Origin of the sequence: Streptomyces sp. NPDC058457 (assembly GCF_042720695.1) — a bacterium.
Classification (GTDB): Bacteria; Actinomycetota; Actinomycetes; order Streptomycetales; family Streptomycetaceae; genus Streptomyces.
In genome coordinates, this window is record NZ_JBHXLU010000003.1 from 218,413 (window position 1) to 274,866 (window position 56,454).

The window sequence follows — 56,454 nt, forward strand, 5'->3', positions numbered from 1 at the left end:
CGACGCACGCGACCCCCTCCTTCCCGGACGTCTCCTCACCGTCGAGCGCGACGCGCTGATCCCGCTTCTGCGTTCCCGGCCGGACGCGGACTTCGCGCTGCCGACCGCCGCCTGTCCGGGGTGGACGGTGCGGGACGTGCTCGCACACTGTTCGTCCGCGCTGATCCGGGTGGTGGAGAGCCGCTTCGAGAAGGGCGTGTTCTCGCCCGAGTCGAACGACCGGGACATCGCCGAGCGCGCCGACTGGACGAACGCCCGGGTCCTCGACGAGCTGGAGCGTGGCATGACCGAGGCCGGGGACGTGATCGCGGGGCGGGCGGACGGGGCGCTGGACCCGGTCGCCCTGGGCGAGTGGGTGCACGCCGGTGACGTCCGCGACACCCTCGGGGAGCCCGGCGCCTACACGGGCGCGGGCCTGCCCCACGCGCTCTCCCTGCTGGCCCGGGTGACCCGGAAGCGGGGGCATCTGCGGCTCCAGGCCGACCTGGACGACGTGGACGAGCCGCTGCACCTGGGCGGGACGAGCGGGACCCGGACCCCGGCCCGCTTCATGGGCGACGCGGCGACGCTGGTACGGCTGTACACCGGGCGGTCGCCGAACGGGGCGTCGTACGAGCTGATGGGGGCGGACGCGGCGGAGCTGAACCTCTACGGCTGAATCCGGACGGTGTGTGACCGGGGCGGTCTCGCGGCCGTCGGTGTTCCCCGCGTACCCTGGATTGGACTAGACCTCCGGACTAGACCTCTTGCGAGGAGTGCGCGGGGTACACGGGGAACACCACGGAAGGGGCCCTATGAGCACGCGGGCAGTCCTGGAGGTGATCGCCCTCGACGCCGAGGACGCGGTCGCCGCCCAGGCCGGAGGCGCGGACCGCCTTGAACTGGTCACCGACATGGCGGCCGACGGGCTGACCCCGCCGCCTCGGACCTTCACCGCGATCCGGGCCGCCGTCGACATCGACCTGCGTGTGATGCTGCGGCTGGCGGACGGGTTCGCGGCGGGCGACACCGGCCGCCTGGTGGGGGTGGCCGGGGAGCTGCGGGCGGCCGGGGCCGACCAGTTCGTGCTCGGGTTCCTGGCCGCGGACGGCGGGGTGGACCTGGACGCGGTGGAGCGGGTCGTGGCCGCGCTGGACGGCTGCCGCTGGACCTTCCACCGGGCCATCGACCGGGCCGCGGACCGGGACGCCCTGCGCAAGCAGCTCGCCGACCTGCCGGGCCTCGACGCCTACCTCACGGCGGGAGCCGCGGAGGGCGTGGACGAAGGGCTGCCCAGACTGCTGGCCGAGGCACGGCGGCGCGGCGAGCCGGGGTACGAGCAGACGCTCCTGGTGGGGGGCGGCCTGCGGCTCGATCACGTGCCCGAGCTGCGTACGGCGGGCATCGACGCCTTCCACATCGGCGGGGCGGCGCGGCCGACGGGCTGGGACGGGGCGGTGTCGGAGGAGGCGGTGCGGTCCTGGCGCCGGGCGCTGGACGGGGCGACGGCCGCGGTACCGCGTTGACCGGCGCAGGAGGACCCCGGCCCTGTTCATGGGCCGGGGTCCCACCGGTGGCGGCGGCCGGGTCAGTCGGCGGCGAGCAGGTGGGCGGGGGCGATCCGGGACAGCCCCCGGATCGGCACCGTCAGCGCCGCCACCACCAGGGCGGTCGCGGCGAGCGTGGCCAGCAGCGCGGCGCCGGCGACCGTGAACAGGTGTCCGTGCAGCACGCCCCGGCCCAGTGACAGCACCCCGGCCAGACCGGCCACCGCGCCGGACAGGCCGCCCAGCAGAGCCAGTCCGATCCCCTCGTAGAGGGTCAGCTTCGCCAGTTCGCGGTTGGTCCAGCCGGTCGCCCGCAGCACCGCGAGATCGGCGGCGCGCTCGCGCTGCGAGATGACCAGGACGTCGATGGCGCCGGCGGCGCCCAGCAGCAGGGACAGGGCGACGCTGAGGTAGTCGGCCTCGCGCGCCTGCGCCACCACGGCGTTGCCGAGCAGCGATCCGGCCACTTCGCCCCGGAAGGCCAGCGTCAGGGCGAGCAGCACCGTGAAGGCGGCCACTCCCAGCGCCAGCCCTGCCGCACCCAGCAGCGTGCGGCCCCGCACCCGCAGCAGATTGAGCACGGCGAGTCCGGCCACCGAACGCACCGGGCGTGCGCGGCGGGCCGCCGTCACCGGGGGCCGGACGGCTTCCATCGGTCCCAGCCGGGTGGCGAGCCAGGCGGGGATCAGGCCCGCCACCGTGGCCAGCAGGAGCGCCACCGGGAGTACGAGGAGTGACTTGGCGCCCGCTTCCGGCTGTCCCAGCACCCGGCCCAGCACGTACGCGAGCACCGTGCCCGCCGCTCCGGCGGCGAGTCCGATCACCGCGAGTTCGCCGAGGACCAGGCGGAGTACTTCGCCGCCGCTCCAGCCCAGGCAGCGCAGCGTGCCGATCTCGGTGCGGCGTGAGCGCACCGAGGCCAGCGCCGCCTGGCCGAGGAAGAGCGCGCACACCACGAGGACCAGCACGAAGAGCACCGCGCTCTTGGTGTCCACGGCCCTGAGGATGCGCAGGGCCACGCCCTTGGCGACCCAACGCTCCGTCACCTGCGCCGAGGCGCTCAGCGCCACCGTCTGCGGGGCGGGCGAGCTGCCGACGGTGACGTCGACCTGGAGCCGGGGGTAGGCGGCCCGGATCGCCCCGGCCACGGCGTTCACCCGCGCCCGGGAGGCGGTGTCGACGCCGGTCACTCCGGCCACCCGGATCCTGATCGCGCTGACCGGCGCCTTGTCCTGGAGGCTCGGGACCCGGCGGCTCTTGGTGAGCGCGGTGATGGAGTCCATCGTCGTCAGCATGGTGGGCGGCGGGCTGACGTAGCCGCCCAGGTTGCGGTCGGGCTGCAGCGGCTTGCCGTGGAGCTTCGCCCGGGTCGCGCTGTCCGCGCCGGTGACCTGCGGCGTCTGGTAGGTCTCAAGCGGGGTGTCGGACAGTGCCGAGAAGCCGTGCAGTCGGCCGGTGTCGTAGCGGCCGACCAGGTGGACGAAGGGATTGGGCAGGCGCCCGGAGTCGACGCCGTCGCAGGTACCCAGCCCGATGCAGTCCGTGGCGGCGTGGCTGGTCACCTTCCGGTACTGGGTGCCCTGGTGGTTCTCCTCGGGGACGCCGGCGAACGGCTGCTGGTTCGAGTTGGTGACCCACAGGCTGCGCTTCTGCGGCGGCTTCGTCTGCGCGGCGAGGTCGCCGTCGGAGGTCCGGCGGTAGGTGACCGGGCCGACCGTCCAGTAGTCCCCGGTGTCGAACGAGTCCTCGGTCAGTGCCTTCCGGTAGCCCTTGCTCAGGTCGACCCGGGTCCTGCCCACCGTGGTGCCGTGCAGGCCGCGGACGAAGCTGTCGGCTGTCGGGTTGCCCAGTTTCGAGGGCAGCTCGGCCGGGTCGCCGACGTCGAGCCGCTGGACGGCGGCGTCGAGCGTTCCGGAGGTCAGCGGGTCGTTGCTGAGCAGCGCCGGGATGTAGGAGTCGTGCTGTCCGTGGACGCTCTTGGCGGACGACACCGTCCACGGCTTGTCCTGCTCGGTGAGCATCCGGCCCGAGGTGACGGTGGAGCCGAGGCCCACCAGCTTGTCCTCGGCCGCCGGGTCGATGGCGGACAGCAGCACGGGGTAGCTGACCGGAACGTCGATGGTGGCCTTGTCCCGGCCGGACTGGCAGTTCATCCGTGAGCTCAGGTCCGGGTCGAACGGCGACTTGTCCCTGAGGTCCTCGGCGATGATGTTCGGCTTCAACGGCAGTTGCAGGTTGAACTCGGTCTGCTCGGTCTTGTCCCGGTTGAAGTAGAAGCAGACGTCGTACTTCCCCTTGATCCGGTATCGCTGGGTGCTCTTGTCGACCGTGCCCGCTTCCAGGGTGTCGGACTCGAAGAGGTGGTCCGACTCCGACGCCGTCGTCAGGGGGGAGCGGGTGAGGTAGACGTACTCGTCGGAGGTGCGGTAGCTGCCAAGACCGGAGGTGAGCGTCGGGCTGATGCGCAGGATCTGCCGGGTCGCCTTGCTGTCCAGGAAGCGGGACACGTCCACGGTGACGGTGCTCGACACCATGAGGTAGCCGATGTTGGCGACCGGCGCGGCCACGTCGACCCCGGCCATACGGCCGATGCGCCGGTACTGGTCCATGGTGATGCCGCCGAACGTGCCGGACAGGAAGTTCGGCGCGACCAGTCCGCTCTGCCGCTCCACGTCCGTCTGCGAGTCGGGCGGGCGTACCAGGACGTCGTACGCGGACCGTGCGTTCTTCCGTACCGTGCCCACGGTGGTCGCCTGGCTCGTGCTCACCGTCGCGGTCAGCAGGGTGAAGCTGGTCGCCGCCACCAGGATCCCGGCGGCCAGGGCCAGCGCGCGCCCGCGCCGGCGCCGTAACTGATCGAGGATCATCGCTATCACGGGCGCAGGCCCCCCAGCCGGTGCAGCACGTCGCCGGACGGTGTGACCCGCTGGTCCGAGGTGATCCTGCCGTCCGTCAGACGCACCACCCGGTCGCCGTTGGCGGCGACCTCCGCGTCATGGGTGGCGATCAGCATCGTCATCCCGTACCGCTCGCGCAGCGACATCAGCAGGTCGATGATCTCCCGCCCGATCACGCTGTCCAGGTTGCCGGTGGGCTCGTCGGCCAGCAGCAGTCCCGGCCGGTTGACCAACGCGCGGGCGACGGCGACACGTTGCTGCTGGCCGCCCGACAACTGCGAGGGCAGGGCGTCGGCCCGGTGGTCCAGGCCGACCGCTTCGAGCAGTTCCATGCCGCGCGCACGCCGGTCGAAGTCCACTCTGCGCGGCAGGACGGGGGCGAGCACGTTGTCCAGGACGGTCAGCGCGGGCAGCAGGTGGAAGCGCTGGAAGACGAAGCCGATACGCCGCCGGTGGCGGTCCAGGTCCCGGGACACCAGCTCCGTGCCGTCGATCTCGACGTGCCCCTCGTCGGGCTGGTCCATGCCGCCCGTCACATGCAGCACGGTGGACTTGCCGGCGCCGGAGGGCCCGGTCAGCATCACCACCTCGCCGGCCGCGACCTCCAGGTCGACCCCGTCCAGAGCGGTCAGCCCGGGATACCGGCGGCTCACCCCGCGCAACGCCACGCTCACAGCCATAGATGAAGCCTCGCCCTCGTACATCGCGGCACCTGCATCGCCGCACATACATTGCGGCAATTCAGGGGTATGTTGTCACAATGTAGAAGGGACGTATATGCCGCTCCAACACGCCGTGCTCGCGCTGCTGACCCGGCGACCGAATCACGGATACGAACTCAAGGCCCGGTTCGAGGAGGCCATCGGCCCGCAGTGGGGCGGCCTGAACATCGGTCACCTCTACCAGATCCTCGAACGGCTGGTCCGTGACGGCTATGTCTCACGCTCTCAGGTCACGCAGACCGACCGGCCCGACAAGAACCTCTACACGCTCACCGAGGCCGGCGAGGCCGAGTTGCGCTCGTGGGCGACCACTGCCTGGGTGCGCGTCGGCGGCTTCCGCGACGAGCTGTTCCTGAAGCTCCTCGGGGCCTCCGCCCTGGGCCCGCAGGCCCTGACCGCGCTGATCGAGGCGCAGCGGCAGACGTACCTGTCCGAGCTCGCGGGCCTGGCACGGCAGCGCCGGGCCCACGCCGGCGAACCGCTGGTCGCCGTCCTGATCGACGCCGCCATCGCCCACACCAAGGCCGACCTCGGACTGCTGGACAGCGCCGCGCAGCATCTGGGCCCGCTCGCCGCTGCACACGGCGCCGCCGCGCAGGGCGATACCGACGAGGCCGGCGGTCACGGCGGGACGAGCGGGTCCCGCACGGAGTCCGCCTAGCTTGACGTCTGTCGTCAACGCCGGGGTCCGCCGAGTGGCCGCGCCGAGTCCTCACGCACCCGCACCGGGCGAGGGCCCCCAAGAGGCACCCTTTTGGCCGTGGTCACCCCCGCCACCCCCAGCGCCAGCACCGCGATCCCCGCCCCCACCAGCAAGAACCACCGATCACCGAACAAGGACAGCGCGAGACTCCCCGTACCTCCCGCCGCCGCCATCCCCAAATACGTCGCGCTGCTGCTCAGCGACACCAGCACCGGCGCGTCGGCGGGGGCGATGGAGGTGATCCGGGTGATCTGGGCGACCGCCAGCGCCCACCCGATCACCGGCGTGACCACCGACGCGGCGAGCGCCGTCGGCATCGTGCGCAGCGTCCAGGGTGCGGCCGCCGCCACCGCGACGTAGGCGGTGAGGGCCGACAGCACCACCACGCGCGGTCCCCACGCGTCCACCAGCCGCCCGCCCAGCTGTGAGCCGGCCACCGCAGCGATGCCGCTGACCAGGAGCAGCAGAGTCAGCCTGTCCTGGGAGCCGCCGGTCGCGGGGCGGGTGGCCACCGTGTAGTAGATGTAGGTCGTCTGGAAGGCCACGAAGATCAGGAACGTGGTGGCCGCCGCACCCACGACCCGCCGGTCGGCGAGCGGCGCCAGCCGCTCCCGGAGAGTCAACGCCGCGGCCGGCTGCGGGAGTTCCCGCAGGAGGAGGGCGAGTCCGGCGAAGGCGGCCGCGCCCAGTCCCGTCACCAGCCACATCGTCAGCCGCCAGTCCGTACGGCCGATCCAGGTGCCCAGCGGCACCCCGAGCGCCGTCGCGACCGTCAGCCCGCCCATCACCGTCGCGATGGCCCGCCCGCGCCGCTCCGGCGGTACCAGCGAGGTCGCGACCGCGCTCGCGGTGGGGGTGTAGAGGGCGGCCCCCACGGCGGCCAGCACGCGCGTGCCGAGCAGGGCGCCGTACGACGGGGCCAGCGCCGTGAGCGCGTTGGCGGCCGTGAAGACGGCCAGTGCGGTGAGCAGGGCGTGGCGGCGGGGCCAGCGGGCGGTCACCGTGGCCAGGACGGGGGCGAGGATGCCGTAGGCGAGGGCGAAGACGGTCACCATCTGTCCGGCGACCGAGATCGACACGTTCAGATCGCGGGCGACGAGCGGCAGGATGCCGGCCGTCACCATGCCGTCGGTGCCGACGGCGAAGGTGCCGAGAGCGAGCAGGAGCAGGCGTAGGCGCACGAGTCCCCCAGGTGCGTCGATACGAGAGCGCGCATGACGGTTTGACGTTGGTCAAACAATAGGGACTGTTGGATGATTGTCAAACGATGTGGAGGAGGGTGTGCCTGTGGGCGAGGAGGACGGCGAGTGGCTGCCGCAGCCGGATGCCGCGGAGATCGAACTGGTCAGGGTGCTGCACGCGTTCGGCGACCCGGTGCGGCTGATGCTGCTGAAGAAGTACGCGGGCGGTGAGCAGTTCAGCTGTGCGCCCGACGCGCTCGGCGTCGGCCATCTGCACAAGTCGACCGTCTCGCACCACATGAAGATCATGCGCGAGGCCGGGATCACCTCGACCCGCGCGGTCGGCCGCAACCGGTACGTCCGGCTGCGCCGAGCCGACCTGGACGCCCGCTTCCCCGGGCTGCTGGACGCTGTGCTGAAGGCGGTGCCGGAGGCGTTCTAGCCGCGGCGGAAGCGGGGGTGGGCGCCCGGCCGGGGGTGGGCGCCCGGCCGGTTCAGGTCAGCTGCGGCGGCAGCGGGGCCGCGTGGGTCACGATCAGGCCGGACACGGCCCGGGTGAGGGCCACGTACAGGCGGCGCAGGCCGGTGCGTTCGTCCGGTTCGCCGTCGACCACGGCCCCCGGCTCGTCGAGGACCACGTAGTCGTACTCCAGGCCCTTGGCCAGGGACGCCGGGACCAGGGTGAGGCGGGTCTCGGCCGTGGTCTCCTCGCCGGGGGCCAGGTAGCCGATGCCCGCCACCGTCAGCGCCTCCGCGAGCGCGGGCACGCGCGCGTCCGCCGCGATCAGGCCCGTCGAGCCCTCGTTGCGGAGCAACTCCTCGCACGCGGCGACCACTTCGGTGGTGTCCGCGATGGCGCGGAGGGCGAAGAAACCCGGGTTCTCACGGACCGAGGCGACCGGCGCGAGGCCGGGGGCGATGTGCGGGAGGAGCCGCGAGGCGTAGGTGATGACGTCCGTGGGGACGCGGAAACCCGCCGTCAGTTCCTCGATGACGCCGTCCGACTTGCCGAGGTGGGCCAGTGCCTCGGCCCAACTCCGCGTCGCCCAGGGCGTGGTGCCCTGTGCCAGGTCGCCGAGGACGGTCGCCGACCCGGTGGTGCAGCGGCGGCCGACCGCGCGGTACTGCATGGGGGACAGGTCCTGCGCCTCGTCCAGGACGACATGGCCGAGCGAGTGCGTGCGCTGGACGAGGTCCGTCGCCTCGTCGATCAGCACCGCGTCCGCGGCCGACCACCTGGCCGACTTGACGCTGCGCACCGGCTTCGCCCAGACGATCGTCTTCTGCTCGTCCTCGTCGAGGATCCCGGCGGCGTGCTCCGCGAGGAAGTCCGCGTCCGTGAGCAGGCGCAGGACGAGTTTCGCCGGGTCGACCGGCGGCCAGAGCTGCTTGACGGCCGCCTTCACCGCCGCGTTGCGGGCCACCGAGTCCTGCACGCGGTCGTCGGGCGCCTCTCCCGAGCGCTCCATCTGGACCAGCACGGCGTGCGCGATGCGCTGCGGCAGGGCTTCGCGCGCCGCGCCGTACCGGATGCCCCGGTCCAGCAACTCCCGGACGATGTCCTCCAGTTCGTACGCCGGGACCCGCCAGCGACGGGAGCCGCGCACTACCACGACCGGTTCGGTGGGCAGGGTGACGTGCGCCTGGACGGCCCTGCGCAGGACCTCCGCCATCCGGGCGTCGCCCTTGATGATCGCGGCGGGGGCGTCGTCGGTGCCGCGTACCTCGACGTCCTTCGCCACCAGGTCGTCCACCGTCGCCTGCTGCACGGTCAGCTCGCCCAGCGCGGGCAGCACCTGCTCGATGTAGTGCAGGAAGGAGCGGTTCGGCCCGATGACCAGGGTGCCGGTGCGGGCGAGCCGCTCCCGGTGCGCGTAGAGGAGGTACGCGACCCGGTGCAGGCCGACGGCCGTCTTCCCGGTCCCGGGGCCGCCCTGCACGCACACCGTTCCGCCGAGCCCGCTGCGCACGATCTCGTCCTGCTCGGGCTGGATGGTCGCCACGATGTCGCGCATCGGACCGACACGCGGGCGCTCGATCTCCTGCTGGAGCAGCTTGCTGGTACGGGCCGCCTCGGCGGGGTCGGAGAGGTGCTCGTCCTCGTAGGCGGTGATGTCGCCTCGGGTGTACCCGAAGCGGCGGCGCAGCGCGATGTCCATCGGGTCCTTCTTGGACGCCCGGTAGAACGGCTGCGAGACCGGCGCCCGCCAGTCGATGACCATCGGGTCGCCGTCGTGGTCGTGCACGTGCCGGCGGCCGATGTAGAAGCGTTCGCCGTCCGCGCCCTCGGCCTGGTCGGCGCCGGGGGCGTGCAGGTAGTCGAGGCGGCCGAAGAAGAGCGGCGTGTCGCTGAGGTCGGCCAGCGCCTTGATGCGCTCGTCGATCTGGCGGGCCAGGACCTCGGCGTTGACCCAGTTCGCGGTGACGTTGCTGATGTCCAGTGACTCGACGTCCTCACGCATGGCGCGGAGGGCGGAGCGGGACTCGGCGAGGTGGGAGCGTTCGCGGGAGAGGGGGTCGGAGAGGGAATCGGGGTGCGGGTCCGCTAGCGGGTCGTGGGCGGGCGTGGACAAGGGGGTGCCTCCGAAGGCCTGCGGGTCGATGGCGCTCAGGTGTGGATGGCGCACTGGTGGCGATCAGCCGACCGGTTTCCGTCCGGGCGGCGGCACTCCGGGGGTGGAGGCGGGCAAGAGCGGAGATTGTAGTGAGGTGAGGGCGGGGGAGGCCAATGGATTTCCTGGGGGCAGGGGGCAGGAGGCCCGGGCGAAGGGCGAGGGGCGAGGGGGCGGGGGTGGCCCGTGGGGCGGCGGTGTGTTCTGGGGTGGTGGCCGGTTGAGGGGCGGTGGCCGGTTGAGAGGCGGTGGCCGGTTGAGAAGGCGGGTGCGGGCCGGTGGGGGCTTGTCGCGCAGTTCCCCGCGCCCCTTGGGCCGGCTGCCCGGCCCGGCAACGAACCGTCGCCCCTTCTGCGCCGGCCGATCGTCACCTGCGGGCGGTCGTGCTCTGTACTGCCGTCCCCTAGGGGAAGCGTCACCCGTCGGCTGGGGACGGGGTAGGGGACGGGGTCCATCGGGGGGTGGACGGGGGGATGCCGGAAATTGGACCCGTGGACCGATGCCGTACCTATGCCCGAAGTTCCACCATTGAGGCATGAGCGCAGCAACCATCCACCCAGCCCCCAGCGGCCCCCCGGGCGCCACGGCCCTCGACGGAGTCCCCCACACCCACCACCGCCTGGGCGACGCCCTGCGCGCCGTCAAGGTCTTCGTCGGCGCGGCGTTCAGCGTCGCGATACTCGGCGAGTACGGCGAGGAGACAGGCATACACCGCAAGTGACGGCATAGGGTCACCACCGTGCCGAACCGGACGGTGACGTCACCCCCTGCCGCCCCTGCCGCCCCACCCCTCCTTCTCTCCCTCCCCCTGTCCCTCTCCTTACTGACGGTCTCCCTCTGCTCCTTCGCCGCCCTCTGCGTCCTGCTCCACGCCCCGATGGCCGATCTGCTGGTCTACCGGGCCGAGGGCGAAGCCGTGGTCCACGGCGGTGATCTGTACGGCTTCACGGTCACCGAATGGCGGCTGCCGGCGACGTATCCGCCCTTCGCGGCGGTCCTGTTCGTTCCGACGACCTGGATCCCCGTCCCGGCCCTGAAGGTGGCGTTCCTCGCGGGCAACGCGCTCCTGCTCGCCTGGCTCGTCGCCCTCTCCGCCCGCCTGGCCGGCCGCACGGCACCCCTCCCGCTGCTGTGCGCGGCCACGGGGCTCGCTCTCTGGCTGGAGCCGGTCTTCCAGACGCTGCTCTTCGGCCAGGTCAACCTGGCGATCACCTGCCTGGTCCTGTGGGACCTGACCCGCCCGCCCGGTGCCCGTGCCAAGGGCCTGGCCCTCGGCATCGCTGCGGGCGTCAAACTCACCCCGGCGATCTACATCGCCTACCTGTTCCTCACCGCACGCAGAAAGGAGGCGGCCACCGCGACGGCGTCCTTCGCCGGCACGGCCCTGTTCGGCGCCCTTCTCCTGCCCTCGGCCAGCGTGGACTTCTGGACGCGGAGGGTGTTCGAGACCGGCCGGGTCGGCAAGGCCTGGATCGTCGACAACCAGTCGCTCCAGGGCCTGATCGCCAGGGTGGCGGGCGCGGAGACACCAGGCCTGGCCTGGGCCCTCCCGGCGACCGCACTCGCGGCGACGGGCCTGTGGCTGGCGACCCGCGCCCGCGCTCACCGCACCCCCCGCTACGACCGCCGGGGCATCCTGCTCACCGCGTTCACGGCCCTGCTGGTCTGCCCCGTCAGCTGGTCCCACCACTGGGTGTGGTGCGTGCCGCTGCTGGCGGTCCTGCTGGCCGAGGGCCGGATGTTCCTCGCGGCCACGACGGCACTCGTGTTCACGGCACGCACGATGTGGCTGGTGCCCCACGAGGGCGACCGCGACCTGCACCTGCCGTGGTGGCAGCAGCCGCTCGCGTCGCCTTACCCGCTGCTGGGGCTGGCGCTGCTGGCGGGTGCCGCGGTCGTCCTGCGAAGGCGCGGTGCCGCCCTGCCGGCCCGGCCCGGCAACCCCCTGCCGAGCGCTCGTCAGCCCTCCGCGAGGAGCTCGTCGGCGTCCATGATGCGGTAGGCGTACCCCTGCTCCGCCAGGAACCGCTGCCGGTGGGCGGCGAAGTCCTGGTCGATCGTGTCGCGGGCGACGACGGAGTAGAAGTGGGCCTGGTGGCCGTCGGCCTTGGGGCGCAGCACGCGTCCCAGCCGCTGAGCCTCCTCCTGCCTCGACCCGAACGTCCCCGACACCTGGACGGCGACCGTCGCCTCCGGCAGGTCGATGGAGAAGTTGGCGACCTTCGAGACGACCAGCACGCTGATCTCGCCCTCGCGGAAGGCGTCGAAGAGCTTCTCGCGCTGGGCGTTGGAGGTCTCGCCCTTGATGACCGGGGCGTTCAGGTGCTCGCCCAGCTCGTCGAGCTGGTCGATGTACTGGCCGATCACGAGGATCTGCTGCCCCGCGAAGCGCTTCACGATGGCCTCCGTGACCTTCCGCTTGGTCGCGGTGGTCGCACAGAAGCGGTACTTCTCCTCGGTCTCGGCGGTGGCGTACGCCAGCCGCTCCGACTCCGTCAGGTTCACCCGCACCTCCACGCAGTCGGCGGGTGCGATGTAGCCCTGCGCCTCGATCTCCTTCCACGGAGCGTCGAACCGCTTGGGCCCGATGAGGGAGAACACGTCCGATTCTCGGCCGTCCTCGCGCACGAGGGTGGCCGTCAGCCCCAGCCGCCGGCGCGCCTGCAGATCGGCGGTGAACTTGAAGACAGGAGCCGGCAGCAGATGGACCTCGTCGTAGACGATCAGCCCCCAGTCGCGGGAGTCGAAGAGTTCGAGGTGCGGGTAGACGCCCTTCCGCCTGGTCGTGAGCACCTGGTACGTGGCGATCGTGACGGGCCTGATCTCCTTGCGCGTCCCGCTGTACTCCCCGATCTCGTCCTCGGTGAGACTCGTCCGCTTCACCAGCTCGTGCTTCCACTGCCGGGCCGAGACGGTGTTGGTGACGAGGATCAGGGTCGTCGACTTGGCCTGCGCCATGGACCCGGCGCCGACCAGCGTCTTGCCGGCACCGCAGGGCAGGACGACGACGCCGCTGCCGCCGTGCCAGAAGTTCTCCACGGCCTGCTTCTGGTACGGCCGCAGCGCCCAGCCGTCCTCGGCGAGCTCGATCGGGTGGGCCTCCCCGTCCACGTATCCGGCGAGGTCCTCGGCGGGCCAGCCCAGCTTCAGCAGGGTCTGCTTGATCTGCCCGCGCTCGGAGGGGTGCACGGCGACGGTGTCCGGGTCGATCCGGGCGCCGACCAGCGGGATGATCCGCTTGGAGCGCAGGATCTCCTCGAGGACCGGCCGGTCGGTGGTGGTGAGCACCAGCCCGTGTGCGGGGTGCTTGCTGAGCGTCAGCCGCCCGTACCGGTCCATCGTCTCGGCGATGTCCACCAGCAGCGCGTGCGGCACCGGATACCGGCTGAACTCCACCAGCGCGTCCACTACCTGCTCGGCGTCGTGCCCGGCCGCCCGCGCGTTCCACAGCCCCAGCGGGGTCACCCGGTAGGTGTGGATGTGCTCCGGTGCCCGCTCCAGCTCGGCGAAGGGCGCGATCGCCCGACGGCAGTCGTCGGCCCGCTCGTGGTCGACTTCCAGGAGCAGGGTCTTGTCGGACTGGACGATCAGCGGACCATTCACGCGCGGCACCCTTTCCCTCCGGCTCGTGCGGCCATCGCCATGGCGGCCATTGTCACGGGCCAAAGTTCCAGTGTGCCTCATACGCGAACGATCACCTTCGCCGATGGATGGATCGTGCACGTCCGCGCCCGGCTTTTGGGGGCGTCTGATCGTCCGGTGCAACCTTGGGTCCGTTTCGGGTGTCATGTCCGAGGGAGCCACGGATACGCGTGGCCCGGTGGGGAGGTTGGGGTGACGTCCGTACGCATCTGGGGACCCGGCGCGGGGGCCGTGGTGGTGCTGGTGGCGGCCGGGGTGTGGGCGCGGGGGTCCAGCGCTGTGGACGCCGGTCTGTGGGCCGAGGTACGCCCTGCGGTCGAGGCGCGGCTGGTGGCGCAGTCCGCCGGGACCGGGCCCGGGGAGAGCGAGCCCGCTCTCCGGTCGCGGTGGTTCTGCCGGGCGGAGGCGCTGGACCTTCAGGAGAGCGGCGGCCGGGTGCGGGCCGGCATCAACAGCCTGTGCGAGGAGTACGGGGAGCATGCCGGCGCCCTGGTGCTGTGCGGTGGCGCGGAGATACCGGAGGTGGTCCGACTGGAGCGGGACCCGGCCGACGGCGGCTATCGCATCGTCTCCGAGGAACAGGCCCCGGAGGACGACGGCTACGGCGAGTGGGAGGAGAGCCACTTCAGCCATTACGCGGCGTCCCGCCTCGACCGGGGGATGACGTCCACCGGTCTGCGGACCGCGGCCCGCACCCACTTCGGCCTGCCGGCCGATGCGCCGGTACGGGACTGCTGACGCTCCGCTGGAAGCGCCGGGGAGTGTCTGCCGTCGTTCGGCTGCGGCGCCGTTGTGGCTGGTCGCGCAGTTCCCCGCGCCCCTTTCGGGGCGCTTCGGTTCGGGGCGCTTCACAGTTCGGGGGGCGCCTCAGTCCTCCGCGAGTTCGGCCACGCCCGTCACGCGGTGCAGGGGGTAGGTGCGTACCTCGTCGGCCGTGTGGTCGTATGCCGTGACGAAGCCGCCCTCGACGCGGATCGGGGCGATGACGCGCTGGGTGGCGGTGCCCTCGGCGTTGACGTAGCCGATCCAGACGGTGTCGCCGGTGAGGACGGCGGCCTGCATGGTGGCGAGGGTCTCCGCGGGGGTGGTGCGGGGGAGTTCGCCGCCCCTGACGGCGGCGCCGGTGGACCTGCGCGGGGTGGTGGCGGCGAGGTCGCCGGCGCGGATCGCGCGGATCGCCGCCGCGAGGAGGGTGGAGTCCGGTGGCGGCGGGCCGTCCGGGACCGGCTCGGGGGCCGTGCGCGGCGGGGTGCGGTGGGCGTGGGCGCGGGTGATCAGGACGTCGCCCTCGGCGGACTCGGCGGCGGGCGCGTAGCCCATCGCGCGCAGGCCTTCCAGGAGGGCGGCCGGGTCGGCCTGGGTGGCGAGCACCGTCGGGGCCAGGCGGCGCAGGCGCAGCCCCGACGACCGTTTGTCGGCCATGATCTCGTTCAGGACGGTGTCGTCGTCGCAGCGGACGTACGCCGAGGCCGCGCCCACCCGCAGATGGCCGTGCCTGCGGGCCACGTCGTCGATCAGGTAGGCGAGCGGCTGCGGAACCGGCGTGCGGGAGTGCGTGGCGAGGAAGGCGTGCAGGTCGGTGGCGGTACGGCCGGCGTCCAGGGCGCGGCGGACGGAGGCGGGCGTGAAGCGGTAGACCGTGGCGCCGCCCTTCGACTCGACGTCGGCGAGGACGCCCAGCGCGTCGGCGAGCGGGCGGCGCAGCGGGCCCGGGGCGACCGCTGTCAGGTCGGCCTGGAGCAGCACGTGGTCGAGGGGCTCGGGGAGGAGCGGGGCGAGCAGCCGGCCGGCGGTCGCGGCGGCGACGGCCTGCTCGGGCGGCGAGAGGGGAGCGGGGGCGAGGAGGCCGGGGGCGGGATGGTGATGGTGCACGGGGAGTTTGTCGCCGGGGCCGGCGGGCCGCGTGGGCGAAGCCGCCGTCGACCCGGACCCGGCCGAGGCTGCGGCTGCGGTCGCGGCCGGTGCGCCGAGGAGTGCGCGGCCGTGCGCCGACAGCGCCCCGCGGCCCGTCACGCCCAGCAGCTCGGCCTCCGACAGGGTCCAGCGGGCCAGCCGGCCGCGCAGGTCGTCCTCGCGCTGCTGTGGGCCGCGCAGCGGGCGTTCCCAGCCCAGCCGGGCCAGCACCGAGTCGGCGGCCGGGGCGGTGCCCTCCGGGAGCACGGCGAGGAGGGTGAGCACCCGGTGCCGTACCTCGGGCGCGGCGGAGCGGTCGAGGCCGGGGCCGAGGGCCGACAGGGCGCGGTCCTTGGCGTCCCGGCCGCCGACCAGGCCCGAGGCGCGGGTCGCGGTCAGCCAGGCCTCCGCCAGCTGGGCCCAGCGTTCGGCGCGCGGCCGGTCCAGCCACTCGTCGTAGGCGGGGGTGGCCGCGTACCGCTCGTCGGCCTCGCCGTCGGAGGCGAGCAGCCCGGCCGCGTACGCCAGCTCGACCCAGAAGGCGGCGATCGGCTCGGGCAGGTCCAGGGCGACGGCCGTCCGCTTGAGGTCCCGGACGCTCAGGCCACCGGCCCGCAGCACCGCGGGACCGCCCTCGTCCCAGTCCTTCAGCAGCTCCTCGACGGTCACGAGCGCGGTGTACGCCTGTCCGGCCGCGGTCGCGTCCACAACCTGTGGACGGTGGGCCGCCGCCGGCTCGACGGCCGGGGGCACGGGCTCCGGTTCGCGGTGCGCCCGGCCCTCGCGCAGGTGCAGGGCGACCTCGCGGGGGAGGACCACCGTGCCGGGCGCGGTCGGCAGCAGCAGGCCGCGGTCGAGGAGCCAGCGCAGGTGGGCGGCGGGTTCGGGCGTGACCTGGCCGTACGGCGGCCCCCAGACCAGCCGGGAGAGGACCTCGCGGGACTCGGCGGGCGCGGCGGCGAGCAGCTTCGCCATCTTCCTCCGGTGCCCGAACAGCTTGGTGAGCGCGTTCACCGCGGACACCGGGTCGTGCGTGGAGGGCAGCCCGGCCGCGGCGACGATCTCCTGGATCCGGCCCGGCGACATCCCCGAGGTGGCCTCCCGCACGGTCGGGCCAAGACCGGTCGGCGAGGGATGCTGCGCGGACGGGGCGAGCACCTCCCGCGCGGTCCGCACCAGCCGCAGCCGGTCGTCGTCGCCCCACACCAGCGCCTGGTCGCGGAGCGCGGCGACGGCACGCGGCAGCTCGCCGGTGACGACCGGGTCCCCGTCGTCACCGGCCATCAGGCCCAGCAGCTCCTGGTACGACGCCGGGTCGCCGGCCACCGCCAGCGCCTCCGCGGTCTGCAGGGCGAACCGGTCCAGGCGTTCCAGGGCACGCAGCACCGAGGCCCGGGTGCCGGCCCGGGTGGCCAGCTGGGTGAGGTCGGTGGGGACGGGGGTGATGAGGTCGGGGCGGGCACGCAGCAGTACGGCCAGGGAGGCGTCGTCCCTGGCGCGAAGCGCCTCCGCGAGGGAACGCGGCGGGGTGGCCGGGTTGCTCATCCGACCCACGGTAGCGGGTGCGGGGTGGACACCGGGATCACCTGTCCCCCCGCCGTTTCTGTGTAAGGAGCAGCCACCGGGCGAACGGAACGTTGCGCAGATGTCCGGCGAATGAATTTCATCGGGAGGATCACGGCAGTTCCGGCAACACACGGCACCCGCTCGTCACCCTGGGCTCCCTGGCAACCGCGCGATGTCAACAACACGGCGAGGCAAGGCGATTCGGGGGATGCGGTCGTGAGAACGCTCGGCGTCGAACTCAATTTCAACAACGTCGTCGCGATCTTCAGCGTCGTGATCCCGGTACTGGCGTTCGTGTGGGAGTTCGTCGTCATCCGCCGCAAGCGGCTCGGCTACCGCCTGCAGATGGACACCCTGGCCACGGACACCGCGCACGCGCCGAGCGCCGACGTGCTGGCGCGGATGCGGGACGACGGGCACGAGCTGGTGGAGCCGTCGTTCGTGCTGGTGCGGATCGAGAACGCCGGCTGGCGGGAGATCGTCTCCGGCGACTACCTGACCCCGCTCGAGGACAGGACCGGTATCCGCGTGCTGTTCCGGGACCGCCGGGTCGTCGGCATGGCCGTGACCGAACTCAGCCAGCCCGCCCTCCGCCACTTCTTCGTCACCACCCGCGACGGCAGGACCCAGGAGACCGACGGCTTCGGGAAGGACTGGGAGGACGGCTTCGGCGTCATCCGGCTGCCCAAGGTGACGCTGAACCCCGGCGCCCACTACAAGATCCTGGCGGTGCTGGAGCGCCGGGGCGGCAGCGCGCACGCGCCCTTCCCGGCGCCGGAGTTCCAGGCCGCGGTGACCGGGGGCATGGACCACTCCTTCGCCTGGGTGCGCTGGCTGGCCCGGCTCAAGCTGGCCCACACCGAGAGCCACACCTTCGCCTCCAGGCCCGCGGTGGGCGGTCTGGCCCTGCTGGCGGTGGCGGTCCTGGTCCAGGCGAGCCTGACCCTGTTCTTCCCCGCCAAGCCCGCCCCGCTGGACTGCGTCGGCGGCACGCTGCACCTGTCGGGCTCGACCGCGTTCGCACCCGCGGTGACGGCGGCGGCCAAGCAGTACACGAAACTGTGCGCGGCCAAGGGCGCGGACATCCCCATCGACGACGGCACCTTCCAGAGCAGCACCGACGGCCTCACCACGCTCCAGCAGGCCGGGAGGGCCGCCGGCATCAAGGGCGACGCGGGACTCGGCGACCACATCACCTTCACCGACGGCCCGGCGGAGGGCAACCACGCCCAGCTGCTGCCCCGGCCGGTCGTCTACTCCCTGTTCACCCTCGTCGTGAACGACGACGCCGACGTCCACAACCTCTCCCTCCAGCAGATCCGCGACATCTACGCCGGCAAGGTCAGGAACTGGTCCCAGGTCGGCGGTCACGACGTCCCCGTCCACCTGATCAACCGCCACCGCGGCTCCGGCACCCGCAACGCCCTCGAACAGCGGGTCCTCGCGGGCAAGTCGGTACCGGAGGCCGACGTCAACGACTGCGCGGCGCTCAGCTCGGACAAGTACGGCGTCTGCGAGGTCAACACCACCGACAGCCTGCTGGACGCCGTGAGCGCCGACCCCGGCGGCCTCGGCTACAGCGAGGTCAGCAGCGTGCCGGCCGGCAACCTCGGCAAGCTGGACGTCGGCGGCATGCCGCCCACCCTCGAAGGCGTCGAACAGGGCACGTACCCGTACTGGCAGACCGAGTACGCCTACACGTACGGCGAACCGCCGGCCGGCTCCATCGCCGCCGCCTTCCTGCGCTACCTCACCGACCAGGGCGGCAAGGACATCCTGCGCGAGTACGGCAACCGCCCCTGCTCGGAGACCCGCTACCCGCTGGTGTGCCGGCCGACATGAGCCGTGGCCTGCGCTACCGTCGTTCCGACGGGGTATCCAACGCAACGCACCGGCCCCGGAGGGGACTTCGTGGGTATCGAGAGCGATCAGGTCGTCTACGAGTATCTGAGCCGCGTCGGAGACATCGCGCACCAGCGCCAGCTGTCGTCGGCCGAGCGGATGCGGCTGGTCTCCGGGCTGCGCAACGACATCGACCGGCAACGGGCGAAGGCGACCGTCGACAGCCCCGCCGCGGTACGGCGCATCCTGGACCGGCTGGGCACGCCCGACGAGGTCGTCGAGGCGGCGGGGGGCACGGCGGGCAGTGCACCCCAGTCGCCGCCGGCGGCCGCGGTCCCCGCCCAGCGGGACCCGGCACCGCCCTCGCGGCCTGAGGACGCGCGCCGCGTCGTACCGCGTCCCCGGCCCGCCGAGCCGGACGATTCGGCGCCGCCGCGCGACTGGTGGCGGGTGGACAGCAGCCCGTTCGGGGACGGGGACGGGGTGCCGGGGTTCGTCGGCGGGGTGGAGATCCCCGAGCTGCTCAGCAGGCCGCGGTTCCGCAAGGAGGAGCCGGAGGACGAGCCGGGCGAGCCGGGCGAGCCGGAAAAGGCCCCCGTCGTGGAGGAGGCCGCGCCGTCCGGACGACGCCGGATCCGCGTCGTCCCCCGCCCCGGGACCGGCTGGAGCAACCCTCTTCTCCTGCTCGCCGCCGCCGCGCTCGTCGCGGGCGCGGTGCTCGGCAACTGGTTCGCGCTCGTCGTCGGCTGGGCCATCGCCTACGGGTCGCGGCGGCTCACCCCGGCGGAGACGAAGCTGGCGGTGATGTGGGTACCGGGGCTGTCCGTCGCGGCCGGGCTGGTTTGGCTGTGGGGACGCAGCGCCGGGCGGTGGGGCACCCCGATCGCCCAGGGGCAGATGAGCGGCGCGGTGGGGGAGACATGGCCGTGGGTGGTACGAGGCGCTGCGCTGGCCTCGGCCGTGTTTGTGGTGTGGCGGTCACAGAGGTCGCGGTAGCGGGCGGGCGGTGCGTTGTCGGCCGCGGGCCGGTGGGGGCTGGTCGCGCAGTTCCTCCCCCAGCCTTCGGCCGGGGGTACCCCCAGCGCCCCTTACGGGGCGCTGCAGTCGCGTCAGCGGCACCCTGCCAGCGCCGGTAAGCGTCCCCCCCCGGCCCCCAGCCCCTGCCCACCCGCACACCCTGCACAATGGCCCATATGACTTCTTGCCGCCCGCTCACCGTCGGCTTCGATCTCGACATGACCCTCATCGACTCCCGTCCGGGCATCCACGCGGCCTACCTGGCGCTCGCCGAGCGGACCGGGACGTACATCGATGCCGATCTGGCGATCACCCGGCTGGGGCCGCCGCTCGCCGAGGAGCTGATCCACTGGTTTCCGGCCGAGCGGATCGCGGAGGTGAGTGATCTGTATCGGGCCATGTACCCGGAGATCGCCATCGCGGCGACCCCCGCCATGCCGGGTGCGCGGGAGGCGATCGCCGCAGTGCGGGAGGCCGGCGGGAAGAGCGTGGTGGTCACCGCGAAGTACGAGCCGAACGCGAAGCTGCACCTCAGCCACCTCGGCATAGTCCCGGACGCCGTCGTCGGCGACCTGTGGGCCGAGCAGAAGGCGGTGGCGCTGCGCGAGCACGGCGCGGGCGCGTACGTCGGCGACCATGTCGGAGACGTACGCGGGGCGCGCAAGGCGGGAGCCCTGTCGGTGGCGGTGGCCACCGGGCCCTGCGATGCGGAGGAGCTGCGCGCGGCCGGTGCCGACGTGGTGCTCGGCGACCTCACCGAGCTGCCCGCCTGGCTGGCCGGCTACCGCGGGGACGGCTACCGGGAGGACGCCTCCCGCGCCTGACGGCGTCCGGCCGCGACCGACTGGAGCACTCCGGCGGCCGCGACCAGGAAGCCGACGCCCATGAGCATGCTCAGCAGGTACATGTACGTCGGAAAAGGCTTCGCACCGAGGAACAGCGGTATCACGGTGACGAGTGTGGCCACCGTACCGATGAAGAAGACCACGGCACCGGTACGGACCAGTCGGTCACCGGGCCCGGCGGAATTCGCTTGGGTTTTGTCACGCACTCGACCAGGGTAGTTCCCTGCCCGAAGGAACAACCGGGCGACGTCTTGTCACGCGCCCGAAGACCATTAGCCTTGGTACCGGCGGGTCGTGGTCGACCCGCCCGAGTGCTATCAAGGCCCGTTCCAGAGCTGTTGCATTCAGAAGTTTTCCGAGCAGTTTCCGACGAGATACGAGGACGAGGACAGACGTGCCTACCGGCAAGGTCAAGTGGTTCAACAGCGAGAAGGGCTTCGGCTTTCTCTCCCGCGACGACGGCGGTGACGTCTTCGTCCATTCCTCGGTTCTCCCCGACGGGGTCGACGCACTCAAGCCGGGCCAGCGCGTGGAGTTCGGCGTCGTCGCCGGTCAACGCGGTGACCAGGCACTGTCGGTGGTCCTGCTCGACCCCACTCCGTCGGTCGCCGCCGCCCAGCGCAAGAAGCCGGACGAGCTGGCCTCGATCGTGCAGGACCTGACGACCCTGCTCGAAAACATCACGCCGATGCTGGAGCGCGGCCGTTACCCGGACAAGGCCGCCGGATCGAAGATCGCCGGGCTGCTGCGCGCGGTCGCGGACCAGCTGGACGTGTAGCCGCGTAGGAGGCATATGCCTCTCGGAGGCGGGTAAGTCCCGTGCGCTTTCTTACGGGAAATCGAGTGCGTGCGGGCCGAGGGGCGGGACGAGTCCCTCGGCCGCCGCGCGGGTGAGCAGTCCGCGGACCGCCGCGTAACCGTCCTCGCCGAGTTCCGAGGTGAACTCGTTGACGTAGAGCCCGATGTGCTGGTCGGCGACGGCCGGGTCCATCTCCTGGGCGTGGGCCATGACGTACGGCCGGGAGACCTCGGGATCGTCCCAGGCCGCGTGGACGGAGGCGCGGATCGAGTCGGCGAGGCGGGTGAGCGCCTCGGTGCCGAGGGAGCGCTTGGCGATGATCGCGCCCAGCGGGATCGGCAGGCCCGTCGTGTTCTCCCAGTGCTCGCCCATGTCCGCGAGCTTGTGGAGGCCGTAGTTCTGGTAGGTGAAGCGCGCCTCGTGGATCACGAGCCCCGCGTCGACCTTCCCGTCCCGCACGGCCGGCATGATCTCGTGGAAGGGCATGACCACGATCTCGCCCACGCCACCGGGAAGGGTGTCGGCGGCCCAGAGGCGGAACAGCAGGTACGCCGTCGACCTCTCGCTCGGTACCGCGACCGTACGGCCGGTGAGGTCCGCCCCGGCCTCCCGGGTCAGCACCAGCGGCCCGCAGCCCCGCCCCAGCGCACCCCCGCAGGGCAGCAGGGCGTACTCGTCGAGGACGTACGGCAGCACGGCGTACGACACCTTCAGCGCGTCCGACTCGCCACGCTCGGCCATGCCGTTGGTGATGTCGATGTCCGCGAAGGTCACGTCGAGCGCGGGCGCGCCCGGGACGCGGCCGTGGGCGAGGGCGTCGAAGACGAAGGTGTCGTTCGGGCAGGGCGAGTACGCGATGCGCAGCGAGTCAGCGGTGGTCATGTGGGTTCCAACTCTCCAGGGCGGGCACGAGCTTCCCGAAGGCCTCGGTCAGGGCGGCCAGGGCGTCGCCGATGCGCCAGGCGGCACGGTCGCGGGGGCCGACGGGGTTGGAGACCGCGCGTATCTCCAGCACGGGCACGGCGTGTGCGGCGGCCGCCTCGGCGACGCCGAAGCCCTCCATGGCCTCGGCGAGGGCACGGGGGTGCCGGGCCAGCAGTTCGGCCGCGCGGGCGGCGGTTCCGGTCACCGTGGAGACGGTGAGCACCGCTCCGGGGTGAGCTCCGACAGCCTGGACTGTCACTCGTACGAGTGAATTTGGCGGACGGTGGCTGACGGTCCCGAAGCCCAGTTCGGTGACCGGCAGAAATCCGTCGGCCGTCTCGGCACCCAGGTCGGCCACGGTGATCTCGTCGGCGACGACCACGGAGCCGACGGGCGCCATCGGCTGGAAACCGCCGGCGATCCCGGCGGAGACGACCAGCGCGTAGGGGCGGCCGTCGAGGGCGGCGGCGGTGAGGGCGGTCGCGGTGCCGGCGGCGGCCAGGGCCGGTCCGACCCCGGCGGCGAGGAGGTCGTACCCCGCGCGGGTGCGGTGCAGCAGGGCCGAGCCCGGCAGCCGCACCTCGCTCGTCCCGCCCGGGAACGCCCTGGCCACCGCGTCCCGTTCGGCCGGGACCGCGGTGGCTACGAGAACGCGTGCGGCGGACGTGGTCAGGCGTCCTTCTTGAGCTTGAAGGACCACAGACCCAGCACCGACTTGTCGCCCTCCTTGATGGAGACGAGGGTCGAGTTGCCGGAGGCGCCGTACTGGGCGTTGAAGAACACGCTGCCCGGGATGGTGCGGTAGGTCTTGGTGCTGGAGTCGGTGAGCGCCTGACCGTTCATCAGGATCGTCCAGCCGCTGTCCGCGATCTTCGGGTCGACGCCGAAGCGGACCGTGTCGTCCGGGTCCACCTTGATGGACTTGATCCCGGTGTCCTTCAGGCACTTCGTGAGGGAGGCCGTGTCCAGGGCCTTGCCGTCGTTGTAGCAGGTGGCCTCGGAGTTGACCGAGTTCGTGCCGACGGTGATCGTGGCGATCGGCGTCGGCTTGTCACAGGCCGACAGGACGAGCAGTCCGGCGGAAACGGCGCCGGCGGCGGCGACGACGCGGCGGCGTCGCGAGCGGGAGTGCAGCGTGGTCATGGCCGAAGGCTATCGGGCACTCTCGGCCGTCTCCCCATGTGGGGTACGGCGTGCCCGGTTCGTTACGCCACTCGCGGTCTGGGGTGGGTGCCGTGCCGGGCGGAGCCGAGCAGGCCGCGCAGGGTGGCCAGCCAGCCGGCCGCCACGATCGCGGCGGCCACCACCAGTCCCAGGGTGCCGTTCAGCGGCATCACGATGCCCACCGCGCCGCCGAACACCCAGGCCACCTGGAGCAGCGTCTCCGAACGGGCGAACGCGGACGTGCGCACCAGTTCCGGCACGTCCCGCTGGATCAGCGCGTCCAGGGACAGCTTGGCCAGCGCCTGCCCGAAACCGGCCACCGCCGCCAGCACCGCCACCAGGAAGGCGCCGAAGAACAGGGCCGCGACGATCGCCGTACCCAGCACCAGGGCCACCGCCGCCACGATGATGATCTCCGGCGCCCGGGAGCGCAGCCACGATCCCACCGCCGTACCGAGCGCGTTGCCGACGCCCGCCGCCACCCCCACTATCCCCAGCGACACGGCCGCGCTCTCGCCGGTCAGCGGGTGCTCGCGGAGCAGGAACGCCAGGAAGAAGATCAGGAAGCCGGAGAGGCAGCGCAGGGCGGCGTTGGCGCCGAGGGCATGGGTGACGGCGGGCCCGACCGTCCGCAGCCCCGGCCGCTTCGTCCCTTTCCGCAGCGGGCCGTGCAGATGCTCCTCGTCGGCGGCGAGCAGCGCCACGTCCTCGCCCTTGGCCGAGTCGACCTTCGGGGGGAGGGTGAAGGAGAGAAACGTCCCGGCAACGAAGATCACGAAGGCGCCGTAGAGCGGCCAGGGGTCACCGACGGCGTGCAGCCCGGCCCCGATCGGGGCGGCGACGCCGGTGGCGAGGAGCCCCGCGAGGGTGACCCGCGAGTTGGCCTTCACCAGTGAGAACCGGGGCGGGAGGAGTCTGGGCACGACGGCACTGCGCACCACGCCGTACGCCTTCGACGCGACCAGCACCCCGAGCGCGGCCGGATACAGCTCCAGGCTGCCGCTGGCCACCGCGCCCGAGATGATCAGCGCGAGCAGCGCCCGGGCGAGCATCGCGCCGGCCATCGCGGCCCGGCGGCCGTGCGGGAGGCGGTCGAGGAGGGGGCCGATGACCGGGGCGAGGACGGTGAAGGGCGCCATCGTGATGGCGAGGTAGAGGGCGACCCGCCCCCGGGCCTCGTCGGTGGGCACGGAGAAGAACACGGTGGAGGCGAGCGCGACGGTGATCATCACGTCCCCCGCGCCGTTGACCGCATGCAGCTCGATCAGTTTCCCCAGCCCGGACTCGCCGGCGCCGTGCGCGTGGGTGGCCTTGCGGATGCCGCGGGCGGTTCCGGTCACCGGGAGGTGCAGGGCACGCCCGACGGAGCGGACGGCACCGCGCATCCGGCCCGCACCGCTACCGGCCCCGACGGCGCGTTGGGGTGACCTCGCGGTTGCCACGTGCTTCATAGTGCCCTGAGAGTGCAGTTCCCAGTGCACTTTGTGGCCAAGCGAGTCGTAGGGGAGCCCTGGGGTGGGGCGGGGGGTTTCGCTTACCGGCGCGAGTGCGGCGCCCCGTAAGGGGCGCGGGGCCCCAGCTGATATGCGGGTCCGCCGCGTGGGCGCGAGCAACCCCCACTCACCCGCACCCGAAAGACGACCCGCCCCCACCCCCCGCGGCTCTCCCCTCCCCCGCAGGCACGCCGGACTGTCCCCATCCACCGGCGACGGGGTAGCGTGCCTATCTCAGCCATAAAGCAGAATGGATGGCATAGGTGCGCCCGAGCGCGATCGGACGCGGACGTCGATGCGGCCCACAGGTCCGCTCCGTCCGCCCCACCGCCGGAGGCAACCGCACTCGTGAGACGGCGTAGGAGAGAAGCGATACCTGTGAGCGCAGCGACAACGCGAAGCCGCACCCCCGACCGTCTGTGCGCCGAGGCCGTCGACCTCGCCCGTGGAGCCGCCGAGGAGGCCGCCGCACCGGGGGTGGTCGGTGAGCACGCCGGAGCGGTGGCCGAGGGCGATCGCGTGGTCACGCACTTCTTCGAGTGCAAGGAACTGGGATACCGCGGCTGGCGCTGGGCGGTGACCGTGGCCCGCGCCTCCCGCGCCAAGGTCGTCACCCTGGACGAGGTGGTCCTCCTCCCCGGCCCCGACGCCCTCCTCGCCCCCGAGTGGGTGCCGTGGAGCGAGCGGCTGCGCCCCGGCGACATGGGCCCCGGCGACCTGCTGCCCACCGAGGCCGAGGACCTCCGCCTGGAGCCCGGCTACACCGGCGAGGACGAGCCGGAGCCGAACTCCCCGATCTCGGAGGAGATGGAGGAGCTGGCGGAGGCGGAGGACGCCGAGGTCACCGCGGGCACGCCCGCGCACCTGCCGACGGTTCCCTCCCGCGGCACGATCGCCTCGATCGCCGAGGAACTCGGCATGCGCCGGGCCCGGGTCCTGTCCCGCTACGGCCTGCACGTCGCCGCCGACCGCTGGGAGGAGTCGTTCGGCGCCAAGACCCCCATGGCCCAGGCGGCCCCCGCGACCTGCGTGAGCTGCGGCTTCCTCACCCCCATCGGCGGCTCCCTCGGCCAGGCCTTCGGTGTCTGCGCCAACGAGTTCTCCCCGGCCGACGGCCGGGTCGTCTCCCTCTCCTACGGCTGCGGCGGCCACTCGGAGGCCGCCGTCATGCCGAAGACACCCCAGCCGGCCCCGCCGGTCATCGACGAGACGAGAGTCGACCCCTTCCCGCTCCGCCCCGCCTCCGACTCCGGTTCGGTACCGGCGACGGAGGACGAGACGTCGGCGGAGCTGGGCCACTCGTAGCGGGCCGGCGCCTCGCCGGCCGGGGTCTGTCCGGCCGGGCTGCGTCACGTACGCCCCGGCAGGCCGGACCCCGCCGCCAGGAGGAGCGCGCCGGCCGCCGCGGCCAGGGCCACCAGGAGGGCGCCCCCGGAGCCGTGGGTCTCGGCCAGCGGGCCGGAGGCGGCTTGGCCGGCTGCCGTGCCCAGGGGACCCGCGGCGCAGAGGATCGTCATCGCCGTCGCGGCCCGGTCCGGCGGGGCGAGGCGATCGGTCAGGGCGTAGAGGGTGATCATGTACGGCGCGACGGTGAGGCTCGCCACCGGCACGGCGACGGGCAGCGGGACCAGGCGGGCTCCCGCGCACAGCACCAGCATGCCGACGAAGAGCGCCGCGGCGAAGGTGACGTACCGTGCGCGCAGGGCGAACCGTGACGGCAGCCAGGCGCAGGCCGCTCCGGCCAGGGCGCTGCCGATGCCGAACTCGGCGTACACGAGCCCGGCGGCGCCCGGCTCGCCGGTCGTGCCGGCGTACACCGTGACCGCCGTCTGCACCGCGCCGAAGACCGTGCCCATCGCCGCCATCGCCAGGGACACGCCCGCCAGCGGCCCCAGAGGCAGAGGCGAACGTCGTTCCTCGCGCCGGCTCGCCGAACCGGTGCCGGCGTAGCGCAGGGAGAACGGCAGGGTGGCCGCCGCCAGCAGGAGCACGGTCGTCATGGCCGGTGCGAGGGCGGAGACCGCCGTCAGGGCGCCGACCAGCGCCGGGCCCGCCACGAAGCCCAACTCGTCGGCGGCCGACTCGTAGGAGAGGGCGGTGGCGAGCAGTCGGGGTTCGCGGACCAGACGGGACCAGCGCACGCGGACGAGCGGGCCGATCTGGGGCTGGGTCAGGCCCACCAGACCCGCGGCGACGAGCATGCCCGCCCTGCTGCCGTTGCTCGCGGCCAACAGGGCCGTCCAGGCCGCGATGTTGGCGAGCGTGGCAAGGGAGCCGACGCGGCGGTGACCGTACCGGTCGGCCAGGGTCCCGACCACCGGGCCGCCTGCGGCGGTTGCGACGCTCTGCGCCGCACTGCAGAAACCGGCGAAGGCGTAACTGCGGGTCGAGGACTGCAACAGGATGAGGGTGGCGAGGGCTGAGGAGGCGTACGGCAGGCGGGCCAGGAAGCCCAGCGGGAAGAAGCCCACGCCTGCCACGCGCAGCAGGGAGCGGTACGGCACTGATGTCTCCATCGGGCATGTCGAGGAGACGCGCCACCCAGCCACCAACGCGTCGACAGAACCCGATTCTGCGCCCCAAGGTACGCGCCAGGCCCCGTCCGTGTGAGGGGACCCGTGTGCCCGGCGTGGTCGTTTCGCGTGGGCGCGCCCCGCTTCGAGAGTGGGGTGCCGCATCTGCCAGTGACCCTCTCTCGAAGGAGAACCCATGCCCGGCCTGCCCCCCATCGGCGCCGAGATCCCGTGCAGCATGCTCGGGATCAACACCCCGCTCAAGCTCAAGGACTCCCTGGTCAGCGTCGACTTCCGAGGGGGTATCAAGCACCGGATCGACGTCAACCCCGAGGACCCGATCAACAGCGTCCGGATGCGCACGATCGGCTTCAGGATCACGGCGGAGCTGCCGTCGGACAACGGAGCGGGCAGCGGAACCATCACCATCGAGCAGGACGACGTCGACGTCGACGCGAAGAGCCTGCTCAGGCAGACCCAGCAGTTCCCGCCCAAGTACGAGAGCGTCTGGGTGCTTCCCTTCAGCATGACCATCGACCGGCCGGACAACGGCGGGACCCAGGTCCTGACCACCAAGGCCCCGGCCATGCTCGTCGCCCAGCTCACCCAGTACCCGCCGCGAGGCGACCTGTACCAGCTGCAGAACCCCGTCGACCTGGTGGACATGGAGCAGCCCGACGTCACGGTCGCCACGCTCCAGAAGCTCCCGGTCAAGGTCGGCGGCCTCTGACCGACGCTCCCCCGGTGAGGCGGTACCTTCGTGCTCACGCCGATGAGGAGAGACAACGTGAGCAAGTTCGTGCGGCCCGCAGCCGAGGGTGCCGACCCGTTCGGGACCGCCCGTCTTGGGCGAGGTGTCCTCGACGCCTGGGCCACCAGCCCCGCCCGGTTCCGGGAGGACGCCAACGCCGAGGAGGACCTGGTCCTCGGCGGGTACCGGGACCGGCTCGTCGTGGAGCTCGCGCAGAACGCCGCCGACGCGGCCGCCCGCGCCGGTGTCCCCGGCCGGTTCCGGCTCACCCTCCGCGACGGCGTCCTGTTCGCCGCCAACACCGGCGCCCCGCTGGACGCGGCCGGCGTCGAGTCCCTCTCCACCCTGCGCGCCTCCGCGAAGCGCGGGGACGACGACAGCGCCGTCGGACGGTTCGGCGTCGGGTTCGCCGCCGTGCTGGCGGTCACGGACGAGCCCGCGGTCGTCGGGCGGCACGGCGGGGTCCGCTGGTCCCTCGCCGAGGCCCGGGAACTGGCCGAGGAGACCGCCCGGCACAGCCCGGGGCTGGGGGACGAGATCCGTCGGCGTGACGGTCATGTCCCCCTCCTCCGGCTCCCGTTCGCCGCCGAGGGCACCGCCCCGGACCCGTACGACACGGTCGTGATCCTGCCGCTCAGGGACACCGCGGCGGCCGATCTCGCCGAGCGGCTTCTCGACGCCGTGGACGACGCGCTGCTCCTCGCCCTCCCCGGTCTTGAGGAGGTCGTGGTCGAGAAGGACACCGTGCGCACCCTGCGCCGCCGCACCGACGGCGCGCTCACCGTCGTAGAGGATTCGCGGGAGGGTACGACCCGCTGGCGTACCGTCTCGGCGCACGGCCCGCTCACCCCCGACCTGCTCGCCGACCGGCCGGTCGAGGAGCGGCTGCGGCCGCACTGGTCGCTGACCTGGGCCGTGCCCACGGACGGCCAGGGCGGCCCCGACCGGCCGCGCACCGCCGCCGTCGTGCACGCCCCCACCCCGAGCGACGAGCCCCTCGGGGTGCCCGCCCTGCTCATCGCCTCCTTCCCCCTCGACACCACCCGCCGGCACGCCGCCCCCGGCCCGCTCACCGACTTCCTGGTGCAGCGCGCGGCCGACGCGTACGCCGAACTCCTCGCCGACTGGCGGCCGGTGGGGGAGGCGATCATCCACCTGGTGCCCGGCCCGCTCGGCAAGGGCGAGCTGGACGGCGCGCTGCGCCAGGCGGTCCTGGAGCGGCTGCCGCGCACCGCGTTCCTGCCGCCCGCCGTCGAGGCCGGCGACGACAGCGAGCTGCCCGAGGCGCTGCGGCCGCGCGACGCCGAGATCGTGGAGGGGGCGGGGGCCGACACGGTCCGCGTGCTCGCCGAGGTGCTGCCCACGCTGCTGCCCGCCGGTCTCGAACGCCGTGTCGAGCTGCGTACGTTGGGCGTCGCCCGCCTTCCGCTCGCCGACGCCGTCGACCGCCTGGCCGGTCTGGAGAAGGACCCGGACTGGTGGTGGCGGCTCTACGACAGCCTCGCGGGCGTCGACCCGGACCGGCTCTCCGGCCTGGCGGTGCCGCTCGCGGACGGAAGGACCACCATCGGTCCCCGTCAGGTGCTGCTCCCCACCCCGGACGCGACGGCCATCGACCCCGAGGTGCTCGCCCGGCTCGGTCTCAAGGTCGCCCACGAGGACGCCGCCCACCCGCTCCTGGAGAAGCTCGGCGCCCTGCCCGCGTCCCCGCGCGCGGTCCTCACCACCCCGCAGGTGCGGGCGGCGGTCGCGGCCTCGCTGGACGACGAGGGGGGCGCGCTCTGGGAGGAGGACGCCCCGGACGCCGAGGAGCTGGCGGACACCGTGCTCGCGCTGGTGCGGGACGCCGGCCTGGAGCCCGGGGACGAGCCGTGGCTGGGCGCGCTGGCACTCCCGGACGAGGACGGCGAGCTGGCGCCGGCCGGTGAACTCGTCTTCCCCGGCAGCTCCTTCGCCCGGATCATCCGCGAGGGCGAACTGGCCGCCGTGGACGCCGACCTGGCCGGGAAGTGGGGCGAAGGCCCGCTCGCCGCCTGCGGGGTCCTTGCCAACTTCGCGCTCGTCCGCGCCACCGACGTCGTCCTCGACCCGGACGAACTGGAGCCCCGCGAGGGCGACTTCGCGGAACCTGATGACGCGGGCCTCCTTGACGCCGTGGACGTCTGGTGCGAGGACATCCTCGACCGCTTCCCGGACACCCCCGTGCCGCCGGTCGCCACCGAGCTGATCGCCGTCCGAGACCTCGACCTCGTCGACGAGGACCACTGGCCCGAGGCCCTCGCCCTGCTCGCCCAGCCGCCCCTGCGCGACGCCCTCACCCAGCCGGTCCGCATCCTGCTCCCCGACGGCACGCACGAGGTCGTACGGCCGTACACGGCGTGGTGGCTGCGCGGGCACCCGGTCCTCGACGGCCGCCGCCCCGCCGGTCTGCTGGCCTCCGGCGGCGACCCGCTGTTGCGCGGCCTCTACGAGGAGGCCGACGCGACCGGCTTCGGGGACGAGCAGGTACTGCGGGCGCTGGGTGTACGGACCTCGGTGGCCGCCCTCCTGGACGAGCCCGGCGGCGCCGCCGAACTCCTCGACCGCCTCGCCGACCCGGACCGCTCGGTCACCGGCGCCCAGCTGCACGCGCTGTACGGCGCGGTGGCGGACCTGGACCCCGAGCAGGTGACGCTCCCCGACGAGCTGCGGGCGGTGCTCGACGGCCGGGTGGAGGTCGTGGACGCGGCGGACGCGGTGGTCGTCGACTCACCCGATCTGCTGCCCTTCACCTCCGGTGTCCCGCTGCTCCCCGTGCGGCCGTCCCGGGCCGCCGAGCTGGCCGAGCTGTTCCAGGTGCGGCGGCTGAGCGAGTCGGTGACGGGGTCGGTGGACTCGGAGGGCACGGAGCACGACGTCCCCGAGCCGGTGCACGTCCTGCTCGGCCCGCGCACCCCGCGGACGTACGTCGAGCACGAGGAGCTGGTGGTCGACGGCGTCGAGATCGACTGGCGCCTCACCGGCGACGGTGTCCTGCACGCCGCGACCCTGGAGGGCGTGGCGGCCGGTCTGGCCTGGGCGGCCGGGCAGTGGCCGCGCCGCTTCGAGGTGGCGGCACTGCTGGAGGACCCGTCCCGGACGGAGGAGCTGGCACGGGACCGCTGGTTCGACTGAGCCGCCGTTCGCAAGGGCCCGCGACAGTTTCCGCGCACAACTTTCAAAAGTCGTACAACCTTTGTTCCCCTGCGGCGATCTGAAAGGCGAGTCATCCAGACTCGCCTTTCACTTCCATGCAGGGGAACGCATGCGTATACGCGCCACTGTGGCCGCCGTCTCCGGCGCCCTGGCACTCTCCGCCTTCGCGATGCCGGCCGCGCACGCCGCCGGCGGCTCGTCCTTCGGCAGCGACGCGACGAAGCTCTTCGCGGCTGCGCACTCGGCGACTGGCAAGACCGCGTACACCGCCACCACCGCGGACGACGACGCTCCGTACGCCATGAACGTCACCTTCTCCGACGTCAAGATCGCCAAGGCGGTCACGGTCGGGACGACCGCCCACGTCGCCACGTCGGTCACCTACACGCTGACCCACGACGCCGATGTCGACATCACCGCCGCGGACTTCTTCTCGGGCGCCTACATCTACAAGGGCTCCTACGACGACCCGGCCAACTTCCTGATCGGCGACGACCCGGCGAAGTGCACGGTCACCTCGGCGACCACCGCCAGCTGCAAGGGCAACATCGACATCTACCCGGGCGACGGCGAGCTGTTCAACTCCGACGCCGGCCTCTGGCACGCCGGTGCCCTGGCCATCGCGTACAACGGCCAGGACCCGACCAGCAGCGACTTCGACATCACCAAGGTCGGCTACGCCGACCAGGGCGCCCTCGGCAGCACCCAGGTCCAGCGCCTGTCGAAGCTGACGGTCAACGCCACCCCGGAGCCGGTGAAGAAGGGCAAGACCATCACGGTCACCGGCAAGCTGTCCCGCGCCAACTGGGAGGACGGCAAGTACCACGGCTACACCGGCCAGTCCGTGCGGCTGCAGTTCCGCAAGAAGGGCACCAGCACCTACACCAACGTCAAGGGCATCAAGTCGTCCTCGACCGGCACCCTGAAGACGACGACCAAGGCGACGGTGGACGGCTACTACCGCTTCTCCTTCGTCGGCACCTCCACGACCCCGGCGGTCAACGCGACGGGTGACTACGTCGACGTGAAGTAGCGGCACGGAGTAGCACCGAGCAGGACCGGGAGTAATCCCAAGGAGACGTAATCCGGTTGCAAAAGAAACAAAATCTGACCGGATTACGTCTCACTCGTACAACCTCACTCACCCCTCGTGGATCTGATCACCGAGTCAACAGACTCCCTAGATCACTTGGGCCTCGCGCCCACTGTTCCCACTGGGGAATTCATGCGCATTCGTGCCACTGTGGCCGCCGCCTCCGGCGCCCTGGCCCTCACCGCGTTCGTCGCCCCGGCCGCGCACGCCGCCGGCAGCAAGCCGGACGTCACCTTCTCCAACATGAAGATCAACAAGGGCAGCAGCATGGTCGTCGGCACGACCAAGGCCTCCTTCTCGGTCACGTACACCGTGACGCACGCGGCGAGCCTGCCCGCGACCGACTTCGCCACCGGCCCGGTCATCTACCGCGGCACCTCCGTGACGGCGCCGAGCGACCTCTTCGCCAGCGACGACCCGGGCACCTGCACCGCCGCTTCCTCGACTGTTCTCAACTGCAAGGCCACGCTCGCCTTCACGGTCGGCGGGGACGCGGACCTGGACAACTCCGAGGCGGGCTCCTGGTCGGTCGGCGGTGTCGCCGCCGACGCGGACAGCAACGTGAAGTGGGTCGGCGGCCTGGGCACCACCAAGGTCCTGCGCGCCACGAAGCTGACGGCCAACGCCACCCCCGAGCCGGTCAAGAAGGGCAAGACCATCACGGTCACCGGCTCCCTGACCCGCGCCAACTGGAACACCCACAAGTACGGCGCCTACGCCAGCCAGTCGGTGAAGCTCCAGTTCCGCAAGAAGGGCTCCAGCACCTACACCACGCTGAAGACCATCAAGTCGTCCTCCACGGGCGCCCTGAAGACCACGACCACGGCGTCGGCCGACGGTTACTTCCGTTACTCCTTCGCGGGCACCTCGACCAGCCCGGCGGTCAGCGCCACGGGCGACTACGTCGACGTGCAGTAAGCCCCTTAGGGGCGCGGGGCTGTATTTGATTTGCGGCTCCGCCGCGCGGGCGCGACCAACCCCCACCGGGCCCGCGCGGTTCCCCACAACCGCATCACACCGGGTACTTCCGCTCCACCCACTTCCAAAGAAGCTCCAGCACCGCCGACCCCACCACGGCGATGCCGACGGCAGTCCACGGCATCGCCACCCCCACCAGCTTCAACGCGAAGAAGCTCTGCAGCGCGGGTACGGCGAGCACGAACACGAAGGCCACGCCCATCGAGGCCACCAGGGCCACCCGCCACCACGTGTACGGGCGGGCGATGATCGCCAGCACCCACATGGAGATCAGGAACAGGGTCAGGGTCGCGGCACTGGTCTCGGCGTCCAGGGCTCCGGTTCCCGTGTAGTAGTGGCGGGCGATCAGATACGTCACGAAGGTCGCGACGCCGGCCACCACTCCCCCCGGGATCGAGTACCGCATCACACGGCGTACGAAGTGCGGCCGTGCCCGTTCCTTGTTCGGAGCCAGGGCCAGGAAGAAGGCCGGGATGCCGATGGTCAGGGTGGAGAGCAGGGTCAGGTGCCTCGGCAGGAAGGGGTACTCGACCTGCCAGCAGACCACGAGGACCGCGAGCAGTACCGAGTAGACCGTCTTGACCAGGAACAGGGTGGCGACCCGGGTGATGTTGCCGATCACCCGGCGGCCCTCGGCCACGACCGAGGGCAGCGTGGCGAAGCTGTTGTTGAGCAGGACGATCTGGGCGACCGCCCGCGTCGCCTCCGAACCCGAGCCCATCGAGACACCTATGTCGGCGTCCTTGAGGGCGAGTACGTCGTTCACGCCGTCGCCGGTCATCGCGACCGTGTGCCCGCGCGACTGCAACGCCCCCACCATGTCCCGCTTCTGCTGCGGGGTGACCCGTCCGAAGACGGTGCCCGAGTCGAGGGCCTCGGCCATCTCGGCCGGCTCGGCGGGCAGGCGGCGCGCGTCCACCGTCGTACCGGTGAGGCCGAGCTTGGCCGCCACCGCGCCGACCGACACCGCGTTGTCGCCGGAGATGACCTTCGCGCGGACCTCCTGGTCGGCGAAGTAGCGGAGGGTGTCGGCGGCGTCCGGGCGGAGCCGCTGCTCCAGGACGACCAGCGCGGTGGCGCCGGCCCCCTGCGCCACCTTCGGGTCGTCGAGGTCCCGGCTGGCGCGGGCGAGCAGCAGCACCCGCAACCCTTGCTCGTTGAGGCGAACGGTTTCGGCCAGTGCCGGGTCGTCGGCGCCGAGGAGCACGTCCGGTGCCCCCAGCAGCCAGGTGCTCAGCTCCCCGTCGCCCTCGCTGAAGGTCGCCCCGCTGTACTTGCGGGCGGAGGAGAAGGGCAGCGACTCCACGCACCGCCAGTCCTCGCTGTCCGGGTAGGCGTCGATGATCGCCTGCAGGGAGGCGTTGGGGCGCGGGTCGGACTCGCCGAGCGAGCCCAGCACCTTGCGTACGTACGTCTCGTCGACCCCGTCCAGCGACCGCAGCTCGGTGACGTCCATGCCGCCCTCGGTGAGGGTGCCGGTCTTGTCGAGGCAGACGGTGTCGATGCGGGCGAGGCCCTCGATCGCGGGGAGTTCCTGGACCAGGCACTGCTGGCGGCCCAGCCGGATCACGCCGATCGCGAAGGCGACGGAGGTGAGCAGGACCAGACCCTCGGGGACCATCGGGACGATGCCGCCGACGGTCCGGGCGACGGCGTCCTTGAGTCCGTTGTTCTTGACCACGAGCTGGGTGGCGACCAGGCCGATCGCGGCCGGGACCATCATCCAGGTCACGTACTTGAGGATGGTCGAGATACCGGAGCGCAGCTCGGAGTGGACGAGCGTGAAGCGGGACGCCTCCTCGGCGAGCTGGGCCGCGTAGGCCTCCCGGCCGACCTTGGTCGCGGCGAACGCACCACCGCCGGCCACCACGAAACTCCCCGACATCACCTGGTCGCCGGGGCGCTTGACGACCGGGTCGGCCTCGCCGGTGAGCAGCGACTCGTCGATCTCCAGGCCGTCGGCCTCGGCGCACACCCCGTCCACGACGATCTTGTCGCCTGGGCCGATCTCTATCAGATCACCGAGCACGATCCCACTCGTACTCACTTCGACGGCGGCCCCGTCCCGGCGCACGGTCGGCCGCGACTCGCCGATCACCGCGAGCGAGTCCAGGGTCTTCTTCGCCCGCCACTCCTGCACGATGCCGATGCCCGTGTTGGCGAGGATCACGAAGCCGAACAGGCTGTCCTGGATCGGCGCCACGACCAGCATGACCAGCCACAGCACACCGATGATCGCGTTGAACCGGGTGAAGACGTTGGCGCGCACGATCTCGCCGAAGGAGCGGCTGCTGCGTACCGGTACGTCGTTGACCTGGCCGCGTGCGACCCGCTCCGCGACCTCGGCGGATGTCAGGCCGGTCGCCCTGATCGGCGCCGGCAGCGGTACGGGATGCACGGGGTCGAGCTCGGCGCCCGCGTCGATGTGCTGCATGCCATCGACGGTACGTGCGGATTTGCGCGTTCACCTGCCGAGTGCCCGGAAGATCCGACCGTGGGAGGAGCGAAGTCGTGCGTAGGTTGTAGACGCCGACACTTCTTGCCCACCCACCCACCCGACTCGGTCACCTGAAAAGCGGGACCCGCCCTCCACCCCGCCCGGCGGCTGAGACAGAAGCCCGCTTCCACGCACGGCCCGTCCGGCGTTTGAGACCGAACCCCGCTCCGCACCGCCTCCGGCTCGTCCGCCGGCCGGGGGTGGAGCCCGGTCCGCACGCCCTCCGGTTCGTCCGCCGGCCGGGGCCGAACCCCGGTCCGCACGCCCTCCGGTTCGTCCGCCGGTCGGGGGTGGAGCCCGGTCCGCACGCCCTCCGGTTCGTCCGCCGGCCGGGGCCGAACCCCGGTCCGCCCGCCCTCCGGTTCGTCCGCCGGCCGGGGCCGAACCCCGTTCCGCGCCGCCTCCAGCCCGTCCGGTGTTTCAGGGCGAGGCCGTTCAGGTCGATGCGGCGGCGGGGTAAGGAGGGGGGTGGTCTGTTCGGCCTCGCGGGGATTGCCTACTCGGTCGCCGCGGGCAGTGCCTTGATCGCCGCGTCCCGCTTCTTCACGTAGTACACGCCGATCAGGCCGAGGCCGCCGCCGGCCAGGCAGGTCCAGATCCACCAGGTGTGGCCGTGGTCGGAGAACCAGCCGTAGAAGGGGAGCTGGGCCAGGAAGAGGACGAACCAGATGATCGTGCCGCCGATGATCGTCGGGACGACAGGGCCCTCAAGGGGCTCCGGTGCCTCGTGCTGGGGGGTCCACTTCGCCATGGCGCTTAGCTTACGCACCTGCGGGGTCTACGCGCGGAGATAGCGAACTGGGCATCATATGTTCATACTGAAACCGTTTATGTTTGACCACTTCTGATCGTAGGAACATCCAATGTCGACCCCGGCTTCCACTCAGGCCCCCGCCCCCGAACAGCCGGGTGCGACCCCCGCGTACGGTGCGCTGGATCGTTACTTCAAGATCTCCGAGCGGGGCAGCACCCTCGCCCGCGAGGTGCGCGGCGGCTTCGCCACGTTCTTCGCGATGGCGTACATCATCGTGCTGAACCCGATCATCCTCGGCAGCGCGAAGGACATGTACGGCCACCAGCTCGACCACGGTCAGCTGGTCACCGCCACCGTCATCACCGCGGCCTTCACGACGCTGCTGATGGGCGTCATCGGCAACGTCCCGATCGCCCTCGCCGCCGGCCTCGGCGTGAACTCCGTCGTCGCGCTCCAGCTGGCGCCCCGGATGTCGTGGCCGGACGCCATGGGCATGGTGGTGCTGGCCGGCATCGTCGTGATGCTGCTGGTCGCCAGCGGTCTGCGCGAGCGCGTGATGAACGCCGTCCCCTACAGCCTGCGCAAGGCGATCTCGATCGGTATCGGCCTGTTCATCATGCTGATCGGTCTGGTGGACTCCGGCTTCGTCACCCGCATCCCGGACGTCGCCCAGACCACCGTCCCGCTCCAGCTCGGCGCCGACGGTCACCTCAACGGCTGGCCGGTGCTCGTCTTCGTGCTCGGCGTGCTGCTCACCCTCGCGCTGATCGTCCGCAAGGTCTCCGGCGCGATCCTGATCTCGATCGTCGCGATGACCGTGCTCGCGCTGGTCATCAACGCCGTCGCGCACGTGACGACCTGGGGCCTGACCGTCCCGAAGTGGCCCGGCAACCCGGCCGCCACCCCGGACTTCGGCCTGCTCGGCAAGGTCAGCCTCTTCGGCGGCTTCGGCAAGGTCGGCCTGCTGACCGGCATCCTCTTCGTCTTCACGGTCCTGCTGTCCTGCTTCTTCGACGCCATGGGCACGATCATGGGCATCAGCGACGAGGCCAAGCTGACCGACGCCCAGGGCTACATGCCGGGCATCAACAAGGTCCTCTTCATCGACGGTGTCGCGGTCGCGGTCGGCGGTGCCAGCTCCTCCTCCGCCACCACCTGCTTCGTCGAGTCGACGGCCGGCGTCGGCGAGGGCGCCCGCACCGGCTTCGCCAACGTCGTCACCGGCGGTCTGTTCGCCGTGGCGCTGTTCCTCACCCCCGTCGCCACCATGGTCCCGTCCCAGGCGGCCACCCCGGCGCTGTTCGCGGTCGGCTTCCTGATCCTGGCCGGTTCGATCAAGGAGATCGACTGGGCGGACTACACCCTCGCGATCCCGGCCTTCGTGACCATGGTGATGATGCCGTTCACCTACTCGATCACGAACGGCATCGGCATGGGCTTCATCACCTTCGTGCTGATGCGCCTGGCCGTCGGCCGGGCCAAGGAGGTCCCGGCCGCGATGTACGTGGTCGCCGCGGTGTTCGCCTTCTACTACCTGATGCCGGCCCTGGGCCTGACGTGACCTCCCGGGGTCAGGTGACCTTGACCTGGTCGCCGTAGAACCTCTCCGTCTCCTCGACGGCGGCCGAGAACCGCTCGTCGAAGTCGTCCCGAATGAGCGTCCGGACCACGTAGTCCTGGACGCTCATTCCCCTTTTCGCCGCATGACACCGGAGCCGGTCGAGCAGCTCCTTGTCTATCCGCAGGCTGAGCACACTGGTCCCCATGGATACGAGGGCGCCACATCCGCGCGCCCGATGCGTCACTTTCCGGATCCAGCTCACTCATAAGGGTGATGCGATGTTTTCCGGGGGATGCCTCCGGAACCGCCGGGTTCAGTGGCCGAGGTCACGGGCTTATCGGTGCGCCCGAGTGGTCTTTAGGTAGGGTAATGAGTTACTCTAAGGACATGCCGGACCTTACCCATGGCGACGACGCGGCCGCCGTGAACTCCCTCCGCTCCGCCGTGATGCGACTCTCGCGACGGCTCAAGCACCAGCGGGTCGACGAGTCACTGAGCCCCACCGAGATGTCGGTGCTGGGCACCCTCTCCAACTGCGGCCAGGCCACCCCCGGTGAGCTGGCCCGCAAGGAGCACGTGCAGCCGCCCTCGATGACCCGCATCGTGGCGCTGCTGGAGGCCAAGGGACTGGTCCGTCTGGAGCCGCACCCCGAGGACCGGCGCCAGAAGGTCGTCACCAGGACCGAGCAGGCCGAGGCGATGCTCGAAGAGAGCCGCCGCAAGCGCAACGCGTTCCTGGCCGGCCTGGTCGACGGCCTCGACGAGGACGAGTGGGCGAAGCTCCGCGCCGCCGCCCCCGTGCTGGAGAAGCTCGCACACCTGTAAGACCCCGATAGAAGGAGGAGGCGACCCGTTTGAGTACGGGACCCGGAACACCTTCCGCCCCCGCACCGACCGCCCCTACTACCCCCGCAGCCCGCAGCTCCTCGATGTTCAGCTCGCTGAAGGTCAGGAACTACCGGCTGTTCTTCGCCGGCCAGGTCGTCTCGAACATCGGCACCTGGATGCAGCGCATCGCGCAGGACTGGCTGGTCCTCAGCCTCACCGGCTCCGCGACCGCCGTCGGCGTCACCACCGCCCTCCAGTTCCTGCCGATGCTGCTCTTCGGGCTCTACGGCGGGGTCCTGGTCGACCGCCTGAACAAGCGGCGGGCCCTCCTCGTCACCCAGTCCGCCATGGCCGTCACCGGCATCGTGCTCGCACTGCTGACCCTCTCCGGCCACGTCGAGGTCTGGCACGTCTACCTCGCCGCCTTCGTCGTCGGCCTCGCCACGGTCGTCGACAACCCGGCCCGCCAGTCCTTCGTCTCCGACATGGTCGGCCCGGACCAGCTGCAGAACGCGGTCAGCCTGAACTCCGCGAACTTCCAGTCCGCCCGCCTGGTCGGCCCGGCCGTCGCCGGCCTCATGATCACCGGCGTGGGCACCGGCTGGGCGTTCCTCTTCAACGGCCTGTCCTTCGTCGCCCCCCTCGTCGGCCTGCTGCTGATGCGGGCGCGCGACCTGCACGTCGTTCAGCGGGCGCCGAGAGGAAAGGGCCAGCTGCGGGAGGGCCTGCGCTATGTCGCCGGGCGCCCGGACCTGACCTGGACCATCATCCTGATCGGGTTCATCGGCACCTTCGGCTTCAACTTCCCCGTCTACCTCTCCGCCTTCGCGGACGACGTCTTCCACGCGGGCGCCGGCTCCTACAGCCTCTTCAACACCCTGATGGCGGTCGGCTCCCTGGCCGGCGCCCTGCTCGCGGCCAGACGCGGCACGGCCAAGCTGCGGGTGATGCTCGCGGCGGCGGTGGCCTTCGGCGGTCTTGAGCTGGTGGCCGCGGCCGCCCCGTCCCTGTGGCTGTTCTCCCTGCTGATGGTCCCCATCGGCATGTTCGGCATGACGGTCAACGTCACCGCCAACACCACCGTCCAGATGGGCACCGACCCGGCCATGCGGGGCCGCGTGATGTCCCTCTACATGATGGTGTTCATGGGCGGCTCACCCATCGGCGCACCCATCGCCGGCTGGATCACGGACGCGTACGGCGTCCGGGCGGGCCTGGCGGTGGGCGGCGCCATCGCGGCCGCGGCCGCCGTGGTGATCGGCCTGGTCCTGGCCCGGGTCGGCAACCTGCGCCTGTCGGTCGGCTGGCACGGCGGCCACCCGCGGGTGCGGTTCGTGCCGAGAGAGCCGGCAGAGCAGCAGGAACAGCTGGCACCGGCGGCGTGAGGCCCGCCTGAGACACGTACGGACCACGTACGGAGCAGGCACGGAGCACGCACGGAGCACGCACGGACGGGTACGGAGGTGCTGGCCCGGGGGCGGACTACAGCCTCCGGGCCAGCACCTGTCCCGGCCAGCTGTCGTCGCCCGCGACGGCGACGGTGAAGGACTCGGTCGGGGTGAAGCCGTTGCCCTCGTAGAAGGCGACCAGCTTGCGGTCGTCGCCCGCGTAGCAGTCGACACGGAGCAGGGAGATCCCGGCCCGGCGGGTCTCCGCGGCCGCGTGGGCGAGCAGCGCGGCGCCCACGCCGGTGCCCTTGAACCGGCGGTCCGAGGCCAGCATGTGGATGTACCGCTCGGGCTCCTCGACGGGCGCGAGGTAGGGGCCGGGCGCGTCGGTGAGGGTGAGGGTGGCGGCCGGGACCCCGTCGTACTCGGCGATGTACGGGCTGCCCTCGGCGAAGTACCGCGTGATCATCGCCACGGCCCTCGGGTTCTCCGACCAGGGTGTGGTCCCCCACTGCCGGGGCCGGCCCTCGGACACCAGCCACTCCACGGCACTGTCGAACATCCCGAGGACCGCCGGGATGTCGTCGGCACGGCCGTCCCGGATCCTGATCTTCCCGCTGCTCCCCATGCTCCCCATACGCTCCATACAGCGATTCACGTCGTCGTACGCTCCCGCGCGCAACCGTGTTTTTGGCAGGGTTGCCCCATGAGACTCTTCGCAGCCGTGCTGCCCCCGCCGGAGGTGGCCGCCGAACTCGCCGCCGAGGTCGACAGGTTGAAGCGGCTGCCGGGCGCGGAGGCGCTGCGCTGGACAGGGCGCCCCGGCTGGCACTACACGCTCGCGTTCTACGGCGAGATCGACGACGACGTCGTACCGGCCCTGTCGGAACGCCTCGCCCGCGCGGCCCACCGCACCCCGCCCTTCGCGCTGGCCGTCGCGGGCGGCGGGCAGTTCGGACATGGCAGGGCCCTGTGGGCGGGCGCCGACGGCGATCTGGACACCCTTCGCCTGCTGGCCGACCGCGCGGAGGCGGCGGCCCGGAAGGCGGGCCTGCCGATGGGGGAGCACCGCCGCTACAAGGCCCACCTGACGGTGGCCCGCAGCCGCGACGCGGTGGCGGTACGGCCGTACGTCGCGCTGCTCACGGAGTTCGCGAGCCGGAGCTGGACGGTCGGCGAGCTGGCGCTGGTGCGGAGCAGTCTGCCGACGTCGGGTGTGCCGGGGGAGCAGCCCCGGTACGAGGTGGTCGACCGATGGGGGCTCGGGGCGGCCGGTTAGGCTCGTTGCCGTGGACCCGAAGACCCGGAACCGGATCATGGCCGGTGCGCTTGTGTTGTTGTTCGTGGTGGTTGCCGTGGCCTCTGCGATGAGGTGAGGGCCGGCCGGGGAACTGCGCCGCCGTTTTCGGCTCCGCCGCGTATGGGCTGGTCGCGCCCACGCGGCGGAGCCGCATATTGATACAGCCCCGCGCCCCTACGGGGCGCTTACCAGGCGAAGGCCTCCGGGGAAGGGCCCGGGCCCGGGAAGATCTCGTCCAGCCCGGCCAGCAGCTCCTCGCTCAGTTCCAGCTCCACGGCCCTCAGCGCCGACTCCAGTTGCTCACCGGTGCGCGGACCCACGATCGGACCGGTCACTCCCGGACGCGTGAGCAGCCAGGCCAGGGCGGCCTCGCCGGGCTCCACGCCGTGCTTGTCCAGGAGGTCCTCGTAGGCCTGGATCTGGGCGCGGATGGCGGTGTTGGCGAGGGAGTCGGCGGCCCGGCCGCTGGCCCGGCGCCCGCCCTCGACCTCCTTCTTGATCACGCCCCCGAGCAGCCCGCCGTGCAGCGGCGACCAGGGGATGACCCCGAGGCCGTAGTCCTGCGCGGCCGGGATGACCTCCATCTCGGCGCGGCGCTCGGCGAGGTTGTAGAGGCACTGCTCGCTGACCAGCCCGATGGTCCCGCCGCGCCGGGCGGCGATCTCGTTGGCCTGGGCGATCTTGTACCCGGGGAAGTTCGAGGAACCCACGTAGAGGATCTTGCCCTGCTGGATGAGGGTGTCGATCGCCTGCCAGATCTCCTCGAAGGGGGTGGAGCGGTCGATGTGGTGGAACTGGTAGACGTCGATGTAGTCGGTCTGCAGCCGCTTCAGGCTGGCATCGACGGCCCGCCGGATGTTGACCGCGGAGAGCTTGTCGTGGTTGGGCCAGGCGTCGCCGTCGGCGGCCATGTTGCCGTACACCTTGGTGGCGAGCACGACCTTGTCGCGGTGGACGGGGCTCTTGGCGAACCAGTTGCCGATGATCTCCTCGGTCCGCCCCTTGTTCTCACCCCACCCGTACACGTTGGCGGTGTCGAAGAAGTTGATGCCGGCGTCGAGCGCCGCGTCCATGATCGAGTGGCTGTCGGCCTCGTCGGTCTGCGGGCCGAAGTTCATGGTGCCGAGGACGAGTCGGCTGACCTTGAGTCCGGTACGTCCGAGCTGCGTGTACTTCATGGTCACCCAGCCAACGGCGTGGAGTGCGCTCTAAGCAAGGACTTCGGGTCGGTCGCCCGGGGGTTGCGGGGGATCCGGGCACGCCTCGCGCGTGGCGGTGACGGGCCGTCGCGCGTCGTACATGTCAGCTCGGCGGGCGGGGGGCGGATGCGGTGGCCGTGCCGATGATGAACTCCCCCTGCTGCCGGATGTCGGCCGACCAGCCCAGCGCGGCGAGTTCACCGGTGAGGCGTTCCGGCTCGTGGAAGACCTTCACGATGCGGTACCTGCTGCCGTCGTCGAGCCGGCGCACCTCCGCGGCCACCTCCTCACGGGCCGCCTCCGGCGAGGCGTCCACCGCGGTCACCGACCGCGCCCGCGCGGCCAACGCCCCGGTCCACCGGCCCGTGCCGCAGGCCGGCTCCAGCACGTCCCCCGCGATCGGCAGGCCTTCGACCACGGTCAGCAGGCTGCGCAGATCCGCACGCTCGGCATAGACCCGGTCGTACTCGGGCGCCCGGGCCCGGTAGTAGGCGACCTGCTCCGCGAGAAGGGCATCCTCGTCGACCGTCATGCCCCCGACCCTAACGGGCCGACCCCCTCACCACCGGCCCCGGAACAAGCCGATCCCTTGCGGGAGGCCGACGGCGCCGACCGTTCAAGTGCCCTGCCGTGTAGCGGAGTTGACAGTCGACGCCGGTGGGAGAGCTAGTCGGTCGGGAACTCGTCGGTCTTGATGACGAGGTCCACCACCGTGCCGGTCAGGTCGACGTCGGTACCGAAGTCCACTCGGGTGGGCTCGTCGTAGTCGCCGTCCTTGGGGTCGGTGTAGACGAGGCAGCGTCCCTGGTAGGGGTCGGCGACGACATAGACGGGGACCTCGGCTTCCGCGTACGCGGTCCTTTTCGGGCCGTAGTCGTTGGCGGCCGTGCCCTGGGAGATCACCTCGGCGACGAACTCCACGTCCTGGTAGCGCCAGTGACCCTTGTCGTCCTGCTTGGCCGAATCCTTGAGCAGGGCCACGTCCGGGCAGAAGCCGTTCTCGTGGCCGGGGAAGTCGATCCGGACGTCCGAGAAGACCTTGGCCTTCCGCCCGAGCCTGTCCTCCACGGCCCAGAGGATCTGGCGAATGATCTGCCAATGCGTGTTCCGCTGCGGCACCATGTGGACGCTGCCCCCGACGATCTCGACCCTGAATCCTTCGGGGACGGGCATCCGCTCAAGGCGCTCGAACCACTCGTCCAAGCGCTCGGTGTTGGCGTCGGCGTCGGCCATCTCGATCCTGTCTTCCAAGACGGTCATCGTGGCGCTCCTCCCCGGCCACCCCACGGACGGGTGCGGCCGCGCTGTACAACGATACGCACGGTGACCGGGGAACGGCGGAATCCGGTCAGTTCGTTCCCGTCGCGTACTCCTGTCCGATTCCCCACCCCTGCCACATCGCGTCCGCGAAAGCCTCCGCGATCCGATGCTCGCCGTTCGCGTTCGGGTGGGTGCCGTCGTAGGTGTCCGTGTGGATGTCGTACGACTCCGGCGGCGAGGCCATGAGGATCGGGGAGCGGGGCTCGTCCAGGTCGGCCGCCGCCTTCGCCAGCAGCTCGTTGAAGAGGGTCACCTGCTCCGCGAACGGGCCGTCCGAGGTGGCGCGGATGTTCGGGATCACCGGCAGCAGCACCATGCGGATGCCCGCCCTGGCCGCCCGCGCGTTCGCCACGAAGGACCGTGCGTTCGCCGCCGTCTGTTCCGCGTTCGTGTAGAAGCCCAGGTCGATCAGGCCGAGGGAGACGAGGAGGACGTCCGCGCGGCAGGAGCGCACCGCCTCCCCGATCAGCGGCGCCATGTGCAGCCAGCCCTCGCCCCAGCCGGCCAGGTGGGCGCGGGGGAAGTCGGGGTCGGCGTAGGCGTACGAGATGGGCGCGTCGGCCAGCTTGTCGTACAGCGTCTCGCGGGGCCCGACCAGTGTGAACGGGCCGCCGTACGTCCCGCACAGGTGCTGCCACATGCGGTACCGCCATGTGTGTTCGCCCGTGCTGCCGATGGTCATCGAGTCCCCGACGGGCATGAACCTGAGCATCCGCTCATGATGGACGATCAGAGGGAGGGGTGGGGTGTGAGGACCGACACGTCCGCCGCGACCGGACACAGCGCGGGATGGCAGGCTTGGGCCCATGCGTCCACGATCGCTCGCCCTGCTCGCCGGTGTCCTGCTCACGGGTGCCCTCGCCGCCGCACCCGCCTCCGCCGCCGACGGCACCGGCGACAAGGGGTTCACGATCACGGATCCGCGGATCAAGGAGTCCAGCGGTCTCGCCGCCTCGCACCTGCACCCCGGTATCTACTGGACGCACAACGACAGCGGCGACGGGCCGTACATCTACGCCGTCGACAGCGCGACCGGGAAGACCGTCGCGAGGATCACGCTCAGCGGTGTCGGCACGCCCCGCGACGTCGAGGCCATCTCCATCGGCCCCGACAACCAGATCTACGTCGGTGACATCGGCGACAACCTCGACGGCAGCTGGCCGTACGTCTGGATCTACCGGCTGCCCGAGCCGAAGAAGCTGGTCGACCAGACCGTCCGGGCCACGCAGTACGTCGTCAAGTACTCCAACGGCGCCCGGAACGCCGAGTCGCTGATCGTCCACCCCAGGACCGGACGGGTGTACATCATCGACAAGAAGGAGGACGGCGGGCATCTGTACGAGGGTCCGGCGACCCTTTCCCCGACGGGTACGAACATCTTCAAGCCCGTCGCCGCCGTCGACCTCTGGGCCACCGACGCGGCCTTCTCGCCCGACGGCAAGCAGCTCGCCGTACGCGGCTACTTCGGCGGCATCTACTACGACTGGAACGGCGGTGCGATCAAGCGCGAGGGGCGGCTCGACGTCCCGCTCCAGAAGCAGGGCGAGTCGCTCAGCTACTCCGCCGACGGGACCAGGCTGATGTACGGGAGCGAGGGGGCCGACAGCCCGGTGCAGGCCGAGGACGTGCCCGGGGGGTCGGGCACGGCGTCGCCGTCGGGTGGCGGGAGTTCGGCGGCCGCGAGCAAGGACGACAGCGGTTCCGTGGGGGGTGGGGCCAAGGTCGGTGCCGTCGTCGTCGGGGTCGCCGTGCTCGCCCTCTTCGGGCTGCGGCGGCTGCGGCGCCCGACCACGCGCCGTCACTGATCACTCTCCGTGCGTCACCCGTACGGGGCACCGGCGCGGCGGCGGCGCGCCGGTCCGTGCAGGCTGGAAAACGTCCCGCGGGACGGGGGGCGGCCACAGGTGACCGGGTCCCGCTTCACGGAATTGGAGCACCCATGCGCCGCAACGTCCTGCGCCTGGCCGGGAACGTCTGCCTGCTCACGGCAGCCCTGGGCCTGACCGTCCCGGTGACCGCCGGCACCGCTACCGCCGAGCCCACCCGGACGGTCCGGGCCGCAGCCGCCGCCCTCCCGCAGTTCCGTTCGGTGAGGGTGCCGATCAACGGCAGCTTCGCCGTCCCGGGCGAGATGGTCCACGTCCAGGGCACCCTCGACGTCACCGTCATCACCCTCCCCAACGCGGCCGGCGGCGGCACCGCCCAGATCATCAGCAGCCTTGACGACACCACCGGCGTCGGCGTCCCCAGCAACAAGAAGTACTACCTCGTCGGCGCCCAGCGGATCAACGCCCCCTTCTCGGCGGCGGGGACCACGACGCTCAACGTCAAGCCGACCTTCGTGCTGGTCCCGCCCACGGGAGCGCCCAGCAGGGTCCAGCCCATCACGGTGACGGTCGTCGTCACCTCGACCGGCGGGATCGGCTCCGTCACCGCAGCGGTTGCGTGACCCCGCGCCCTGACGCCCCGGCGGGTCGAGGTTCACGGGCGCTCGAACGGCCGGCGGCGGCATGCTGCGCGGCCGTCACCCGGGTGGCGGACCGGGATGCCTGAAATACACGGCTCTGGGCGCCGGTGCAGCAGGCTGTTCCCGCCGGTCGTCGACAGGGGCGGCCGGACCCGCACCACGACGGCTGATGGAGCTGACATGTCCAACGTGCCCGCCGACCTCCGCTACACCGACGACCACGAGTGGATCCGCACCGCGGCCGACGGCAGCATGACCGTCGGCATCACCTATCACGCGCAGAAGAACCTCGGCGACATCGTCTTCTTCGAGCTGCCCGCTGTCGGCAGGACGGTCCAGGCGGGTGACCCCGTCGGCACGGTGGAGTCGGTCAAGGCGGTGTCCGAGATCTTCAGTCCGTTCGACGGCGAGATCGTCGCGATCAACGATGAGGTCGTCGAGACCCCGGAGGAGGTCAACTCCGACCCCTACGGGATGTGGCTCTTCAAGATCAAGACGAAGGGCGGGGCGTCGTCCAACGGGCTGCTCGACGCCAAGGCCTACGAGAAACTCGTCGCCGGGGAGTGAAAGCCCGAGGGGGCGCCCGGTGTACCCGCACCGGGCGCCCCCTCGTCGTGCCCGGCGCTCAGCCCCGCACCGGCATGATGCCGTGCAGGCGGCGCGGTTTGGGGGCGTCCAGCAGGCTGACGCCGTTGTAGACGCGGCTCCGGATGAAGAGCACGGGAGCGGCGACGAACGTGACGAAGATCGAGACGACGCTGACCGGGAACAGGGTCGGCAGCGACTGGCCCTCGGGCAGCGTCTTGCCGCCCTCGTGGACGGCGTAGGCGAAGGCCGCGAAGAAGACGATCGCGCAGAAGGCGGCCAGGACGCGGAGGACGGCCCTGGTCCGGCGGGCGCGGGCCTCGGTGCGGACCTCGGCCAGCAGGGACGCGTCGCAGACGGGGCAGGTGAGCTCCACGGTCTGCTTGCCGGACTGCGGCCGGCGTACCCGGAAGACGTTGTCCTTCCAGGTGATACGGCGGGTGCGGACGAGGAAGCCCGTGACCTTGTCGCTCAGGATGTGGCGCACCGCTACCTCGACGGTGCCCGGTATCGGTCTGTTCATGTACGCGTGGATCTCCTTCGTCGCATGGGGCACACAGTGTCCGGTGTGCGACGAAGGAGACTCAACTGTCCACGGCAGGCTTTGCCTTGATCATGCCTTCCGGGCAAACCAGCAGCTTGTTACGGGAGTTGCCGGGCCCTTACAGCTTCTCGATCACGTAGTCGACGCACTTCGTCAGCGCCTCGACGTCCGCCGGGTCGATCGCCGGGAACATCGCGATGCGGAGCTGGTTGCGGCCGAGCTTGCGGTAGGGCTCGGTGTCGACGATGCCGTTGGCGCGCAGCACCTTGGCGACGGCGGCCGCGTCGATCTCGTCGGCGAAGTCGATCGTGCCGATGACCTGGGAGCGCTTGGCCGGGTCCGAGACGAACGGGGTGGCGTACTTGCTCTCCTCGGCCCAGGTGTACAGGCGGGTCGAGGAGTCCTTCGTACGGCCGGTGGAGAAGGCGAGGCCGCCCTGGCCGTTGAGCCACTCCAGCTGCTGGTTGAGCAGGAAGAGGGTGGCGAGGGCCGGGGTGTTGTACGTCTGGTTCTTGCGGGAGTTGTCGATCGCCGTGGGGAGGCTGAAGAACTCCGGGACGTGGCGGCCGGACGCGTGGATGCGCTCGGCGCGCTCGATCGCGGCCGGGGAGAAGACGCCGATCCACAGGCCGCCGTCGGAGGCGAAGGACTTCTGCGGGGCGAAGTAGTAGACGTCGGTCTCGGCGATGTCGACCGGGAGGCCGCCGGCGCCGGAGGTGGCGTCCACGAGGACCAGCGCGCCCTCGTCGGCGCCCGCGACCCGCCTGATCGGCATGGCGACACCGGTCGAGGTCTCGTTGTGCGTGAACGCGTAGACGTCGACGCCGGCCTCGGCCTGCGGCTCCGGGTGGGTGCCCGGGTCGGAGGCGATGACGGTGGGCTCGGCCAGCCAGGGGGCGAGCTTGGCGGCCTTGGCGAACTTGGAGGAGAACTCGCCGAAGTTCAGGTGCTGCGACTTGGCGTCGATCAGGCCGTGGGTGGCGACGTCCCAGAAGGCGGTGGAGCCGCCGTTGCCGAGGACGACCTCGTAGCCCTCCGGGAGGGAGAACAGGGCGCTGATGCCCTCGCGGACCTGGCCGACCAGGTTCTTCACCGGGGCCTGGCGGTGGGAGGTGCCGAGCAGGGACGTACCGGTGGCGGCCAGCGCGTCCAGCGCCTCCACCCGCACCTTGGAGGGGCCCGCGCCGAATCGACCGTCCGCGGGCTTGATGTCAGCAGGAATCTGGATGTCAGCCACGAGTCGGAGGGTATCCGGTGGGTGAAACGGGACGGAAACGTGTCCGTCGGATGAGACGGGATCGCCGAGCCCTGGACTTGTGTGGTTGTACGACGATATCGACGCGACTGTGGACAAGTCCCGGTGACGGTACGTGAGCGGATGCATCCTGGACGCATGACGGATGTCTCGGCCCTTGAGGCGGAACTGCGGGGTGCCGTCCGGGGTGAGGTCGGCTTCGACGTCACGTCCCGGGCGCTGGTCACCATGGACGCGTCCAACTACCGGCGGGTCCCGGCGGGGGTGGTGGCCCCCCGGGACGCGGACGACGTGGCGGCCGTACTGGAGGTGTGCCGGACCCATGGTGTGCCGGTGGTCGCCCGGGGCGGCGGCACCTCGATCGCGGGGCAGGCGACCGGCACGGGCGTGGTCCTGGACTTCACCCGGCACATGAACCGGCTCGTCGGCCTCGACCCGGCCACCCGTACGGCCGTCGTCCAGCCGGGGCTGGTCCTGGACCGCCTCCAGGAGGCCGCCGCCCCGCACGGCCTGCGCTTCGGCCCTGACCCCTCCACGCACGGCCGCTGCACGCTCGGCGGGATGATCGGCAACAACTCCTGCGGGTCGCACAGCGTGGCCTGGGGGACGACGGCGGACAGTGTGCGCGAGCTGGACGTGCTCACGGCGCGCGGTCGGCGGCTGCGCCTCGGGCCGGACTGGGCGGGCGCCCCCGACGGCCTGCGGGAACTGGTCGCGGGCGACCTGGCCCGGCTGCGCACCGGCTTCCCTGAGCTGCCCCGCCGTATCTCCGGCTATGCGCTGGACGCGCTGCTGCCGGAGAAGGGCGCCGATGTGGCCCGGTCCTTCTGCGGCAGCGAGGGCACCCTCGGGATCCTCACGGAGGCGACCGTACGGCTCGTGGAGTCGCCACCCGCGCGTGCGCTGGCCGTGCTGGGGTACGCCGACGAGAGCGCGGCGGCGGAGGCTGCGGCGGGTCTGCTGGTCTGTGCGCCGCTGACGGTGGAGGGCATGGCGGCCGACCTGGTGCCGTCGTCCGCGGGCCTCCCCCGGGGCGGTGCGTGGCTGTTCGTCGAGACCGGCGGCGAGACGGCGGCGGAGGCACGCGCGCGTGCGGAGACGGTCGTGCGGGCGGCGGATGTCCTGGACGCGCTGGTCGTCACCGACGCGGCCGGGCAACGTGCGCTCTGGCGCATCCGCGAGGACGCGGCCGGTACGGCGACGCGGATGCCGGACGGCGGCGAGGCCTGGCCGGGGTGGGAGGACTGCGCGGTACCGCCGGCCCGCCTGGGGGCGTACCTGCGTGACTTCCGTGCCCTGCTGACGGCACACGGCCTGCGCGGCACCCCGTACGGCCACTTCGGCGACGGCTGCGTCCACGTCCGTATCGACTTCGACCTGCTGAGCGAGGCGGGCGTGGCCCGGTTCCGCCGCTTCTCGGAGGAACTGGCGGACGTGGTGGTGGCGCACGGCGGCTCCCTGTCCGGGGAGCACGGGGACGGCCTGGCGCGGGCGGAACTCCTCCCGAGGATGTACGGCGACGAGCTGGTGACGCTCTTCGGGCGGGCGAAGGGGATCTGGGACCCCGACGACCTCCTCAACCCGGGCGTACTGGTCAGGCCCGCCCCCCTGGACACGAACCTCCGCTTCGCCGTCCTGCCCCGCGAGCCGCTCCCCGTCGCCTTCGGCTACCCCGCCGACGGCGGCGACTTCTCGGCGGCGGTCCGCCGCTGCGTGGGCGTGGCGAAGTGCCGTACGACCGGGCCGTCCGGCGCGTCCGTCATGTGCCCGTCCTTCCGGGCCACCGGCGAGGAGGAGCACTCGACCCGCGGCCGGGCCCGGCTGCTGCACGAGATGCTGGCGGGCGAGCTGGTGACGGACGGCTGGCGCTCGACGGAGGTCCGGGACGCCCTCGACCTCTGTCTGTCCTGCAAGGGCTGCCGGTCGGACTGCCCGGTCGGGGTGGACATGGCGACGTACAAGGCGGAGTTCCTGCACCAGCACTACGCGGGCCGACGGCGCCCGGCCGCCCACTACAGCATGGGATGGCTGCCGAGGTGGCTGGGCTGGGCGGCCCGTACCCGCACGGCGGGTCTGGCCAATGCACTCGCCTCCGTACGACCGCTGGCGGCGCTCGCCAAGCGGCTGGGCGGAATCGCGCCGGAGCGGCGGATCCCCCGTCTGGCACCGGAGCCGTTCAGCCGCTGGGACCGGCGGCGACAGCGCAAGCGCCTACGGGGGTGGGCGGACCGGGCGCGGGCCGGACGGCGACCGGAACTCCCGGCGCGACTGGCCTTCCTGTGGCCGGACACGTTCACGGAGTACCTGTCACCGGAGGTGGGCCGGGCGGCCGTACGGGTGCTGGAGGCGGCGGGGGTGGGGGTGGTGCCGCTGCCGACACGGCGGTGGAGGGCACGGCGATCGGACGACGGCGGGCTGGAGGGCTACGGCATGTCCGTCCTGAACCCGCGCCGGACCCGGGCCTGTTGCGGCCTCACCTACCTCTCGACGGGCCAACTGGACCGGGCCCGCGCGGTGTTGCGCCAGACGCTGGACCTGCTGGAGCCGTTCCTGCTGCTGCCGTCGGACCTGGACTCGGACTCCGGGTCGGACCTGGCCCCGGACTCCGAGTCGGACCTGGCCCCGGACTCCGAGTCGGACCTGGCCTTGGAGTCGGCCTCGGACCTGGACTCGGACTCGGACTCGGGCGACGAGTTCCCGTACCCGCCGCCGTTCGTCGTCCTGGAGCCCAGCTGTGCTGCCGCTCTCCGTGCCGACCTGCCGGAGCTGCTCCCGGACGATCCCCGGGCGGCCCGCCTCGCCGCGCGGGTGCTCACCTTCGCGGAGGCGCTGGAACGCCTGGCCCCCGACTGGACCCCGCCCCGCCTGGACCGTGCGGTCACGGGGCAGACCCACTGCCACCAGCACGCGGTGCTCGGCGACGCCCCGGACCGCCGCCTCCGCGAGGCCGCCGCCCTCACCGGCGACCTGGTCGGCGGCTGCTGCGGTCTGGCAGGCAACTTCGGCTTCGAGAAGGGCCACTTCCAGGTGTCGAAGGCCTGCGCGGAGGAACAGCTGCTGCCGGCGGTGCGGGAGACGGAGCCGGGCACGGTGGTCCTGGCCGACGGCTTCTCGTGCCGGACCCAGCTGGAGCAGCTGGCCGGGGTGCGCGGCAGACACCTGGCGGAGGTGCTGGCGGAGGGGCTGGAGGCCTAGAAGTTCAGCGACCCCATAGCGGGCGTGTCGGGGCACGGGGACGCCGACGGGCGCGCCGACCTCGTCGCCGTCCACATCATCCGCAGCGGCAGCCTGTACATCGAGGACACCGCCCGGCGGGCCGACCTCGGCCCCGGCACCCTCTGCATACGCGACCCGCACGCCCGCTCGTACGCCGGGGCCGTCTCGAAGGCGCCGCGGCGGTGGCCGCACGGGCAATACAGCCCCGCGCCCCCTCGGGGCGTTGCCGAGCGGCAGCCGACTTCACCCGACCTGCCTGGATACCGGACACCTCCTCGGCCGACACGCCTCACCCGCCCGCGCGCCGAAACGATTCCCAGCAGGCCCGCGTCTGTTGTTCTTGATGTTGATGTTGATGTTGACGCCGATGTCGATGTCGATGCCGACGCCACCGGTCCGGTTCCGTCCGCCGTCCTGGCCGGTACCGGTGCGCATCGCCAGTGAGCCGTCGCCGACCTGCCGAGGAGCACCGCCCATGACAGCAGCCCTTCGCCTCCAGCCCATCTCCCGTGCCGAGCATCTCGCCTTCGTGGGCTCCCGGCCCTCCGTCAGCCATATGCAGGTGCCGTCGTGGGGGGACGTGAAGCCGGACTGGGAGGCGGAGAGCCTCGGGTGGTTCGACGGGGAGGGGCGGGTCGTCGGGGCCGGGCTGGTGCTGTTGCGGGCGGTGCCCAGGGTGAAGCGGTATCTGGCGTATCTGCCGGAGGGGCCCGCCATCGACTGGCACGACCCTGATCTGGAGCGGTGGCTCGATCCGCTGCTGGCGTACCTGAAGGGGCGTGGGGCGTTCGCCGTGAAGTTGGGGCCGCCGGTCGTCGTACGGCGGTGGAGCGCGGAGGCGGTGAAGGAGGCCATCGCCGATGCGGCCGCCCGGCGGCTGGGGGACGCGGAGCCGACGTCGTACGACGCCCGTGCCGCAGACCTCGCCGAACGGCTGCGCCGGACCGGGTGGCGGCAGGCGGAGCCGGGCGGGGAGGAGGGGTTCGCGGCCGGGCAGCCCCGGTACGTGTTCCAGGTGCCGTTCGCGGGGCGGTCGTTGGACGACATCCAGCGCGGCCTCAACCAGCAGTGGCGGCGCAACGTGAAGAAGGCGGAGAAGGCGGGCGTCAAGGTGGTGCGGGGCGGGTACGAGGATCTGCCCGCCTTCTACGGCCTGTACACGGAGACCGCCGAGCGCGACCGCTTCATCCCGCGCCCCCTCTCCTACTTCCAGCGGATGTGGACCGCGCTCACCGCCGAACACCCCGACCGCATGCGCCTCTACCTCGCCCACCACGACGGCGACATCCTCGCCGCGGCCACCATGCTCACCGTCGGCGACCACGTCTGGTACTCCTACGGCGCCTCCACCAGCCGCAGGCGCGAGGTCCAGCCCAACAACGCCATCCAGTGGCGGATGATGTGCGACGCCCATGAACTCGGCGCCGCCGTCTACGACTTCAGGGGCATCACCGACACCCTGGAGGAGTCCGACCACCTGCTGGGGCTGCTCCGTTTCAAGGTGGGTGCGGGAGGGGAGGCCGTGGAGTACCTGGGCGAGTGGGACTTTCCGCTCAACAAGCTGCTCCACAAGGCGTTCGACCTGTACATGGCCCGCCGCTGAGGACTGTCCGGGGTGTGGCCGACGTCTGTCCGGGGCCCGTCCGGCCCGGCTTCATAAGCTGGCTCTCAGGTTCATAAGAGAACTCTCAGCTTCGGGGTCGTTATACAGCTGTTACCTAGGTATTCACAGCACCTGTTTGCCGTTCGCGAGCCGACTTTGCCGTCGCTTGGGATTCGGGCCGTGTAAGTTCATCGGTGTCGGGCGGCGGGGATTGCCGAGGATGACGATCCGAAATCCCCGGACGTTGCCCCAAGAGAATTCTCGTACCATCCTGCACCAATTGCACTTCGAACTCTCAAGGAGTCGGAATGAGCCTCAAGAAGCTCGCCCCGCTGCCCCCCAAGCCCAAGAAGCAGCTGCCCCCGCCGCCGCAGCCGAAGCCCAAGAAGCGGGCCCCGAAGCCGGCTCCGAAGCCGATCCCCGGCCAGGACGACTGAGTTAGCTGCAAAAGGACCGACGGTTCGCCGTCGGTCCTTTTTCACTTCCTGAATTTCGGTAATTCCAGCGTCGGACAGCGGAGGTAGTGTGAAATGCGCGTGAAGGAGAGTGAAGGCACAGAATACGAGTACGAAGTCGCCGGCTCGAAATACGAGGAATACGGTGGGGGCGATGGCGACGAGTACGACGACGAGTACGAGGACGAGTACACGCCCACCATCCCGGCCCGCGCCGCCTTCCGCCGCTTCTGGCCGCTGACCAGCGGTCTGCGCGGCTGGCTGGTGATCGTCTGGGTGTGCACGGTGATCGCCGCGCTCGCCGAGACCGAGGCCATCCTGCTCTTCAGCGACCTCACCGACCACGCCCTGCAGAAGGGCTCGCTCAGCGCCTTCTGGAGCCCGGCGACCAAATGGCTGGGCATCGCGATCGTCGGCGCGATCGTCGCCTACGCCGGCAACTCCCTGGCCGCCTGGACCACCGAACGCTTCGTCATGCGGCTGCGCGAGCATGTCTTCGACCACGTCCAGCAGCTGCCTCCGCACTTCTTCCAGCGCCACCGCCAGGGCGACCTGCTCTCCCGCCTGACCAGCGACGTCGAGGCCATCGAGACCATGGTGGTGTCCGGGCTGGTCGGCGCCGCGTCGGCCGTCTTCAGCGCCCTGTTCTACGCGGCCGCCGCGTTCTGGCTGCGCTGGGACCTGGCCGCCGCCACCTTCGTCCTCGCGCCCCTGTTCTGGCTGGCCGCCCGCCGCTTCTCCGGCTCCATCAAGGACGTGTCGCGGGAGGGCCGGGTCGCCGACGGTGCGATCACCTCCGTCGTCGAGGAGTCCCTCGGCAACATCGTGCTGACGCAGGCGTACGACCGCCGTGACGCCGAGCGCCGCCGCCTGAACGAGGAGGCGAGCGCCTGGTTCCGCGCCTCCGTCCGCTCCACCCGCCTCAACGAGGCCTACGAACAGCTCGTCCAGGTCATCGAGACGATCTGCGTCCTCGCCGTCATCGGCATCGGCGCCTGGGAGATCTCCACCGGCCGCATGACCCTGGGCCAGCTCCTCGCCTTCTCCGCCTTCCTCGGCTACCTCTACCCGCCGGTGCGCGGCCTCGCCCAGCTCGGACTCACCGTCACCGCCGCAACGGCGGGCGCGGAACGGCTGATCGAGATCCTGGACGTGAGGCCGTCGGTCACCGACCCCCGGCGCGGCACCGGCACCGACACCGGCCGCCCGGACGGCGCCATCGAGGTCCGCGACGTCGGCTTCAGCTACCCCGGCGCCGACGGGGCCGCCCTGGAGGGCCTCTCCTTCACCGTCAGCCCCGGCGAACTCGTGATCATCACCGGCCCCAGCGGCGCCGGCAAGTCCACCGTCTCCAAGATGCTGCTCCGCTTCTACGACCCCGACAGCGGCGAAGTCCTCCTCGACGGCGTCCCCCTCGGCGACTTCCCGCTGGCCCGGCTGCGCGAGTACATCACCCTGCTCCCGCAGGAGACCCTCGTCCTGCACGACACCGTCCGCGCCAACATCGCCTGCGGCCGGCCCGGCGCCAGCGAGCAGGCGATCGAGGACGCGGCCAGGGCCGCCGACGCCCACGACTTCATCGTCCGGCTGCCCGAGGGCTACGACACCAGGGTCGACCCCAACTCCGCCCGGCTGTCCGGCGGTCAGCTCCAGCGCCTGGCCATCGCCCGCGCGATCCTGCGCGACGCCCCCGTCCTCGTCCTCGACGAGCCGACCACCGGCCTGGACGCGATGGCCGCACGCCGGGTCGTCAAACCGCTGCGCCGCCTGATGACCGGCCGTACGACCATCATGATCACCCACGATCTCAACCTCGCGCCCGACGCCGACCGCATCCTCGTCGTCGACCGCGGCCGCATCGTCGAGACCGGCCGCCACGACGAACTCCTCGCCAGCGGCGGCGCCTACTCCCGGCTCCACCGCTCGCAGAACAACGCGATGATGGACACCGGCGAACTGCGGCTGCCGCTGTTCGTGGACCAGGGCGGCGCACCGGCGGCAGGGACCGTGGGAACCGTGGGGGCCGTGGGAGTACCCCAGGCCTCCTACGCGGGGGCGCAGGGCGGTGGGGACGGTGGGTACGCCTACCAGCAGCCGTACGGGAACATGTACGACTACAACGTGTACGCGGCCGCAGGGCTATGGCC

At 71.8% G+C, this 56,454-nt stretch carries 49 protein-coding genes (2 of these 49 cut by a window edge); 27 read left to right on the forward strand and 22 right to left on the reverse strand.

The annotated features are described in order from the left end of the window. Positions 1 to 658 carry the 3' portion of a maleylpyruvate isomerase family mycothiol-dependent enzyme gene (locus ACFWPS_RS04585; protein WP_383700849.1) on the forward strand. It extends 17 nt beyond the left edge of the window, so only the last 658 of its 675 coding nucleotides appear in the window; its start codon lies beyond the left edge, outside the window; the stop codon is at positions 656 to 658. Positions 659 to 794: 136 nt separating this feature from the next. Further along, positions 795 to 1,505, forward strand: a complete 711-nt coding sequence (locus ACFWPS_RS04590; protein ID WP_383700851.1) for a copper homeostasis protein CutC — start codon at positions 795 to 797, stop codon at positions 1,503 to 1,505. Positions 1,506 to 1,567: 62 nt separating this feature from the next. Here the strand turns inward: ACFWPS_RS04590 and ACFWPS_RS04595 are convergent, their stop codons facing one another. Then, complete coding sequence (locus ACFWPS_RS04595) at positions 1,568 to 4,393, reverse strand: FtsX-like permease family protein (RefSeq protein WP_383700853.1); 2,826 nt, start codon at positions 4,391 to 4,393, stop codon at positions 1,568 to 1,570. Between the two features lie 5 nt (positions 4,394 to 4,398). Next, positions 4,399 to 5,103, reverse strand: coding sequence for an ABC transporter ATP-binding protein (locus tag ACFWPS_RS04600; RefSeq protein WP_383700855.1), 705 nt, complete (start codon positions 5,101 to 5,103; stop codon positions 4,399 to 4,401). Between the two features lie 97 nt (positions 5,104 to 5,200). Between ACFWPS_RS04600 and ACFWPS_RS04605 the strand changes: the two genes are divergently transcribed. Then, positions 5,201 to 5,806: a helix-turn-helix transcriptional regulator gene (locus ACFWPS_RS04605; RefSeq protein ID WP_383700857.1), complete on the forward strand. Its 606-nt coding sequence runs from the start codon at positions 5,201 to 5,203 to the stop codon at positions 5,804 to 5,806. Positions 5,807 to 5,820: 14 nt separating this feature from the next. Here the strand turns inward: ACFWPS_RS04605 and ACFWPS_RS04610 are convergent, their stop codons facing one another. Then, entirely contained in the window at positions 5,821 to 7,029 is a 1,209-nt protein-coding gene (locus ACFWPS_RS04610; protein ID WP_383700859.1) for an MFS transporter, read from the reverse strand. A gap of 100 nt (positions 7,030 to 7,129) precedes the next feature. On the opposite strand from ACFWPS_RS04610, the gene ACFWPS_RS04615 reads away from it, so the two are divergent. Beyond that, positions 7,130 to 7,471 carry an ArsR/SmtB family transcription factor gene (locus ACFWPS_RS04615; RefSeq protein WP_383700861.1) on the forward strand — a complete coding sequence of 114 codons (342 nt, stop codon included), beginning with the start codon at positions 7,130 to 7,132 and terminating at the stop codon, positions 7,469 to 7,471. Positions 7,472 to 7,523: 52 nt separating this feature from the next. Here ACFWPS_RS04615 and ACFWPS_RS04620 read toward each other — a convergent pair whose 3' ends face one another. Next, on the reverse strand, positions 7,524 to 9,602 hold the full coding sequence (locus tag ACFWPS_RS04620; RefSeq protein WP_383700865.1) for a HelD family protein: 2,079 nt from the start codon (positions 9,600 to 9,602) through the stop codon (positions 7,524 to 7,526). 574 nt (positions 9,603 to 10,176) lie between these two features. Between ACFWPS_RS04620 and ACFWPS_RS04625 the strand changes: the two genes are divergently transcribed. Further along, a complete protein-coding gene (locus ACFWPS_RS04625) occupies positions 10,177 to 10,362 on the forward strand; it encodes a hypothetical protein (protein ID WP_089101865.1) in 186 nt (61 codons plus the stop codon). A 156-nt stretch (positions 10,363 to 10,518) separates the two neighbouring features. Beyond that, entirely contained in the window at positions 10,519 to 11,643 is a 1,125-nt protein-coding gene (locus ACFWPS_RS04630; protein WP_383701028.1) for a glycosyltransferase 87 family protein, read from the forward strand. On the opposite strand, the gene ACFWPS_RS04635 is transcribed toward ACFWPS_RS04630, so the two are convergent. Then, a complete protein-coding gene (locus ACFWPS_RS04635; RefSeq protein ID WP_383700867.1) occupies positions 11,601 to 13,244 on the reverse strand; it encodes a DNA repair helicase XPB in 1,644 nt (547 codons plus the stop codon). The two genes, ACFWPS_RS04630 and ACFWPS_RS04635, sit on opposite strands and share 43 nt — an antisense overlap. A 231-nt stretch (positions 13,245 to 13,475) precedes the next feature. On the opposite strand from ACFWPS_RS04635, the gene ACFWPS_RS04640 reads away from it, so the two are divergent. Next, positions 13,476 to 14,021, forward strand: a complete 546-nt coding sequence (locus tag ACFWPS_RS04640; protein WP_383700869.1) for a hypothetical protein — start codon at positions 13,476 to 13,478, stop codon at positions 14,019 to 14,021. A 129-nt stretch (positions 14,022 to 14,150) separates the two neighbouring features. Here the strand turns inward: ACFWPS_RS04640 and ACFWPS_RS04645 are convergent, their stop codons facing one another. Beyond that, on the reverse strand, positions 14,151 to 16,721 hold the full coding sequence (locus ACFWPS_RS04645) for a helicase-associated domain-containing protein (RefSeq protein ID WP_383700871.1): 2,571 nt from the start codon (positions 16,719 to 16,721) through the stop codon (positions 14,151 to 14,153). Between the two features lie 237 nt (positions 16,722 to 16,958). Between ACFWPS_RS04645 and ACFWPS_RS04650 the strand changes: the two genes are divergently transcribed. The 3 genes from ACFWPS_RS04650 (at position 16,959) to ACFWPS_RS04660 (ending at position 20,425) form a co-directional block, all read left to right on the forward strand. Further along, entirely contained in the window at positions 16,959 to 18,584 is a 1,626-nt protein-coding gene (locus ACFWPS_RS04650) for a PstS family phosphate ABC transporter substrate-binding protein (RefSeq protein WP_383700873.1), read from the forward strand. Positions 18,585 to 18,653: 69 nt separating this feature from the next. After that, positions 18,654 to 19,580, forward strand: a complete 927-nt coding sequence (locus ACFWPS_RS04655; RefSeq protein WP_383700875.1) for a hypothetical protein — start codon at positions 18,654 to 18,656, stop codon at positions 19,578 to 19,580. 197 nt (positions 19,581 to 19,777) lie between these two features. Beyond that, the gene (locus ACFWPS_RS04660) at positions 19,778 to 20,425 is read left to right on the forward strand and encodes an HAD family hydrolase (protein ID WP_383700877.1); all 648 of its coding nucleotides are present in this window, start codon (positions 19,778 to 19,780) and stop codon (positions 20,423 to 20,425) included. Here ACFWPS_RS04660 and ACFWPS_RS04665 read toward each other — a convergent pair. Next, positions 20,398 to 20,652, reverse strand: a complete 255-nt coding sequence (locus ACFWPS_RS04665) for a hypothetical protein (RefSeq protein WP_383700879.1) — start codon at positions 20,650 to 20,652, stop codon at positions 20,398 to 20,400. The two genes, ACFWPS_RS04660 and ACFWPS_RS04665, sit on opposite strands and share 28 nt — an antisense overlap. Before the next feature lie 188 nt (positions 20,653 to 20,840). On the opposite strand from ACFWPS_RS04665, the gene ACFWPS_RS04670 reads away from it, so the two are divergent. Beyond that, positions 20,841 to 21,224 carry a cold-shock protein gene (locus ACFWPS_RS04670; protein WP_089101875.1) on the forward strand — a complete coding sequence of 128 codons (384 nt, stop codon included), beginning with the start codon at positions 20,841 to 20,843 and terminating at the stop codon, positions 21,222 to 21,224. A 51-nt stretch (positions 21,225 to 21,275) separates the two neighbouring features. On the opposite strand, the gene ACFWPS_RS04675 is transcribed toward ACFWPS_RS04670, so the two are convergent. The 4 genes from ACFWPS_RS04675 to ACFWPS_RS04690 form a co-directional block, all read right to left on the reverse strand. Continuing rightward, on the reverse strand, positions 21,276 to 22,127 hold the full coding sequence (locus ACFWPS_RS04675) for a 1,4-dihydroxy-6-naphthoate synthase (protein ID WP_383700881.1): 852 nt from the start codon (positions 22,125 to 22,127) through the stop codon (positions 21,276 to 21,278). Continuing rightward, positions 22,114 to 22,869: a futalosine hydrolase gene (locus ACFWPS_RS04680; protein ID WP_383700883.1), complete on the reverse strand. Its 756-nt coding sequence runs from the start codon at positions 22,867 to 22,869 to the stop codon at positions 22,114 to 22,116. Before ACFWPS_RS04680 ends, ACFWPS_RS04675 begins: the two co-directional genes overlap by 14 nt. Beyond that, entirely contained in the window at positions 22,839 to 23,312 is a 474-nt protein-coding gene (locus ACFWPS_RS04685) for a DUF2771 domain-containing protein (RefSeq protein ID WP_383700886.1), read from the reverse strand. The genes ACFWPS_RS04680 and ACFWPS_RS04685 overlap by 31 nt, the downstream gene beginning before the upstream one ends. A gap of 62 nt (positions 23,313 to 23,374) precedes the next feature. After that, positions 23,375 to 24,718 (reverse strand): MFS transporter, encoded by a 1,344-nt coding sequence (locus tag ACFWPS_RS04690; RefSeq protein ID WP_383701031.1) that lies wholly within the window; start codon positions 24,716 to 24,718, stop codon positions 23,375 to 23,377. Positions 24,719 to 25,204: 486 nt separating this feature from the next. Here ACFWPS_RS04690 and ACFWPS_RS04695 point away from each other — a divergent pair, with 486 nt between their 5' ends. Then, on the forward strand, positions 25,205 to 26,131 hold the full coding sequence (locus ACFWPS_RS04695) for a DUF3027 domain-containing protein (RefSeq protein WP_383700888.1): 927 nt from the start codon (positions 25,205 to 25,207) through the stop codon (positions 26,129 to 26,131). 44 nt (positions 26,132 to 26,175) lie between these two features. Here the strand turns inward: ACFWPS_RS04695 and ACFWPS_RS04700 are convergent, their stop codons facing one another. Beyond that, positions 26,176 to 27,330 carry an MFS transporter gene (locus ACFWPS_RS04700; RefSeq protein WP_383700890.1) on the reverse strand — a complete coding sequence of 385 codons (1,155 nt, stop codon included), beginning with the start codon at positions 27,328 to 27,330 and terminating at the stop codon, positions 26,176 to 26,178. A gap of 205 nt (positions 27,331 to 27,535) precedes the next feature. On the opposite strand from ACFWPS_RS04700, the gene ACFWPS_RS04705 reads away from it, so the two are divergent. From ACFWPS_RS04705 to ACFWPS_RS04720, 4 genes are all read left to right on the forward strand, one after another. Beyond that, complete coding sequence (locus ACFWPS_RS04705) at positions 27,536 to 28,069, forward strand: hypothetical protein (RefSeq protein WP_383700892.1); 534 nt, start codon at positions 27,536 to 27,538, stop codon at positions 28,067 to 28,069. A 57-nt stretch (positions 28,070 to 28,126) separates the two neighbouring features. Continuing rightward, entirely contained in the window at positions 28,127 to 31,243 is a 3,117-nt protein-coding gene (locus ACFWPS_RS04710) for a sacsin N-terminal ATP-binding-like domain-containing protein (RefSeq protein WP_383700895.1), read from the forward strand. A gap of 130 nt (positions 31,244 to 31,373) precedes the next feature. Further along, positions 31,374 to 32,297, forward strand: coding sequence for a hypothetical protein (locus ACFWPS_RS04715; RefSeq protein ID WP_383700897.1), 924 nt, complete (start codon positions 31,374 to 31,376; stop codon positions 32,295 to 32,297). Between the two features lie 192 nt (positions 32,298 to 32,489). Next, complete coding sequence (locus ACFWPS_RS04720; protein ID WP_383700899.1) at positions 32,490 to 33,275, forward strand: hypothetical protein; 786 nt, start codon at positions 32,490 to 32,492, stop codon at positions 33,273 to 33,275. A gap of 94 nt (positions 33,276 to 33,369) precedes the next feature. On the opposite strand, the gene ACFWPS_RS04725 is transcribed toward ACFWPS_RS04720, so the two are convergent. Together ACFWPS_RS04725 and ACFWPS_RS04730 are read right to left on the reverse strand one after the other, a co-directional pair. Further along, positions 33,370 to 35,769: a cation-translocating P-type ATPase gene (locus ACFWPS_RS04725; protein ID WP_383700901.1), complete on the reverse strand. Its 2,400-nt coding sequence runs from the start codon at positions 35,767 to 35,769 to the stop codon at positions 33,370 to 33,372. A 559-nt stretch (positions 35,770 to 36,328) separates the two neighbouring features. Then, on the reverse strand, positions 36,329 to 36,583 hold the full coding sequence (locus tag ACFWPS_RS04730) for a DUF2530 domain-containing protein (RefSeq protein ID WP_383700903.1): 255 nt from the start codon (positions 36,581 to 36,583) through the stop codon (positions 36,329 to 36,331). Positions 36,584 to 36,695: 112 nt separating this feature from the next. Here ACFWPS_RS04730 and ACFWPS_RS04735 point away from each other — a divergent pair, with 112 nt between their 5' ends. Continuing rightward, positions 36,696 to 38,147: an NCS2 family permease gene (locus ACFWPS_RS04735; protein ID WP_383700905.1), complete on the forward strand. Its 1,452-nt coding sequence runs from the start codon at positions 36,696 to 36,698 to the stop codon at positions 38,145 to 38,147. A gap of 10 nt (positions 38,148 to 38,157) precedes the next feature. Here ACFWPS_RS04735 and ACFWPS_RS04740 read toward each other — a convergent pair whose 3' ends face one another. Continuing rightward, positions 38,158 to 38,352, reverse strand: coding sequence for a ribbon-helix-helix protein, CopG family (locus ACFWPS_RS04740; RefSeq protein WP_383700907.1), 195 nt, complete (start codon positions 38,350 to 38,352; stop codon positions 38,158 to 38,160). Positions 38,353 to 38,534: 182 nt separating this feature from the next. Between ACFWPS_RS04740 and ACFWPS_RS04745 the strand changes: the two genes are divergently transcribed. Next, positions 38,535 to 38,972 carry a MarR family winged helix-turn-helix transcriptional regulator gene (locus ACFWPS_RS04745; RefSeq protein ID WP_089101888.1) on the forward strand — a complete coding sequence of 146 codons (438 nt, stop codon included), beginning with the start codon at positions 38,535 to 38,537 and terminating at the stop codon, positions 38,970 to 38,972. A 29-nt stretch (positions 38,973 to 39,001) separates the two neighbouring features. Next, entirely contained in the window at positions 39,002 to 40,360 is a 1,359-nt protein-coding gene (locus tag ACFWPS_RS04750; RefSeq protein WP_383700909.1) for an MFS transporter, read from the forward strand. A gap of 97 nt (positions 40,361 to 40,457) precedes the next feature. On the opposite strand, the gene ACFWPS_RS04755 is transcribed toward ACFWPS_RS04750, so the two are convergent. Further along, positions 40,458 to 40,991, reverse strand: a complete 534-nt coding sequence (locus tag ACFWPS_RS04755; protein ID WP_383700911.1) for a GNAT family N-acetyltransferase — start codon at positions 40,989 to 40,991, stop codon at positions 40,458 to 40,460. Between the two features lie 78 nt (positions 40,992 to 41,069). Here ACFWPS_RS04755 and thpR point away from each other — a divergent pair, with 78 nt between their 5' ends. Next, entirely contained in the window at positions 41,070 to 41,642 is a 573-nt protein-coding gene (thpR, locus tag ACFWPS_RS04760; protein WP_383700913.1) for an RNA 2',3'-cyclic phosphodiesterase, read from the forward strand. 206 nt (positions 41,643 to 41,848) lie between these two features. Here thpR and ACFWPS_RS04765 read toward each other — a convergent pair whose 3' ends face one another. The 4 genes from ACFWPS_RS04765 to ACFWPS_RS04780 all read right to left on the reverse strand — a co-directional run bounded on the left by ACFWPS_RS04765 (position 41,849) and on the right by ACFWPS_RS04780 (position 44,894). Next, entirely contained in the window at positions 41,849 to 42,841 is a 993-nt protein-coding gene (locus tag ACFWPS_RS04765) for an aldo/keto reductase (RefSeq protein WP_383700915.1), read from the reverse strand. A gap of 124 nt (positions 42,842 to 42,965) precedes the next feature. Beyond that, positions 42,966 to 43,394: a hypothetical protein gene (locus tag ACFWPS_RS04770; RefSeq protein ID WP_383700917.1), complete on the reverse strand. Its 429-nt coding sequence runs from the start codon at positions 43,392 to 43,394 to the stop codon at positions 42,966 to 42,968. Between the two features lie 134 nt (positions 43,395 to 43,528). Continuing rightward, entirely contained in the window at positions 43,529 to 44,122 is a 594-nt protein-coding gene (locus ACFWPS_RS04775; RefSeq protein ID WP_383700919.1) for a Uma2 family endonuclease, read from the reverse strand. Positions 44,123 to 44,210: 88 nt separating this feature from the next. After that, positions 44,211 to 44,894, reverse strand: a complete 684-nt coding sequence (locus ACFWPS_RS04780) for a GDSL-type esterase/lipase family protein (protein WP_383700921.1) — start codon at positions 44,892 to 44,894, stop codon at positions 44,211 to 44,213. A gap of 94 nt (positions 44,895 to 44,988) precedes the next feature. Here ACFWPS_RS04780 and ACFWPS_RS04785 point away from each other — a divergent pair, with 94 nt between their 5' ends. From ACFWPS_RS04785 to gcvH, 3 genes are all read left to right on the forward strand, one after another. Further along, a complete protein-coding gene (locus tag ACFWPS_RS04785; RefSeq protein WP_383700923.1) occupies positions 44,989 to 45,987 on the forward strand; it encodes a WD40 repeat domain-containing protein in 999 nt (332 codons plus the stop codon). A 134-nt stretch (positions 45,988 to 46,121) separates the two neighbouring features. Continuing rightward, positions 46,122 to 46,631 carry a hypothetical protein gene (locus tag ACFWPS_RS04790; protein ID WP_383700925.1) on the forward strand — a complete coding sequence of 170 codons (510 nt, stop codon included), beginning with the start codon at positions 46,122 to 46,124 and terminating at the stop codon, positions 46,629 to 46,631. A 198-nt stretch (positions 46,632 to 46,829) separates the two neighbouring features. Then, positions 46,830 to 47,216, forward strand: a complete 387-nt coding sequence (gene gcvH, locus ACFWPS_RS04795; RefSeq protein WP_383700927.1) for a glycine cleavage system protein GcvH — start codon at positions 46,830 to 46,832, stop codon at positions 47,214 to 47,216. Between the two features lie 58 nt (positions 47,217 to 47,274). Here the strand turns inward: gcvH and ACFWPS_RS04800 are convergent, their stop codons facing one another. After that, a complete protein-coding gene (locus ACFWPS_RS04800; RefSeq protein WP_383700929.1) occupies positions 47,275 to 47,757 on the reverse strand; it encodes a hypothetical protein in 483 nt (160 codons plus the stop codon). A 139-nt stretch (positions 47,758 to 47,896) separates the two neighbouring features. Further along, positions 47,897 to 49,015, reverse strand: coding sequence for a phosphoserine transaminase (gene serC / locus ACFWPS_RS04805; RefSeq protein ID WP_383700931.1), 1,119 nt, complete (start codon positions 49,013 to 49,015; stop codon positions 47,897 to 47,899). 156 nt (positions 49,016 to 49,171) lie between these two features. Here serC and ACFWPS_RS04810 point away from each other — a divergent pair, with 156 nt between their 5' ends. From ACFWPS_RS04810 to ACFWPS_RS04825, 4 genes are all read left to right on the forward strand, one after another. Beyond that, a complete protein-coding gene (locus tag ACFWPS_RS04810; protein WP_383700933.1) occupies positions 49,172 to 52,228 on the forward strand; it encodes an FAD-binding and (Fe-S)-binding domain-containing protein in 3,057 nt (1,018 codons plus the stop codon). Between the two features lie 496 nt (positions 52,229 to 52,724). Then, on the forward strand, positions 52,725 to 53,852 hold the full coding sequence (locus ACFWPS_RS04815) for a lipid II:glycine glycyltransferase FemX (RefSeq protein ID WP_383700935.1): 1,128 nt from the start codon (positions 52,725 to 52,727) through the stop codon (positions 53,850 to 53,852). 308 nt (positions 53,853 to 54,160) lie between these two features. After that, on the forward strand, positions 54,161 to 54,289 hold the full coding sequence (locus ACFWPS_RS04820) for a hypothetical protein (protein ID WP_383700937.1): 129 nt from the start codon (positions 54,161 to 54,163) through the stop codon (positions 54,287 to 54,289). Positions 54,290 to 54,382: 93 nt separating this feature from the next. Beyond that, positions 54,383 to 56,454, forward strand: the 5' portion of a protein-coding gene (locus tag ACFWPS_RS04825; RefSeq protein WP_383700939.1) for an ABC transporter ATP-binding protein. The gene runs 112 nt beyond the window's last position; only the first 2,072 of its 2,184 coding nucleotides appear in the window; the start codon lies at positions 54,383 to 54,385; its stop codon lies beyond the right edge, outside the window.

Bases quoted from the DNA above. Each gene is read 5' to 3' on its own strand.
- ACFWPS_RS04800 (WP_383700929.1), bottom strand. From the start codon at position 47,757: ATGAACAGACCGATACCGGGCACCGTCGAGGTAGCGGTGCGCCACATC.
- ACFWPS_RS04785 (WP_383700923.1), top strand. From the start codon at position 44,989: ATGCGTCCACGATCGCTCGCCCTGCTCGCCGGTGTCCTGCTCACGGGT.
- ACFWPS_RS04740 (WP_383700907.1), bottom strand. From the start codon at position 38,352: ATGGGGACCAGTGTGCTCAGCCTGCGGATAGACAAGGAGCTGCTCGAC.
- ACFWPS_RS04790 (WP_383700925.1), top strand. From the start codon at position 46,122: ATGCGCCGCAACGTCCTGCGCCTGGCCGGGAACGTCTGCCTGCTCACG.
- ACFWPS_RS04660 (WP_383700877.1), top strand. From the start codon at position 19,778: ATGACTTCTTGCCGCCCGCTCACCGTCGGCTTCGATCTCGACATGACC.
- ACFWPS_RS04690 (WP_383701031.1), bottom strand. From the start codon at position 24,718: ATGCGCGGTGCCGTCCGCTCCGTCGGGCGTGCCCTGCACCTCCCGGTG.
- ACFWPS_RS04715 (WP_383700897.1), top strand. From the start codon at position 31,374: ATGCGTATACGCGCCACTGTGGCCGCCGTCTCCGGCGCCCTGGCACTC.
- ACFWPS_RS04775 (WP_383700919.1), bottom strand. From the start codon at position 44,122: ATGACCGTCTTGGAAGACAGGATCGAGATGGCCGACGCCGACGCCAAC.
- ACFWPS_RS04605 (WP_383700857.1), top strand. From the start codon at position 5,201: ATGCCGCTCCAACACGCCGTGCTCGCGCTGCTGACCCGGCGACCGAAT.
- ACFWPS_RS04770 (WP_383700917.1), bottom strand. From the start codon at position 43,394: ATGACGGTCGACGAGGATGCCCTTCTCGCGGAGCAGGTCGCCTACTAC.
- ACFWPS_RS04730 (WP_383700903.1), bottom strand. From the start codon at position 36,583: ATGGCGAAGTGGACCCCCCAGCACGAGGCACCGGAGCCCCTTGAGGGC.
- gcvH (WP_383700927.1), top strand. From the start codon at position 46,830: ATGTCCAACGTGCCCGCCGACCTCCGCTACACCGACGACCACGAGTGG.
- ACFWPS_RS04745 (WP_089101888.1), top strand. From the start codon at position 38,535: ATGCCGGACCTTACCCATGGCGACGACGCGGCCGCCGTGAACTCCCTC.
- thpR (WP_383700913.1), top strand. From the start codon at position 41,070: ATGAGACTCTTCGCAGCCGTGCTGCCCCCGCCGGAGGTGGCCGCCGAA.
- ACFWPS_RS04595 (WP_383700853.1), bottom strand. From the start codon at position 4,393: ATGATCCTCGATCAGTTACGGCGCCGGCGCGGGCGCGCGCTGGCCCTG.
- ACFWPS_RS04735 (WP_383700905.1), top strand. From the start codon at position 36,696: ATGTCGACCCCGGCTTCCACTCAGGCCCCCGCCCCCGAACAGCCGGGT.
- ACFWPS_RS04625 (WP_089101865.1), top strand. From the start codon at position 10,177: ATGAGCGCAGCAACCATCCACCCAGCCCCCAGCGGCCCCCCGGGCGCC.
- ACFWPS_RS04675 (WP_383700881.1), bottom strand. From the start codon at position 22,127: ATGACCACCGCTGACTCGCTGCGCATCGCGTACTCGCCCTGCCCGAAC.
- ACFWPS_RS04780 (WP_383700921.1), bottom strand. From the start codon at position 44,894: ATGCTCAGGTTCATGCCCGTCGGGGACTCGATGACCATCGGCAGCACG.
- ACFWPS_RS04820 (WP_383700937.1), top strand. From the start codon at position 54,161: ATGAGCCTCAAGAAGCTCGCCCCGCTGCCCCCCAAGCCCAAGAAGCAG.
- ACFWPS_RS04815 (WP_383700935.1), top strand. From the start codon at position 52,725: ATGACAGCAGCCCTTCGCCTCCAGCCCATCTCCCGTGCCGAGCATCTC.
- ACFWPS_RS04755 (WP_383700911.1), bottom strand. From the start codon at position 40,991: ATGGGGAGCAGCGGGAAGATCAGGATCCGGGACGGCCGTGCCGACGAC.
- ACFWPS_RS04600 (WP_383700855.1), bottom strand. From the start codon at position 5,103: ATGGCTGTGAGCGTGGCGTTGCGCGGGGTGAGCCGCCGGTATCCCGGG.
- ACFWPS_RS04590 (WP_383700851.1), top strand. From the start codon at position 795: ATGAGCACGCGGGCAGTCCTGGAGGTGATCGCCCTCGACGCCGAGGAC.
- ACFWPS_RS04810 (WP_383700933.1), top strand. From the start codon at position 49,172: ATGACGGATGTCTCGGCCCTTGAGGCGGAACTGCGGGGTGCCGTCCGG.
- ACFWPS_RS04630 (WP_383701028.1), top strand. From the start codon at position 10,519: ATGGCCGATCTGCTGGTCTACCGGGCCGAGGGCGAAGCCGTGGTCCAC.
- ACFWPS_RS04720 (WP_383700899.1), top strand. From the start codon at position 32,490: ATGCGCATTCGTGCCACTGTGGCCGCCGCCTCCGGCGCCCTGGCCCTC.
- ACFWPS_RS04685 (WP_383700886.1), bottom strand. From the start codon at position 23,312: ATGACCACGCTGCACTCCCGCTCGCGACGCCGCCGCGTCGTCGCCGCC.
- ACFWPS_RS04705 (WP_383700892.1), top strand. From the start codon at position 27,536: ATGCCCGGCCTGCCCCCCATCGGCGCCGAGATCCCGTGCAGCATGCTC.
- ACFWPS_RS04765 (WP_383700915.1), bottom strand. From the start codon at position 42,841: ATGAAGTACACGCAGCTCGGACGTACCGGACTCAAGGTCAGCCGACTC.
- ACFWPS_RS04645 (WP_383700871.1), bottom strand. From the start codon at position 16,721: ATGAGCAACCCGGCCACCCCGCCGCGTTCCCTCGCGGAGGCGCTTCGC.
- ACFWPS_RS04725 (WP_383700901.1), bottom strand. From the start codon at position 35,769: ATGCAGCACATCGACGCGGGCGCCGAGCTCGACCCCGTGCATCCCGTA.